Raw genomic sequence first — 51,206 nt, forward strand, 5'->3', positions numbered from 1 at the left:
AAGATGCTGCTTTCATCGATATATCCCCGTATTGATCACGCGGCCGGAAAGGTCGGTCCCGGCGTACCCGCGATGGCTGGCCATGCCGCGCGTCCTGCGCCCGCACGGCGGATAGCCGGTGCCGGGCGCGGCGCGCCAGTTGTCATTGGGTCGTTCTACGGCCGCCACCGCCGTTTCTTGAGTCCGGTAAACCACGCACCGGCCCCGGGCGCCCGCCCCGCTTGCGGGCGGGCGTGCCGCCAGCGTTATACCCGGCCAAAAAAGCGGGCATCGATCGATCCGTCGGATGAATGTCCGATTCACGATAAAACTTGTCCGGACATTCCCGATACGCCACATTACACTTCTTTGACGCAGCAACGATTCAAGACGCGCCGATCCCCAGCAGAGCGCGCCCGCCACCTCAACTCGTTCAGCTCTCACATGGAAACCAGCCTCGACACCGGCTCCGCCGGCGCAGCCGCCACCCAGCCTTCCGCGCCACCCGTCGCCCGCACCGTCTACCCGGTGCTCGGCGCAATCAGCTTCTCGCACATGCTCAACGACATGATCCAGTCGTTGATCCTCGCGATCTACCCGATGCTCAAGAGCCAGTTCGCGCTGTCGTTCGCGCAGATCGGCCTGATCACGCTCACCTACCAGATCACCGCGTCGCTGCTGCAGCCGCTCGTCGGCCTCTATACCGACAAGCGTCCGAAACCGTATTCGCTGCCGGTCGGCATGGGTTTCACGCTCGCCGGGCTGCTGCTGATGTCGGTCGCGCCGAATTTCCCGATGTTGCTGGTGGCCGCGGCGCTCGTCGGCTGCGGCTCGTCGGTGTTCCATCCCGAATCGTCGCGCGTCGCGCGGATGGCGTCGGGCGGCCAGCACGGGCTCGCGCAGTCGGTGTTCCAGGTCGGCGGCAACGCGGGCTCCGCGCTCGGGCCGCTGCTCGCCGCGCTCGTGATCATTCCGCACGGCCAGCACAGCATCGCGTGGTTCTCGGCAGCCGCGCTCGTCGCGATGATCGTGCTCACGCAGATCGGCCACTGGTACAAGAAGCATCCGTCGATGAAGAAGAAGGCCGCGGCGGCCGGCCACCCGACGCTGTCGCGCGGCCGCGTGATGGGCGCGATCGGCGTGCTGGTGCTGCTCGTGTTCTCGAAGTACTTCTACCTCGCGAGCATCAACAGCTATTTCACGTTCTACCTGATCGACAAGTTCCACCTGTCGGTGCAGGCCGCGCAGATCCACCTGTTCGTGTTCCTCGCGGCCGTGGCGGCGGGCACGCTGATCGGCGGGCCGGTGGGCGACCGGATCGGCCGCAAGTACGTGATCTGGGTATCGATCCTCGGCGTCGCGCCGTTCACGCTGCTGCTGCCGTACGCGAACCTGTTCTGGACCAGCGTGCTGACCGTGATCATCGGCATCGTGCTCGCGTCCGCGTTCGCCGCGATCCTGGTCTACGCGACGGAGCTGATGCCCGGCAAGGTCGGGATGGTCGCGGGCCTGTTCTTCGGCTTCGCGTTCGGCCTCGGCGGTGTCGGCGCGGCCGTGCTCGGCCAGCTCGCCGACGCGACGAGCATCACGTTCGTCTACAAGGTGTGCTCGTTCCTGCCGCTGATCGGCGTGCTGACGGTGTTCCTGCCGAACCTCGAAAGCAGCCGGCGCAAGAAGGCGTAAAAAAACGGCCGCGGCGCGCCTGCCGGCGCCGCGGCCGTGATGCTCCGATCGACGGGATCGACGGCGGCTTCAGGCCGCCGTCGTCGCATGCAGCGTCAGGAAACGCTTGAGGATGCCGGACGAATAGCTGCTCGCAATCGCCGACAGGAAGTGCGAGAACGACTGCGTCGCGTGATCGTCGGCCGTATCGGAGATCGTGCGCACGAGCGCGAACGGCACGTCGTGCTCCGCGCACACCTGCGCGATCGCGGCCCCTTCCATTTCGACCGCGAGCGCATCCGGCAGCGCGTCGCGCAGCGCGACGACCTCGCGCTCGCTCGACACGAAGCGGTCGCCGCTGATGACGAGCCCCGCGTGCAGCGTCGCGCCGGCCAGGCTGAAGCGTGCGGCGAACTGCGCACCCTCTTCCGCGACGAATTGCGTGCACGCGGCCCGCAGGCGCGCGGTCAGTGCGGCGTCGGTCGCGAAACGCGTGATGCCGAGCAACGGCACCTCGTAGCGCGGAAACAGCGGCGACGCGTCGAGATCGTGCTGCAGCAGCGTATCGGCCACGACGACATCGCCGACGCGCACCGTGCGCGACACACCGCCCGCGACGCCGGTGAACACGATGCCCGACACGCCGAACACGTGGATCAGCGCGCTGACCGTCGCGGCGGCCGCGACCTTGCCGACCCGCGCGAGCGTCACCACACAGGCCGCGCCGTGCACGGTACCGACGTGATAATCGCGGCGGCCGAGCGTGACCGTCTTCATCGCGCCGTCGGCGCGCATCGCGGCGATCAGGTCGCCGAGTTCCTCGGGCAGCGCGGCCAGGATGCCGAGCGGTCGAATCGAAGCCGTGCCCACCATGTCGATGCCGGTCATTCCACCGCCTGCAGTTTCGCGACCGCGAGCGCGAGCCACTTCTCGCCGTGCCGCTTGAATTTCACCTGTGCCTTCGCATCGGTGCCGTTGCCTTCGAGCGCGGTGACCGTGCCTTCGCCGAACTTGGTATGGAACACCTGCTGGCCGACGCGGAAACCGGTATCGGCTGCACGCTGCTTGTTCGCGAACGCCGGCAGCGGCGCGGTCACGGCCGCATCGACGATCTGCTCGCGACTGCCGCCGCCCGGCCGCGCGAACCAGTCGCGCCCGTACCCGGCGTTGTCCGACCGGCCACCCCAGCGCGAACCGGCCTCGACCTTCGGCGTCAGCCACTTGAGCACGTGTTCGGGCAGCTCGTCGAAGAAGCGCGAGCGCACGTTGTAACGCGTCTGGCCATGCAGCATCCGGCTCTGCGCGAACGACAGGTAGAGCCGCTCCTTCGCGCGCGTGATCGCGACGTACATCAGCCGGCGCTCTTCCTCGAGACCGTCCGATTCGAGCACGCTGTTCTCGTGCGGGAACAGCCCTTCCTCGAGGCCCGTGATGAACACGGCCGAGAATTCGAGCCCCTTCGCCGCGTGCACCGTCATCAGCTGCACGGCGTCCTGGCCGGCCTGCGCCTGGTTGTCGCCGGCCTCCAGCGACGCATGCGACAGGAAACCGGCGAGCGGCGTCATCGTGTCGGGGTTCTGTGCCGGGTCGGCAGGCGATACCGGGTCGAGCACGTCGACCGCCTGATCGTCCGCCGCGGAGCCGAGCTCCGGGGCCGCGATCGCGCCTGCGCGCAGCGGAATCGAACGGGCCGGCGTGTCGAGCCCGTAGCCCTCCTCTGCGATGAACGCGGTGGCCGCGTTCACGAGTTCCTGCAAGTTCTCGAGACGGTCCTGGCCTTCGCGCTCGCCCTGGTAGAAATCGGCGAGACCGCTGGCGCGCACGATGTGCTCGACGGTGTCGGGCAGGTTCATCTGCTGCGTGTCGGCGCGCATCTTCGCGACCAGGTTCGCGAACCCGCCGAGGCTCGTGCCGGCCTTGCCCGTCACGTACGGAATCGCGGCGGCCATCGAGCAGCCGTACAGGCGCGCGGCGTCGGCGAGCTGCTCGATCGAGCGCGCGCCGATTCCGCGGGTCGGGAAGTTCACGACGCGCACGAACGCGGTGTCGTCGTTCGGGTTGTCGATCAGGCGCAGGTACGCGAGCGCGTGCTTCACTTCCTGGCGTTCGAAGAAGCGCAGGCCGCCGTACACGCGGTACGGGATGCCCGACGACATCAGCGTGTGCTCGATCGAGCGCGACTGCGCGTTGCTGCGGTACAGGACGGCCACTTCGCTGCGCGCCATCCCGGTGTTGATCAGCGAGCGGATCTCCTCGACGATCCAGCCGGCTTCCTGCGAATCGGTGCTCGCCTCGTACACGCGCACGGGTTCGCCGTGGCCCGCGTCGGTGCGCAGGTTCTTGCCGAGGCGGTGCGCGTTGTTCGAGATCAGCTGGTTCGCCGCGTCGAGGATGTTGCCGTGCGACCGGTAGTTCTGCTCGAGCTTGATCAGGTTGCGCACCCGGAATTCGTCTTCGAAGTCGCGCATGTTGCCGACGTTCGCGCCGCGGAACGCGTAGATCGACTGATCGTCGTCGCCGACCGCGAAGATCGCGTTCTGGCCGCCCGCGAGCATCTTGAGCCACGCGTACTGCAGCTTGTTGGTGTCCTGGAACTCGTCGACGAGGATGTGCCGGAAGCGCGCCTGGTAGTGCGCGCGCAGCGGCGCGTTGTACGCGAGCAATTCATAGCAGCGCAGCAGCAGCTCGGGGAAATCGACGACGCCCTCGCGCTGGCACTGCTGGTCGTATGCCTGGTACAGCTCGACGAACTTGCGGTTGAAGTTGTCGGTCGCGTCGACCTTGTCGGGACGCAGCCCCTGCTCCTTCGCATTGTTGATGAAGTACTGGACGTTCTTCGGCGGGTACTTCTCGTCGTCGACGTTCGCCGCCTTCATCAGCCGCTTGATCGCGGACAGCTGGTCGGCCGTGTCGAGGATCTGGAAGGCCTGCGGCAGGCCGGCGTCGCGCCAGTGCGTGCGCAGCATCCGGTTGCACAGGCCGTGGAACGTGCCGATCCACATCCCGCGCGTGTCGATCGGCATCATCGCCGACAGGCGCGCCATCATCTCGCGGGCGGCCTTGTTCGTGAAGGTCACGGCGAGCACGGTGGGCGGCGATGCGTAGCCCTGCTGGATCAGCCACGCGATGCGCGTGATCAGCACGCGGGTCTTGCCGCTGCCCGCCCCTGCGAGGATCAGCGCCGGTTCGTTCGGCAACGTGACGGCGGCGAGTTGTTCGGGGTTCAGATTGGCGAGCAGGTCGGGCATGGAGCGGCAGCGAACGGGCGAGGAAAATGCGGACCCGACATTATAAGGCGGCCGGACGATGCCGTTCCCGATCCGTTCGACCGCCCGTCGCGGGTACGTTGCCGGCACGTGGCGGCCGCGTCGCGACGGGCCCGCGCCGGCAAGGCGATGGCTGGTCGATGTGCATCCATTTATAATTGTCGGATTCGGCATCCAATTCACGCATTTTTCGGCAGATTTCCAACATGAGCGACAACACGCTTGCGAAGAGTTTCGAGCCCCACACCATCGAGTCCCATTGGGGGCCGGAGTGGGAAAAGCGCGGTTACGCGGCCCCGGCATTCGATCCGGCCCGCCCCGATTTCTCGATCCAGTTGCCGCCGCCGAACGTGACGGGCACGCTGCACATGGGCCACGCGTTCAACCAGACGATCATGGACGGCCTCGCCCGCTACCACCGGATGCTCGGCGAGAACACGCTGTGGGTGCCCGGCACCGACCACGCGGGGATCGCGACCCAGATCGTCGTCGAGCGCCAGCTCGACGCGCAGGGCGTGTCGCGCCACGACCTCGGCCGCGAGAAGTTCGTGGAGCGCGTGTGGGAATGGAAGGAAAAATCCGGTTCGACGATCACCGGCCAGGTGCGCCGCATCGGCGCGTCCACCGACTGGTCGCGCGAATACTTCACGATGGACGACAAGATGTCGGCCGCCGTGCGCGACGTGTTCGTCACGCTTTATGAACAGGGCCTGATCTACCGCGGCAAGCGCCTCGTCAACTGGGATCCGGTGCTGTTGACCGCCGTGTCGGATCTCGAAGTCGTGAGCGAAGAGGAAAACGGCCACCTGTGGCACATCCGCTACCCGCTCGTCGACGGCTCGGGCTCGCTGACCGTTGCCACGACGCGCCCGGAAACGATGCTCGGCGACGTCGCGCTGATGGTCCATCCGGAAGACGAGCGCTACGCGCACCTGATCGGCAAGCTCGTCACGCTGCCGCTGACGGGCCGCGAGATCCCGGTGATCGCCGACGACTACGTCGACCGCGAGTTCGGCACGGGCGTCGTGAAGGTCACGCCCGCGCACGACTTCAACGACTACCAGGTCGGCCTGCGCCACAAGCTCGCGCCGATCGAGATCCTGACGCTCGACGCGAAGATCAACGACAACGGCCCCGAGCAGTATCGCGGCCTCGACCGCTTCGACGCGCGCAAGGCGATCGTCGCCGATCTCGACGCGCAGGGCTTCCTCGATTCCGTGAAGCCGCACAAGCTGATGGTGCCGCGCGGCGACCGCACGGGCGTCGTCATCGAGCCGATGCTGACCGACCAGTGGTTCGTCGCGATGACGAAGCCGGCGCCGGAAGGCACGTTCAATCCCGGCAAGTCGATCACGGAAACGTCGCTCGACGTCGTGCGCAACGGTCAGATCAAGTTCGTGCCGGAAAACTGGACGACCACCTATTACCAGTGGCTCGAGAACATCCAGGACTGGTGCATCTCGCGCCAGCTGTGGTGGGGCCACCAGATTCCCGCGTGGTACGGCGAGAACGGCGAGGTGTTCGTCGCGCGCAACGAGGAAGAAGCGCGCGCGCAGGCTGCCGCGAAGGGTTACGCGGGCGCGCTGAAGCGCGACGAGGACGTGCTCGACACGTGGTTCTCGTCGGCGCTCGTGCCGTTCTCGTCGCTCGGCTGGCCGAACGAAACGCCTGAACTGAAGCACTTCCTGCCGTCGTCGGTGCTCGTCACGGGCTTCGACATCATCTTCTTCTGGGTCGCCCGGATGGTGATGATGACCACGCACTTCACGGGCCAGGTGCCGTTCCACACCGTCTACGTGCACGGCCTCGTGCGCGACGCGGAAGGCCAGAAGATGTCGAAGAGCAAGGGCAACACGCTCGACCCGATCGACATCGTCGACGGTATCGATCTCGACACGCTGGTCGCGAAGCGCACGACGGGCCTGATGAACCCGAAACAGGCCGCGACGATCGAGAAGAAAACGCGCAAGGAATTCCCGGACGGCATCGCCGCGTTCGGCACCGATGCGCTGCGCTTCACGATGGCGTCGATGGCAACGCTCGGCCGCAACGTGAACTTCGACCTCGCGCGCTGCGAGGGCTATCGCAACTTCTGCAACAAGCTGTGGAACGCGACGCGCTTCGTACTGATGAACTGCGAAGGCCACGACTGCGGCAGCGACAAGCCGGAAGTCTGCGGCGCGGGCGATTGCGGCCCGGGCGGCTACCTCGACTTCTCGGCGGCCGACCGCTGGATCGTGTCGCTGCTGCAGCGCACCGAGGCCGACATCGCGAAGGGCTTCGCCGATTACCGCTTCGACAACATCGCAAGCAGCATCTACAAGTTTGTGTGGGACGAGTACTGCGACTGGTATCTCGAACTCGCGAAGGTGCAGATCCAGAACGGCACGCCGGAACAGCAGCGCGCAACGCGCCGCACGCTGCTGCGCGTGCTCGAAACGGTGCTGCGCCTCGCGCACCCGATCATCCCGTTCATTACCGAAGCGCTCTGGCAGAAGGTCGCGCCGCTCGCCGGCCGCTATCCGGAAGGCAAGGCCGACGGAGAAGCGTCGCTGATGGTGCAGGCGTACCCGGTCGCGAACCTGCAGAAGATCGACGAGGTGTCCGAACAGTGGGCGGCCGACCTGAAGGCGATCGTCGACGCGTGCCGCAACCTGCGCGGCGAGATGAACCTGTCGCCGGCAACCAAGGTGCCGCTGCTTGCCGCCGGCGATGCCGAGCGCCTGCGCTCGTTCGCGCCGTACGTCCAGGCCCTCGCGCGCCTGTCGGAAGTGCAGATCCTCGCGGACGAAGCGGCGCTCGACAAGGAAGCGCACGGCGCGCCGATCGCGATCGTCGGGCCGAACAAGCTGGTGCTGAAGGTGGAAATCGACGTCGCGGCCGAACGCGAGCGCCTGTCGAAGGAAATCGCGCGCCTGACGGGCGAAATCGCGAAATGCAATGCGAAGCTCGGCAACGAGGCTTTCGTCGCGAAAGCGCCGCCGGCGGTGGTCGAACAGGAGCAGAAGCGCGTCGCGGAATTCCAGAGCACGCTCGAAAAACTGCGCGCGCAGCTCGATCGGTTGCCTGCGTAACAAAGGGTAAGGTTGTTTGCGTTCACTATAATGCGGACGTGAACATAAACCGTCTGACAAGTCGATTACAGAAATAAAGGTTCGATCATGTTGAAAGTCACCAAGGCGGTATTCCCTGTTGCCGGCCTCGGCACGCGCTTCCTCCCGGCAACGAAGGCAAGCCCGAAGGAAATGCTGCCGGTCGTCGACAAGCCGCTGATCCAGTACGCGGTCGAGGAAGCGATCGCCGCCGGCATTACCGAGATGATCTTCGTCACCGGGCGCAGCAAGCGCGCGATCGAGGACCACTTCGACAAGTCGTACGAAATCGAGGCCGAACTCGAGGCGCGCGGCAAGGAGAAGCTGCTCGAACTCGTGCGCAGTATCAAGCCGAGCCATGTCGACTGCTTCTACGTGCGCCAGCCGGAAGCGCTCGGCCTCGGCCATGCAGTGCTGTGCGCCGAAAAGCTCGTGGCCGACAACCCGTTCGCGGTGATCCTCGCCGACGACCTGCTCGACGGCAACCCGCCCGTGATGAAGCAGATGGTCGACGTGTTCGACCACTATCACAGCTCGGTGATCGGCGTCGAAGAGATCCCGCCGTCGGAGACGAAGTCGTACGGGATCGTCGACGGCAAGGAGTGGGAGGAGTCGATCGTCAAGATGTCGGCGATCATCGAAAAGCCGGCGCCGGAAGTCGCGCCGTCGAACCTCGGCGTGGTCGGCCGCTACATCCTGAAGCCGAGGATCTTCGAGCACCTGCGCGCGCTGAAGCCCGGCGCGGGCGGCGAACTGCAGCTCACCGACGCGATCCAGGCACTGCTCGCCGATGAACAGGTACTGGCCTACAAGTACCAGGGCACGCGCTACGACTGCGGCAGCAAGCTCGGCTACCTGAAGGCGACGGTCGAATTCGCGCTGCGCCACGCGGAAGTCGGCGCGGAATTCGACGCGTACCTGCGCGCGCGCGCCAGCGCACACCCCTCCGACTGAACGCGGCAAGGGCACAAGGGCTCACTCCGGCGAGCCCGCCCTCACCTCACCGGCCGGCGCTCAGCGCGCTTCGGCCGGCTTCACCGAGACGACGCCCGGCATCCCGCCCGCGTCGTCTTTTTTCGTCTTGACGAGCCAGCCGTTGCCCGCGTCGAACGGCATCTTCGCGAGCGCGCTCTTCACGAGCGCCGGCGCGGCCTGCTGCGTGCCCGGCTCGCGATCGCGCAGCGACGCCGTCACGCGATAGACGTCGGCCCCCGACTTCGCGTCGACGAACCGCAGCGTCAGCACGTGGCGGTATACCTTCCCGGCGAACGGCAGCGCGAGCGGCGACGGCCCGTCGACGGTCACGCACGCGCTGCTCGCCGCACCGCACTGGTCGGCGACGGCCGCGACCGCCGTCGGCTGCGTCGCGTAGGCGACCGACAGCCGGTAGCGCGCGTCCTTGAGCGGTTTCGCGTCGAAGCCGCGGTGCGCGAGTTCGTCGCGCACGAGCGTCTCGATCTGCCGGTATTCGGCATCGTTGGCCTGCGCGGCCGTCCGCACGAAATCGTAGCCGTGTGCATCGGATGCGAACGCGTTCGGCTGCCCGACCGCACTCACGCCGCTCGTCACGCCGGCGCAACCCGTCAACAGCGACGCCGCCAGCGCGGCCGCTGCCCATTCCTTTCTCATGGCTTTCCCCAAATACCTGCCGTCGTGCCCGGCCCTATCAGGCGGACGGCTCGTCGATCGCGGGCAGCGACACCGTCACCGCGGTGCCGACACCCACCTCGCTGTCGACCGACACGCTGCCCCCATGGCGCGTGACGACCGTCTTCACGAATGCCATGCCGAGCCCGGAACCCGAGATTTCGGGCCGCTCGCCGGCATGGAACCGCTTGAAACGCTCGAACAGATGCCGCTGATCTTCCGGCGCAATGCCGTACCCCTGATCGCGAATCGTACAGAACATCCGTTTCGACGCATGCTCGACCGCCAGCGTACACGTGATCACGGTGTCGGACGGACTGTATTTGACTGCGTTGTTCAGCAGGTTCACGAACGCGCGCGTGATCAGCGAGCGGTCCGCGCGCACCCAGCACATGTCGGTGCCGACGTCGGTGTCGATGCGGATGTGCTTCGCCTGCGCCTGCGGCCATACCTCGTCGCTCGCGTCGATCAGCACGTCGACGAGGCTCGTCGCCTCGAGCTGGTACGCCTGCGACTCCGCGCGCGCCAGCTGCACGAACTCGTCGGCGAGCGACAGCGCGCGGTGCGCATAGCGCTCGATCCGCGCGAGCAGCCCGCGCATCGCGTCGGTCTCGACGCGGTCGCGCTCGATCTCGACGAGCGCGAGGATCGACGACTGCGGCGAGCGCATGTCGTGCGACAGCAGGTGCAGCGCTTCCTCGCGATGCCGCTCGGCCGCGTGCAGTTCGGTCACGTCGACGAGGCCGGCGATCCAGCCCGTCACGCGGCCCTGCGCGTTCGTGCAGGCCGCGTAGCGTAGCAGATGGTCGAGCCCGTCGCGATCGCGCACCTCGATGCCGCGCGCCATTGCATCGTGCTCGTCCTCGAGCGTCGGGTCGAGCACGGCCGGCCAGCGCTCGCGAATCGCCGCGTCGTGTTCCGCGTTGCCGTCGACGGTCTTCATGAACGTCAGCTCGCCGAGCGCGGTGCGCAGCGGCCGCCCTTCCGGCAGCGGCAGCGACAGGCGCGATCCGTAGCGCTTCGCTGCATGGTTCGCGATCAGCACGGTGCCGGCCAGGTCGGTCACGAAGATCGGCTCGGGCATGCTGTCGAGGCTGTCCCACACGAAGCGCTTCATGTCCTGCACGCGCTGCGCGGCTTGCGCCATCAGCGCCATCTGCCGCTCGAGCACGTCGCCGCCGACGCTGCGCGTGCGCGGCGCCTCGGGCAGCAGATGCGGCTCGTCGGCGAGCCGCTGCAGCTCGCGGCGCAGGTACGACATCGTCATTTCCAGGCGCCGCCAGTTCCAGATCGGGTAGACGGCGACCAGCCCGAAGATCGCGGGCGCCGGCGACAGCCAGATGCGCGCCTCGAACAGCAGCGCCATGCTCGCGACGACGGCGAGCCCGGCAAGGCTCAGCGTGAGCAGCAGCGCGCGCCACGGCGACAGCATCAGGAAGCCGCCCAGCAGCACGGCGAGCGGCAGCAGCGACGCGGCGAACAGCCCAGCGCGCGACGCGGGCGAGATCGCGCTGCCGGTCGCCAGCATGTCGAGCACGTTGGCATGGATGTACACACCGGCGAGCGGCCCGAACTCGCCGGACACGGGCGTCGCGAAGCGGTCGTACAGCCCCGACGCCGTCACGCCGACGACGACGATCTTGCCGCGCAGCGCGTCGGGCTTCACGCGCCCTTCGAGCACGTCGTCGAACGACAGCGTCGGATACGCGGGCGTGTTGCGGCTGAACGGGATCAGGTAGCGGCCCTCGCCCGCCGCGTCGCGCGACAGGTCGTGCGCATGCGCACCGGGCACGCCGCCGACCGGATGCAGCCGGCCGCCCTGGATCGCGCGATACACGGGCACCATCAGTTGCGGCCAGCGCACGCGGCCGTCGCTTTCGAACAGCGCGACGCTGCGTACGATACCGTCGCGGTCGACTTCGAGGTTGATGTGGCCGAGCCCGACCGCGCGCGCCGCGAGCGCGGCCACCGGCGGATCGACCGCGCGCGTGCCGTCCGCCTGTTCGGGGCTCAGCAGCACGGGCAGGAAGGTCGGCACGTGGCTCATCGCGTCCGCGAACGCGCGATCCTCCGCGGACGGTTCGGTAAACAGCACGTCGTAGACGACGGCAGCCGGCTGCGCGCGCGCGAGCGTATCGAGCAGCCGCGCGTGCACGTTGCGCGACCACGGCCAGCGGCCGAGCGCGGACACGCTCTGGTTGTCGATGTCGACGACCACCACGTCGGGCGACAACGGCAGGCTGCGCAGCATCAGCAGCCGGTCGTAGATCAGGCCGTCGACGCTCGTCGACAGGCGGCCGAGCGCGCACGCAAGGATCACCGCGATCCCGAGGCAGCCGATCGCGATCCATTCGATCAGGAAGCGGCGGCCGAGGCGCCGCCGCGGGGAAACGGAGTCGGGTTTCATGCGCCGCGGATCAGCGCGACAGCGTGAACGCGCTGACCGGACTGGTCTTCTCGTAGAACTTGCCGCCTTCGAATTCCTCGACGGTCACGGCCCAGAAATAGTCGCCCGGCGGCAGGTGCGCAACGGTGATCTGGCGCGCATGCAGGCCGACCTGGTCGACGACCGGTGCGCTCAGGTCCTTCGAGCGCGACAGCACGAACCGGTAGCGCGCATCCTTGCCCGAACCGTTCGGCGACCAGCGGAACTCGTAGCCGTCGGCGCCGGGCGACGCGCTCGCGTCGAGCCCCATCACGCGGCGCTCGAACGCATACGTGCGCGGCCGGCCCTCGAGGCCGTTCGCGTCGATCGCGGCGACCCGCACGAAGTAGTTCCCGTTCGGCACGTCGTGAAAGACCGCCCGCGGAGAATCGGTGCGCGTTTCGCGGAACAGGTCGAGCAGCCCGGCGTCGTGCGCGAGCTGCAAGCGGTAGCCACGCGCGTCGCCGAGCGGCGCGACGTCGAATGTGACGTCGGGCTCGTCCTGCACCTTGTCGGGATGCGCGAGCGCCGGTGCGGGCAGCAGCTCGACGGGCGCGCCGACCGCGCCGGACGACGTCGCGACGCTGCCGAAATTCGCATGCACGAGCGTCGGGCCGGCCGGCTGCCGATCGCCCGCGACGCCGACGGTGCCGTCGAGCACTTCGACGCGCGTCGACGCGCTACCGGCCGCGTCGTAATTCACGCGAAAGTGCGTACCGCGCACGCCGGCCACGACCGACGGCGAACGGATCTGGAAGCGGTCGTCGCGTTTCTTCAGATGGGTGACCTCGCTGTCGACCGAGCCGCGCGTGAGTTCGAACTCGCGATCGAGCGTGCCGGTCAGCACCGTGCGGCGCAGCGCCTTCAGGTCGAGCTGGCTGTCGGGCGGCAGGCTCATGTGCGTGCCGTCGGCGAGCTCGAGCGTCACGAAGCCGTTCGGGCCCGTGCGCACGCGATCGCCCTCGGCAAGCGTCGCATCGTTCGCGAGCGGCGCGTAAGCGTCGCCGGACGCGCGTTCGGCCGTCCCCTGTACCGCGACGACGCGCGCGGTCAGTTTTTCCTTGCGCAGACGCGCCACCGGCAGCTTCAGCGCGATGCCGGGCTGCAGGTGCTTCGGCGCGGGTACGCCGTTGATCTGCTGAAGCAGCTGCCAGTCGTCCGCGCCCTGCAGGTAGCGCGCGGCGACGTCGTACAGCGTGTCGCCCGCCTGCGTGCGGTAGACGACCATCTTGCCCGCCGCGGCGGGCGGCTGCGCGGCCGCATGCTGCGCGGCGAACGCAAACGCGACCGCGCAGGACACACGCAGCGCCGCCGTCCGCAGGTTCGCCGTGTGCTGCGTGATTCCCGTGGTCACTCCGGTTCTCCCTGGCCGACCCGCTCGAGCCGGTAGCCGTAGCCGTAGATCGGCGCGAGGCGATAGCCGTTTTCGGGCCGCAGGCCGAGCTTGGTGCGCAGCATCGAGATGTGCGTATCCATCGTGCGCGACGGGATGTCGGTCGCCTGCTTCCACACGAGATCGAGAATGTGCGCGCGCGACAGCGGCCGGTCGAGGTGCTGGAACAGCAGCAGCGCGAGCTCGAATTCCTTCTGCGTGAGGCTCACGGCCTTGTCGCCGACGTAGGCCTGCTTCAGGTTCACGTCGAAGCGGAACTGGTCGAACTCGCGAACGGTTGCCTCGGCGTTGACCGGATACGCACGGCGCAGCAACGAGCCGATGCGCGCACGCAGGATCGGGCCCGACACGGGCTTGACCACGTAATCGTCGGCGCCGGCGTTGAGGATCTGCGTGATACCCGCCTCGTCGTCACGGCTCGTCATGAAGATGATCGGCAGGCTGTGCTCGGTCTGATTCGCACGCACCCACTTCAGCACTTCCTCGCCGGACATGTCGGGCACGTTCCAGTCGAGCACCAGCAGATCGAACGTCTCGCGCTGCAGGCGCTTCTTCAGGGCCTTGCCTTCCTTGAACGCATAGCACGTATGGCCGACGGCCGTCAGCGTTTGACTGACGAAATCCGTCTGGGCCGGATCGTCATCCAGTACAGCAATTCTCATAGCACCCCGCAAATCGAAATCGATTCGTCCAGTTCAGCTCCCCGCCCCCACCCCGGCCGCGCAGCACATGCGCGGCTTCCGGATACCGGCCGGCGAGCCGTCGTTCGCCGCTCGCGCCACCTGCGCAAACCGGCGACCCCGGCTAAATATCTCAAAAACGGGGCACGGACGAACCGGCGATTTCATCATAGTAGTATGAAATTCGCCAATAAATTGCGCGGACTACCGTCTTTTCTTCGAATAATGCTTCCTGTCGCGCAATCGGGCGTCTAGTCGGCGCCCGCGATGCCGGCCACCGGCTCGACAACATCGTCGGCCGGCACGTGCTGCGACAGCGGTTCCGCATGCGCCGGTTGTACAAGCATCCGCTGCAGCTGGCCGCGCACGCGCTCCCACGCGGCGGCCGCGTAGTCCGGCTGGCTCGCCGCCCACGCCTGCGCCAGATCGAACACGCGCTCGATCGTCGCACCGCAGTAGGTCAGGCCCGAGCCGTCGTCCAGCGCGGCGTCGCGCAGCCGTTCGTCGAGCCACTCGGCCAGCCACGGCATCTCGGCCGCGGCCGAATCCGCGTAAGCCTCCAGCGCCGCACGCGCGTGACGATCCTGCTGCGGATCAAGCTCGATACGGCTCAGTCCCGATACGCTGCGTTCCGCTCCGGACGGACTTCGAATGGTCCCTGGTCTGAAGGACATGTCCTCTCCCCGTTGTACGACGGTAGCGTCAGGCATGGCCCCCGTGCCCGCCGTAAGACGTACCGTGGCCGGCGCATCCGCTGGGAGCGGACGACCGGCCGGGTCAGTATACGCAGCCGGTCACGAAGCGAGGTTTAAGAATTGTCAGAAAAGCGCGGCCCGGCGCCAGGCGCGGCCGGCAGCATGACGCGGGCCTTCAGCGGCGGCGCATCAGGAACACGAAGGTCTTGTCCTGCGTCGTCGATTCGACGATCTCGTTGCCCGTCTGCTTGGCGAACGCGGCGAAATCGCGCTGCGAACCCGGATCGGTCGCGAGCACCTTGAGGATTTGCCCGCTTTCCATATCGGCGAGCGCTTTCTTGGCACGGAGGATCGGCAACGGGCAATTGAGCCCGCGCGCGTCCACTTCCTTGTGAATCTGCATCGGCTGTCGACCTTCGAATGTCGCGCCACACGCGGCGCGGGAAGAAGCCGCGATTTTACCGCAGCGCCGCCGCGCCTGCCCGGGCAGGCCAAGGCCCGGCACCCGCGGGCACCGGGTTCACGCGCCGGAGAAGCCGCCCGCGAGCCGTTCCCGCAGGTGCCGCACGAGCGCGCGCACCGCGCTCGGCACGACCGGGCTGTACGGGCGGATCGCGAAGATGTGGTCGCCGAACGCGCCCGACGGCCGCCAGCCGTCGAGCAGCGCGACGAGCCGGCCGGCGTCGAGATCGCGCTGCGCGCTGAAGTCCGGCAGCAGCGCGATTCCGAGCCCGCCGAGCGCGGCTTCGCGCATCGCCTCGCTGTTGTTCGCCGCGAAACTGCCGCGCACCGGCACGCTCACGCGCTGGCGCCGCCGGCCGTCCGGCTCGAAGCTCCACGCGGCCGGCTCGTGCTCGCGCAGGTAGCACAGGCAGCTGTGCTCGACGAGTTCGCTCGGGTGCCTCGGCGCGCCGCGCGCGTCGAGGTAGTCGCGGCTCGCGACGAGCAGCGAACGCGTGTCGCACAGCTTCCACGCGACGTGGGTCTGCGGCGCGGTGGTCGTATGGCGGATCGCGAGGTCGAAACCCTCCTGCGTCAGCGAATGCAGCCGGTCCGACAGGTCGAGCTCGATCTGCACGCCCGGATGCCGCCGCAGGAAATCGGGCAGGTGCGGCACGACCTGCTGGCGCCCGAGCGCGACCGGCACCGTCACGCGCAGCAGGCCGCGCGGCTCCCCGGCCAGGTCCTTCACGCGCGCAAAGTGCTGCCCGATCGACTCGAACGCGTCGCGCGTGCTGTCGACGAGCGTCTGGCCCGCGTCGGTGAGCCGCACGCTGCGCGTCGTGCGCCGCACGAGCGGCACGCCGGCCGCTTTTTCGAGATCGGCGATGCGCTGGCTCATCGCGGCCTTGCTGATGCCGAGCCGCTGCGCGGCGGCCGTGAAACTGCCGGCCGCGGCCAGCACCGTCAGCGAATGGATATGCGGCCAGAGGGCCTGGACATTTTGCTGATTCATCCGTCGATTATTCAGAATTCTGAACAGTGAATCAAGCTGCGCGGCCTTCTCCCGCCCGGCGCGTTTGCCTAGACTGGGTGCCGTCCACCCTACCCGATCCCTCAGGAGACACGATGAATCCGGTTCCCGCGTACACCTCCGACGCCGACGTCGGCCACTATGTCGACGGCGCGCCCGTCTCCGGCCGCAGCGGCCGCTTCCAGGACGTGCTCAATCCCGCGCTCGGCCGCGCGGTGCGCCGCGTCGCGCTCGCCGACGACAGCGAAGTGCAGCAGGCCGTCGCGTCGGCCCATGCCGCGTTCCCCGAGTGGGCCGCGACGCCGCCGATCCGCCGCGCGCGCGTCCTGCATCGCTTCCTGCAACTGATGAACGAGCACCGCGACGCGCTCGCGGCGATCATCACGGCCGAGCACGGCAAGGTGTTCTCCGACGCGCAGGGCGAAGTCGCGCGCGGCATCGACATCATCGAATTCGCGTGCGGGGTGCCGCAGCTCCTGAAAGGCGACTTCACCGACCAGGTCAGCACCGGCATCGACAACTGGACGATGCGCCAGCCGCTCGGCGTCGTCGCGGGCATCACGCCGTTCAACTTCCCGTGCATGGTGCCGTGCTGGATGTTCCCGGTCGCGATCGCGACGGGCAACACGTTCGTGCTGAAGCCGAGCGAGCGCGACCCGTCGGCGGCCGTGTTCATCGCCGACCTGCTCACGCAGGCCGGGTTGCCGGCCGGCGTGTTCAACGTCGTCCAGGGCGACAAGGGGGCGGTCGACGCGCTGCTCGACCACCCGGACGTGCAGGCCGTCAGCTTCGTCGGCTCGACCCCGATCGCGGCCTACGTGCAGCAACGCGCGGTGCAGTCGGGCAAGCGCGTGCAGGCCCTCGGCGGCGCGAAGAACCATCTGGTGGTGATGCCCGATGCGAACCTCGAACAGGCCGTCGACGCGCTGATCGGCGCCGCGTACGGCTCGGCCGGCGAACGCTGCATGGCGATCAGCGTCGCGGTGCTGGTCGGCGACGTCGCGGACAAGATCGTGCCGCTGGTGGCCGAGCGCGCACGCAAGCTCGTGATCGGCGACGGGATGTCGCCGGAAGTCGAGATGGGCCCGATCGTCACCGGCGATGCACTCAAGCGCATCGAAGGCTATATCGAGCAAGGCGTGAACGAAGGCGCGCAACTGGTGGTCGACGGCCGCGGGCTGCGCGTGCCGGGCCGCGAGGCAGGCTTCTTCACCGGCGGCACGCTGTTCGACCACGTGACCCCCGACATGCGCATCTACAAGGAAGAAATCTTCGGGCCCGTGCTCGGCTGCGTGCGCGTGAAGGACTTCGGCGAGGCGGTCGACCTGATCAACGCGCACGAGTTCGGCAACGGCGTGTCGTGCTTCACGAGCGACGGCGGCATCGCGCGCGAATTCGCGCGGCGCATCCAGGTCGGGATGGTCGGCATCAACGTGCCGATTCCGGTGCCGATGGCGTGGCATGGCTTCGGCGGCTGGAAGAAGAGCCTGTTCGGCGACATGCACGCCTACGGCGAGGAAGGCGTGCGCTTCTACACGCGCCAGAAGTCGGTGATGCAGCGCTGGTCGTCGAGCATCGGCAAGGGTGCCGAATTCGCGATGCCGACCGCGAAGTAATCGCCTGAAGGCACGCCGACGGCCGGTCGCTGGCCGCTGGTTGCCGGTTACCGGTTGCTCCCGCGGCCGGTATACCGGCAGGCGACGTCAGCCGGCCTTCGTGCCGTGCGCGCCGTCGGCGGTCGGCAGGTACGACAGTTCGAGCCGATACGCGAGCGCGACGAACAGGCTCTGCGCGAGGCCCATCGTGGCCGTCAGCGCGCGGAAGCCGAACGTCTCGCTGTCCTGCACCATCAGCGTCACCTCGGCCTCCCGTGCAAGCGGGCTCATCCGGCTGTCGGTGATCGCGATCAGCCGCGCGCCGCGCTGCACGGCCTGCTGTGCGACCTGCACGGTTTCCTCCGCATACGGCATGAACGAGATGACGATCATCACGTCGCCCTCGCGCACCGACCGGATCTGCCCGAGATGCATGCTGCCCAGCGCGCTGAACAGCCCGATGCGCTTGTCGGTGTGCTGCAGCGCGTAGTCGAGGTACACGGCGATCGGAAACGCGCGCCGCGAGCCCGCGATCCAGATCGCCTGGGTTTCGGCGAGCAGGTCGACGGCCTGCGCGAGCGCCTGCGAATCGAGCGTCTGCCGCAGCTGCTGCATGCCGGCAATGCTGCCCTTGATGAATTCGTCGGCGATCTGTTCGGGCTGCAGGCTCGACGAGCCCGACTCGATCACGTCGCGCAGTCGCAGGTTGTACGCGCGCCCCGGCGCGATCTGCTGCGCGAGCCCTTCGCGGAACAGCCGCTGCATCTCGGAGAAGCCGGAAAAGCCGAAATGCTTCGCGAAGCGCACGACGGCCGACGGCTGGACGCCGCACGCCTCCGCGAGCGACTGGATGCCTTCCAGGCCAAGCTGGTCCCGATGCGTTTCCACGTGGCGCGCAATCACCTTCAGGCGATTGCTGAGGCCGTCGTATTCCTGCGTCAGGTGCTGCAGGAACTGCTCGACGGTGGCGGGAGGTTTCTCGGATGAACTCATCGGATAGCGCGAAGTTGACGGCCCCGATGCGCGCACGACACTGACGGACGCGGCCCGGGGCTCACCTGAACACATGCATGAAGGGCGAATTTAATCACGTTTGCGGCGCGGCCCGCGCCACGTGCTCGCTCCCACGCGCTCGATCATCACTTGCCTACGCTCCACGGCGATACTGGAAGCGATTGTCCAACGCTCGCGCAGCGGCGTAAAGATTAGGGCGTCTACCAAGCCGGCCATCGGGGCGAAGCGGCGAGAAACAGCGAGAAACGGCAAAAGCGACAGAAGCGGAGACATACGGCAGGCAGCCGACCTCCCCGCAGCCTGCCCGCGCCGCCGGTTCAGCGATAGTCGACCCACACCCCGCCCGCATCGGCGGAGCGCACGCAGTTCTCCACCCAGCGCACGCCTTCCACGCCCGCATGGACATCCGGAAAACGAATGTTCTTCAACGCCGCGGCGTCGCCGCGATCGGCCGCATCCATCGCGAGCGCGAAGCGCGCATAGAGATTCGACCAGGCCTCGAACAGCCCCTCCGGATGCCCGGCACCGATGCGATCTTCGCGCAATGCGTGCGGATGCAGATAACCCATCCCGCGATCGAGCACCTGGGCGGGCTGCCCCTGCACTTCGTAGCGCAACTGGTTCGGATGCTCGTCCCACCATTCGACGCTCGCCTTCGCGCCGATCACCCTCACCTTCTGGCCGTGCATCGAGCCCGCGTTCACTGCGCTCGACCACACGTAACCGACCGCGCCCGTGTCGTACTCCATGATCGTGAACGCGTTGTCCTCGAGCGGCGCGCGGCTCTTCACGAAGCTCTGCCGCGAGCACATCAGCCGCCGGATCTTCAGCTCGGGCGCCATCACTTCGGAGATGTACAGCGGATGCGTGCCGATGTCGCCGAGCACGTAGCTCGGGCCCGCGAACTTCGGGTCGACGCGCCAGCGCGCGGCCGCGCTCGCGGCCTCGACGCCCTCGCTGTGGAACCCGTGTGCGAACTGCATCTGCACGATGCGGATCTCGCCGAGATCGCCGCGCGCGATCATCTCGCGCGCCTGTTCGATCATCTGGTGTCCGGAATAGCCGTACGCGACGCCGACGATCCGGTTCTTCTCGACCGACAGCCGCTGCAGCGCCTCGGCCTCCTCGGTCGTGAAGCACAGCGGCTTCTCGCAGACCACGTGCAGCCCCGCGTTCAGCGCGGCGCGGCAGATCTCGAAGTGCGTGTTGTTCGGTGTCGCGATCGACACCGCGCGGATGCCGTCCGGGCGGCGCGCCTCGGCGTCGAACATCGTCGCGTAGTCGGGATAGCAGCGCTCGGCGGCGACGCCGAGCTTCACGCCGAACTGGCGGCCGCGTTCGGGATCGATGTCGAACGCGCCGGCGACCAGCTGGAAGCTGCCGTCGCGCAACGCGGCCGACCGGTGGCTGTAGCCGATCTGGCTGCCGAGCCCGCCGCCGACCATGCCCCAGCGAATCGAATGTCCAAGCAGAATCTGTCCGTCAATCATGATGGTGATGTTCCTGGTTCGTGTTCAGGGTGTTCAGGGGTGCAACGCGCGGTGGATCATGCGAAACCGGCCGACGCGAGAAACGCGCGGCTCGCGGCGACGTCGCGCAGGCTCGTGCCGGCATTGCGCGGGTCGCGCTCCTGTTCGATCGTGATGTACCCGGCGTAACCGATGTCGTCGAGCGCGCGGCGGATCGCCCGGTAGTCGAGCACGCCGGTGCCGATCGGGCACATCACGCCGCGCGCGCAGGCGGCGAAGAACGCGATGTGCTCGCCCATCACCGCGTCGTACACGGCCGCGTCGATATCCTTGAAGTGCACATAGTCGAGGCGCGCCGCATGGCGGCGCAGCCAGGTTTCCGGGTCCATGCCCGAGTAATGCAGGTGGCCGGTATCCAGACAGAGGCCGGCCGTGTCGGCCGGAATGTCGGCGACGATCCGGTCGATCTCGTCCGCGAATTCGATGTAGCCGCCCGCATGCGGATGGATCACCGTGCGCACGCCGAATTCGTCGCGCGCGATCGTCGCGATCTGCCGGATGTGCTCGACCATGCCGGCCCAGCGTGCGCCGGACAGCCGCGGCGCGCGATCGGCGTGGCCGGCCGCGTAGTCGCGTTCTTCATGCCCCCAGTCGATCACGACCAGGTACGGCGCCGCGTAGCGCTGGCCGTCCTGCGTCGGCAGTTTCGGCAGCCGCGTGATCAGCGCGCAGATCTCGCGCGTCTGGCGCAACAGGTTCGGCAGGTTCTCCGGCGCCACGAGATCGTCGAAGATCGTACCGGCGGTGATGCTCAGGCGCTGCCGCTCGAGCTCGGCGCTCACCACGTCGAGTTCGAGCGGGATGTAGCCGTACGGCCCGAGCTCGATGCCCGAGTAGCCGGCCTGCGCGGCCTCGGCGAGCACCTGCCGCCACGGCGGCAGGTGCGGGTTCTTCACGTCGTCGACACCCCAGCAGCACGGTGCGCAACCCATCTTCATCGTCATGTCGGTCAGTCCGGCAGGTAGGTAGGCGGCTGCGGTTCAGCCGCGATAGAACGCGGGACGATCGGCCATCGCGATCGATTCGACCGCCCCGCTCTTTTGCGCACGCACGCATGCATCGGCCGCGACCGCCGCCGCGTAGCCGTCCCAGGCCGACGGCCCGGTGAGCGCGTGCGCGCGCACGCCGTCGATGAACGCCTGCAGCTCGACGTCGTACGATGCGATGAAGCGCTCCTTCCAGTCGGTCATGATCTCGACCGACTGCCGTGCCGCATGCTTGAGCCCCACCGCCGGCGGATCGGGCAGCTTCGCGATGCCCTGCTCGCCGACCACCTCGCACTGGATGTCGTAGCCGTACTGGCAGTTCACGAAGATCTCGACGTCGATGCGCACGCCGCTCGCGGTTTCCAGCAACACGATCTGCGGATCGGCGAGATGCGACGATGCATGGCGCGTCTTCTTCGGATAGACGACCTGCGTGCTCACGTAGTCCTCGCCGAGCAGCCAGCGCAGCACGTCGAGTTCGTGAATCAGCGTGTCGGTGATCGCCATGTCGGTCGTGTAGCGCTCGCCGACCGACTGGTTGCGGTGCGCGCAATGCAGCATCAAGGGCGCGCCGATCTCGCCGCTGTCGATCACGCGCTTGAGCGCGCGATAGCCTTCGTCGTACGGACGCATGAAGCCGACCTGCACGAGCCGCTTGCCGTGCGCGACTTCCGCTTCGACGATCCGCATGCAGCCTTCCGCCGTGACGGCGAGCGGCTTCTCGCAGAACACGGGCTTGCCGTGCGCGATCGCGTCGAGCACGAACGCTTCGTGCGTCGGCCCCCACGACGTGACGAGCACGGCCTGCACGTCGGCGGCCGCGACCACCTCGTGGCCGTCGGCGTAGATCTCGGCATCGAGCCCGTACTTCGTCACCGCGTCGCGCGCCTGCTGCGGATCGATGTCGTTGACGGCCACGACACGCGCGCCGGACAGCGTGCGGGTCAGTCTGCGGATGTGGTCCTGGCCGATCGCGCCGCAGCCGATCACGCCGATTTGCAAGGTCATCTAACAGTCTCCAGTCGTTCATTTGCGGTGCGACACCCGCCGCACCGGCCAGCAACAGGTCAGCGCGCCGTGCGATCGAAAAAACGATCGACATAGCGCCGGATCGTGTCGCGCATGTAGCGCGACGACGCTTCCGCGCGGTCCTCCCACGCGAACACGCACGACGACATCACGCCGTCGAAGCCTGCCGCGCCGAGCGCGCGAAAGAACACGTCCCAGTCGATCTCGCCCTGCCCGATGTCGAGATGCTGGTGCACGCGGATCTGGTTCGAACCGGGCGGGTTCACGATGTAGCGCAGCTGGCTGCTCTTGCGGTGGTCGAAGGTGTCGGCCACGCGCACGTGCGCGAGGATCGGCGCGGCCTGCGCGATCATCGCGGCCATGTCGTCGCCGTAGTAGAACGTGTGCGGCGCGATGTACGACAGCTTCAGCGACGGCGAGCCGATGTTCGTGACGATGTCGATCGCCGGCTGCAGCTGCTCGATCCAGTCCTCCGGATGCGGCTCGACCGACAGCACGATGCGTTCGCGCTCGAGGATCGGCAGCAGCTCGTCCATCGAACGGAACCACGCGGCTTCGCACAGCTCCTTCGGGTTCGCGCCCGGCCGTTCGCCGACCGAGCGCTCGGGCGACGCGCCGCGCCCGAACTCCGACACCATCAGCGCGCACTCCATCTCGACCGCCACCTCGATCGCCTTCTTCCAGCAGCGCACGGCCCATAACCGCTCGTCCTCGAACGGGCTCGCCCAGCGGTACATCGGCTGCAGCGACGCGAGGCCGACGCCGCTCGCGCGCATCGCCTGCCGGAAAGCGGCCATCCGCTCGCGCGTCGCGCGCGGCATCACCCACCAGTCGAGAAAGTCGCTGCGCGGCGACAGCTCGATCTGGTCGTAGCCGAGCTCGGCCACCGCGTGCGGCAGGCGGTCGAGCGGCAGGTGGCGAATCATGTAGGGGTCCAGCGCGATCTTCATCGAAAGTCCTCGGCGATAGCGGGTTCGGGACGAACGCGGCGGCACGTGCCGCCCTCGTCCGGCGATGCATGACGGTCAGCGGCGCTTCTTCTTGTTGCGGTACTGGTCGGCGATCACGGCCGCGACGATGATCGCGCCCTTGACCATCTCCTGGTAATACGCGTCGATGCGGATGAACGTGAAGCCCGACGTCATCACGCCGAGGATCAGCACGCCGATCACGGTGCCCGTCACGCGGCCGAGCCCGCCCGACAGCGACGTGCCGCCGATCACGACGGCCGCGATCGCGTCGAGTTCGTACATCACGCCCATGCCCGACTGGCCCGAGATCGCGCGCGCGGCGGTCACGGTGCCGGCGATCCCGCTCAGCAGGCCCGCGATCGCGTAGACGAAGACCAGGTGGCGCGTGACGTTGATGCCGGACACGACGGCCGCATGACGGTTCGCGCCGATCGCGTACGTGTACTTGCCGAAGCGCGTGTAGCGCAGCACGACGTGGAAGATCGCGGCGATCACGAGGAAGATGATCACCGGATTGGCGCCTGCGCCGATGGCCGCGAACTGGTCGGTCAGCATCGACACGGGCATCCCGTTGGTGAACCACTTCGCGAACCCGCGCGCGGCGACCATCGTGCCGAGCGTCGCGATGAACGGCGGGATGCCGGTCATCGCGATCAGCGAGCCGTTCAGCAGGCCGACCAGCAGCCCGACGCACACGCCGGCCAGCACGGGCCAGATGATCGGCAGGTCGGTCAGGTGCGGAAACACCGCGCGCGGGAAGTCGGACACCTGCGCGAGGCTTGCCGACACGACCGCCGCGGCGGCCACGACCGAGCCCGACGACAGGTCGATCCCGCTGGTGATGATCACGAGGTTCACGCCGACCGCAATGATGCCGATCACCGCCATCTGCAGCACGATGATCTCGAGCCGCTCGGTATTGAACAGGAAGCTCTGGCCGACGACGATCCAGCCGACGATCTCGAAGAACAGGCTGATGCCGACGAGCACGAGGAAGATGCTCAGTTCGGGCGGCCACTTCATGTGCCGCGCCTTGATCGTCATGGTCTGCGCATCCGCAGCCGGATTCAGGTTGCCCATTTCATTTGTCTCCAGTCTTGTTTCGGCTCAGCGCGACGCGAGATCCATGATGCGGACCTGGTCGGCGTCCTTGCGATCGACGATGCCGGTCATGCGCCCTTCGTGCATCACCATCACGCGATCGCTCATTCCCAGCACTTCCGGCATTTCCGACGAGATCATCAGCACCGCGACGCCCTTGCCGGCGAGCGCGCTGACGAGCCGGTGAATCTCGGCCTTCGCGCCGACGTCGATGCCGCGGGTCGGTTCGTCGAGGATCAGGATGCGCGGCTGCGTGAGCAGCCACCGGCCGATCAGCACCTTCTGCTGGTTGCCACCCGACAGGTTCTGGATCTCCTCGTGCAGCCCGGGCGACTTCACGCGCAGCATCCGGCTCATTTCCTCGCAGTCGCGCTTGAGCTGCGCCTGCCGCACGAAATTGAACTTCACGTAGCGGTTGCTGAGCACCGCCGCTTCCATGTTCGCGAGCAGGTCGAGATTCAGGAAGCAGCCGGTGTCCTTGCGATCCTCGGTGAGGAAGGCCATCCCGTGCTTCATCGCCTGCGCGGGTGTCGCGATCCGCACCGGCTTGCCGTCGATCCGGATCTCGCCCGACGTGGCCGGCACGACGCCGAACAGCGCCTCCGCGACGTTCGAGCGCCCCGAGCCGACGAGGCCGGCCACGCCGAGGATCTCGCCCGCGCGCAGCTCGAAGCTCACGTCGCGGAACACGCCGTCGACGCCGAGGTTCTTCACCGACAGCACGACGTCGCCGATCGGCACTTCCTCCTTCGGGAACATCTGCGTGATCTCGCGCCCGACCATCATACGGATGATGTCGTCGCGCGTGACGTCGCTCGACGCATGCGTGCCGATGTACTTGCCGTCGCGGAACACCGAAAACTCGTCGGCGATCTCGAACAGCTCGTTCATCTTGTGCGTGATGTAGACGATGCCCTTGCCCTGCTCGCGCAGCTGGCGAATGATCCGGAACAGGTGCGTGACTTCCTTGTCGGTCAGCGCGGAAGTCGGCTCGTCCATGATCAGCACGTCCGAGTCGAACGACACGGCCTTCGCGATCTCGACCATCTGGCGGCTCGCGACCGTCAGCGTGCGCACGTCGGTTTCCGGATCGATGTCGATCGACAGCCGCTCGAACAGCGCGGCCGTCTGGCGGCGCAGCGCCGCGTGATCGATCAGGCCGAAGCGGTTCTTCGGTTCGCGGCGGATCCAGATGTTCTCCGCGACCGTCATGTACGGCATCAGGTTGAGTTCCTGGTGAATCATCGCGATGCCGCGGTCGAGCGCATCGAGCGGGCCGTTCAGCACGACCGGCTCGCCGTTGATCAGGATCTCGCCCTCATCGGGCGTGTAGACGCCCGCGATGATCTTCATCAGCGTCGACTTGCCCGCACCGTTCTCGCCCATCAGTGCATGGACGGTGCCGCGACGCACGCGGAACTGCACGCCGTCGAGCGCGACGACGCCCGGAAAGGACTTGCCGACACCGCGCACCTCGAGCACGCAGTCGGCCGCGGAAGAAGCCGGCGGGGCCGACGAGCCGGACAAACCCGACACACCGGCCGACGCATCGTCGCCGGCCATCGGGCGCGCGATCCTGGCTGTAAACATGGACGTTCCTCGACGAGTCGCGCGCTTGCCCGGCCATGCCGGGCAAGCGCAGTTCAACGGATCACCGGTCAGTGCTTCGCGTACTGGCTCATGTTCTCGGGCGTCACGAGCTCGAACGGCACGTTCACGTAGCGGTCGACGGGCTGCTTCTTCGCGAGCTTGAGCGCGGCCGCGACGGCCTGCTGCCCCTGCCCGGACGCGTTCTGGTACACCGACACCTTCAGCTCGCCGCTCTTCATCGAGGCGAGCCCGTCAGGCGTCGCGTCGATGCCGGCGACGATCGTCTTCGGCGTCCACTTGCGCGCGGCCTTCAGCGCATTGATCGCGCCGATCGCCATCTCGTCGTTGTTGGAGATGATCGCGTCGTACTTCGTGCCGGAGCTCAGCCAGTTCATCGTGATGTCCTGGCCCTGCGTGCGGCTCCACTTGCCCTCGCGCTTGTCGACGATCTTCATGCCCGAGCAATCCTTCGTCGCGATCACGTCCTCGATGTCTTTCGTGCGGGCGCGCGCCGATTCGTTGGACAGCTCGCCCATCAGCACGAGGAGGTCGCCCTTGCCGCCGAGCAGCTTGCACACCTGGCGCGCCTGCAGCGTGCCCGACTGCTTCTCGTCGGACGCGACGACCGCGACGCCGGCCGGCAGCTTGTCGAAATCGACCGGCTTGCGGTTCACGTAGACGAGCGGGATCTTCGCGGCCGTCACCATCTTCGTGATCTTCGGCGTCGCGTCGGTATCGACCGCGTTCACGATGATCGCGTCGACCTTCTGCGCAATCATGTTCTGGACCTGGCTCAACTGCTTGCCGACGTCGTTGCCGCCGTCCTCGATCTGCACCGTCGCGCCGTCCTTCTTCGCCGAATCGGCGATGCTGTTGCGCAGGATGGTCAGGAACGTGTCGTCGAACGACGCCATCGTCACGCCGATCTTCTCGGCATGCGCGAGCGGCGCAGCCAGGATCGCGGCGGCCGCGACGGCCATCAGCTTGGTCTTCATGATCAATCTGTCTCCTCATCTCCGGGGGGCGGAAGACGGCGCGTTGCGCGCCGCCGGGCCGAGTCCGATCGAATCCGATACGGACTGAAGCATCCGGATGAAACTGTAGATCACTTCCTCGAAAATTTGGAAATTTATTTCTACGTGATTTCACCTAGGGAACTGGATTTCCAAAAAGTCTAGACTGCGTCCGTAGCCCGATTCCTTGCGGCAGGCAGTCCCGCGTCGTGCAATACACGGTGCGGACGGTCGCGACCGGATCGGCCCCCTAATCCGCCGGCATTGCCGAACGCCGGCCGCGAGCGTGACACGTGATATGAGCCTGCTGAACTTTCCGAGTGACCGCCCCATCGATCTCGCCTGCCTCGGCCGCGTGGCCGTGGATCTCTATGCGCAGCAGTACGGCAGCCGCCTCGAAGACGCGCGCAGCTTCCAGATGTATCTCGGCGGCTCGTCCGGCAACGTCGCGTTCGGCGTGGCGCGGCTCGGGCTGAAGACCGCGATGATCTCGCGCGTCGGCGACGAGCAGATGGGCCGCTTCCTGCGCGAGACGCTCGAGCGCGAAGGCTGCGACACGAGCCAGCTGCAGACCGACCGCGAACGCCTCACCGCGCTGGTGCTGCTCGGGCTGAAGGATCGCGACACGTTCCCGCTGCTGTTCGTGCGCGAGAACTGCGCGGACATGGCCGTGCGCGCCGACGAGATCAGCGAGGACTTCATCGCCGGCTGCCGCGCGCTCGCGATCACCGGCACGCATCTGTCGACGCCGGGCACGCGCGAGGCGTCGCTGACCGCGCTCGGTTATGCGCGCCGCCATGGCGTCGTGCGGATTCTGGACATCGACTACCGGCCCGTGCTGTGGGGCCTGACCGCGCGCGGCGCGGGCGAGAACCGCTACGTGCCGGACGCGCAGGTGACGCGTCAGCTGCAGCAGGTGCTCGGCGAATTCGACCTGCTGGTCGGCACCGAGGAGGAATTCCTGATCGCGGGCGGCGTGCCGCACGACCTGATCGGGTCGTTGCAGGCGGTGCGCGCCATCACGAACGCGACGCTGGTCGTCAAGCGCGGCGCGCTCGGCTGCTGCGTGATCGAAGGCGATATTCCCGCCCGCATCGACGATGCACCGACCTTCCTCGGCGAACGCGTCGAGGTGCTCAACGTGCTCGGCGCGGGCGACGCGTTCCTGTCGGGCCTGCTGTCGGGGCTGCTGCGCGGCCGCGACTGGGCCGAGTCGACGCGCATCGCGAACGCGTGCGGCGCGATCGTCGTATCGCGCCACGCGTGCTCCGCGGCGATGCCGACGCCGGCCGAGCTTGCGCACTGGTTCGACGGCAGCCGCAATCCGGTGGTCGATGCCGATCACACGCTCGCGCACCTGCATCGCGTGACGGTGCCGCGCCGCGAATGGGACGACCTGTGCGTGATGGCGTTCGATCATCGCAGCCAGTTCTACGAACTCGCGGTGCAGGCCGGCGCCGACGAAGCACGGATCAGGACGCTGAAGCGCCTGCTCGTGCGCGCGGTCGAGCAGGTCGAGCGCGAGCGCCGGATCGAAGGCCATGTCGGCGTGCTGATCGACGGCGGCGGCTACGGCAGCGACGCGCTGGCGTCGGCCACCGGGCGCGGCTGGTGGGTCGGCCGCCCGGTCGAGCTGCCGGGCTCCCGGCCGCTGCGCTTCGACGAAACGCGCTCGGTCGGCTCGTCGCTCACGCACTGGCCGACCGAACAGGTCGTGAAGTGCCTCGTTCACTATCATCCGGACGACCAGGTCGACCTGCGCGTCGAACAGGAGCAGCGCGTGCTGGAACTGTGGGAAGCCACGCGCGCCAGCGGCAACGAACTGCTGCTGGAAATGATTCCGCCGCGCGCGGTCACGCCGGCCGGCACCGAGGACGACGCGGTGCTGCGCACGATCGCGCGCTTCTACAACCTCGGCGTGAAACCCGAATGGTGGAAGCTCACGCCGCTGAGCGCCGACGGCTGGGCACGGCTCGCCGCGCTGATCGCCGAGCGCGACCCGCACTGCCGCGGCGCGGTGATCCTCGGGCTGAACCAGCCGCTGCAATACCTCGTCGACAGCTTCCGATCGGCGACCAACCCGATCGTCAAGGGCTTCATGGTCGGGCGCACGCTGTGGGCCGATGCGTCGCTGAACTGGTTCGCCGGCCGGATCGACGACCAGGCGCTGATCGATGAAGTGGCCGGCAACTTCGCGCAGCTCGTGGACGCGTGGCTCGGCCGCCGTGCGGCGGCCGCCCGCGCCGCCGCGGCGTGACATGGCGTGACGCGACACGAAGCGACGCCCGCGATGATCCACCCGAATCCTCTTCACCGACCGACATGACCTCTACCGTAAGACTGACCGTCAGCCAGGCGCTCGTGCGCTACCTGGCCGCCCTGCGCGCCGAAGTCGTCCAGCCCGACGGCCGCGTCGAGATCCTGCCCTACTGCGGCGGCGTGTTCGCGATCTTCGGCCACGGCAACGTGGCCGGGCTCGGCGAGGCGCTGCACGCTGAAAAAGACCGGCTGCCGACGTTCCGCGCGCACAACGAGCAAGGGATGGCGAATGCGGCGATCGCGTTCGCGAAAGCGAACTTCCGCCAGCGGATGATGGCCGCGACGTCTAGCATCGGCCCAGGCGCGACCAACATGCTGACCTCCGCCGCGCTCGCGCACGTCGGCCGCCTGCCGCTGCTGCTGCTGCCCGGCGACGTGTTCGTGTCGCGCCTGCCCGACCCGGTGCTGCAACAGGTCGAGGATTTCGAACAGGGCGACGTCAGCGCGAACGACTGCTTCCGGCCGGTGACGCGCTACTTCGACCGGATCACGTCGCCCGAGCAGCTGCTCGTCGCGCTGCCGCGTGCGATCCAGGTGATGACCGACCCCGCGCAGTGCGGCCCCGTGTGCCTCGCGTTGCCGCAGGACGTGCAGACCTTCGCGTACGACTGGCCCGAGGATTTCTTCGCGCCGCCGGTGATCCGGATGCGCCGGCCGCCGGCCGACGCGCTCGAGCTCGCTGATGCGCTCGACGTGCTGAAGGCCGCGAAGAAGCCGCTGATCGTCGCGGGCGGCGGCGTGCTGTACAGCCAGGCGTGGGACGCGCTGCGCGCGTTCGCCGATACGCATGGCGTGCCGGTCGCGGAATCGCAGGCCGGCAAGGGCAGCCTCGCGTGGGACCACCCGCTGAACCTCGGCTCGATCGGCGTGACGGGCTCGCCCGCCGCGAACCGCGCGGCCGCGCAGGCCGACGTGGTGTTCGCGGTCGGCACGCGGCTGCAGGACTTCACGACCGGCTCGCATGCGCTCTACGGCAACGCGACGCTGCTGAGCCTGAACGTGCAGCCGTTCGACGCGGGCAAGAAACGCGGCCGGCAACTCGTCGCCGACGCGCGCACGGGTCTCGGCCAGCTGTCGGCAGCGCTGGCCGGCTGGCATGCCGATCCGGCATGGACGGCCAGCAACCGCGACCAGGCCGCCGCATGGAACGCGCGCGTGACCGAACTCACGACGCGCGTGCCGAACGACACGCTGCCCTACGACGCGGAAGTGATCGGCGCGGTGCGCGACTCCGCGGTCGACGCGGGGCGCGACAGCGCGCGCGACGACCTCGTGGTGTGCGCGGCCGGCACGCTGCCGGCCGAACTGCACAAGCTGTGGCGCAGCGGCGTGCCGGGCAACTACCACATGGACTACGCATACTCGTGCATGGGCTACGAGGTCGCGGGCGGCCTCGGCGCGAAGCTCGCGCGGCCCGAGCGCGAAGTGATCGTGATCGTCGGCGACGGCTCGTACATGATGCTCAACGCGGAACTCGCGACCTCCGTGATGCTCGGCCGCAAGATCGTCGTCGTGATCCTCGACAACCGCGGCTACGGCTGCATCGAGCGGCTGCAGCTGAACTGCGGCGGCGCGAGCTTCAACAACATGCTCGACGACTGCGTACCCGAAGGCGGCGAACGCTCGACCATCGACTTCGCGATGCATGCGCGCGCGATGGGCGCCGAAGCCGTGCACGTGCGCGACATCGGCGAACTGCGTAGCGAAATGAAGCGCGCCCGCGCGGCGAAGAAGAGCCAGGTGCTCGTGATCGACACCACGCACCGGCGCACGACCGACGACGGCGGCGCATGGTGGGAAGTCGCCGTGCCGCAGGTGTCCGAACGCGCCGGCGTCGAGGACGCGCACCGCGCGTATCTCGACGCGAAGACCCGGCAGCGGCGCTGACGGCGCACGCTGCCCACGCCCCCTCCCCGCGAAAAACACATTCGAACCAAGGAAGCCCGTCATGAGCTGGAACGTCCGCATCGGTATCAATCCCCTGTCGTGGATGAACGACGACCTGCCGTCGCTCGGCGGCGAGACGCCGCTCGAAACGGCGCTGAAGGAAGGCGCCGAAATCGGCTATGCGGGCTTCGAGCTCGGCAACAAGTTCCCGAAGACGGGCCCCGAGCTGAAGGCGAAACTCGCCGGGTTCGGGCTCGTGTGCGTGTCGGGCTGGTATTCGGGCTTCCTCGCGGAAGTCGCGCCGGGCATGAGCGACGCCGATGCGGTCGCCGCGGAAATCGAGCGCTGCCGCGCCCACATGACGAAGCTGCAGTACAACGACGTGAACGTGGTCGTGTACGGCGAATGCGCGGGCACGATCCAGGGCAACATCGACACGCCGGTCGCGAAACGGCCGCGCTTCGTCGACGAAGACGCATGGCGGCGCTACGCGGCACGCCTCGACGCATTCGGCGCGCACCTGCTCGACACGTACGGCATCAAGCTCGCCTACCATCACCACATGGGCGCATACGTCGAATCGCCCGACGACGTCGACCGGCTGATGGCGCTGACCGATCCGGCGAAGGTGTTCCTGCTGTTCGATACCGGCCACGCGTATTTCGGCGGCGCGGCCGACCCGGTGACGCTGTTGAAGAAACACGTATCGCGCGTGGTCCACGTGCATTGCAAGGACGTGCGGCCGCAGGTCGTCACGCAGGCGCGCAACGACGGCTGGAGCTTCCTGAACGGCGTGATCAACGGCACCTTCACGGTGCCCGGCGACGGCGCGCTCGACTACGAGGCGACGCTGCGCACGCTGAAGGATGCCGGCTACGAAGGCTGGCTCGTCGTCGAGGCCGAGCAGGATCCGGCCGTCGCGCCGAGCTATGCGTATGCGAAGAAGGGCTACGAATCGCTGCGCGCGATCGTCGACCGGTTGAGCGCGTGAGCCCCGTCCCCCCCGCTGTCACCCCCGCCGTCACCCCATTGCGGAGCCCCACCCCATGACGATTTCTCCCCTGCTGGTCAAAGCATCGCCCGAGCGCGAAATCTGCAACGTCACGCCGGAATCGGCCGGCTGGAAGCACGTCGGCTTTCGCGCGCTGCGCCTGAAGGCCGGCGACACCGAAACGCTCGACACGGGCACGCGGGAACTGTGCGTCGTCGTGCTCACGGGCACGGTGCGCGCGGAAGTCGACGGCACGACCTACGATGCGCTCGGCAAGCGCGACAGCGTATTCGAGGACGTCTCGCCCGATGCGCTGTACGTGCCGGGCGGCAAGACGGTCACGCTGGTCGCGACGCGCGATGCGGAAATCGCGCTGTGCACCGCGCCGTACGCGAGCGGCGACAAGCCCGTGCAACGCCTCGACGGCGAACGGATGCGCCGCTCGGTACGCGGCCAAGGCACCAACACGCGCTACGTGTGCGACATCCTGATGGGCGACAACCCGGCGGCCGAGCGCCTCCTCGTCGTCGAGGTCGTCACGCCGGCGAGCCATTCGAGCAGCTATCCGCCGCACAAGCACGACCGCGACGCAGCGCCCGACGAAACCTCGCTCGAGGAAACCTACTACCACCGGATCGATCCGCCGCAGGGTTTCGCGTTCCAGCGCGTGTACACGGACGACCGCAGCCTCGACGAAGCGTGCGCGGTCGAGAACCACGACGTCGTGATGGTGCCGCGCGGCTACCATCCGGTCGTCGCGCCGCACGGCTACAACCTGTACTACCTGAACGTGATGGCCGGGCCCAGCCGCGCGTGGGCGTTCAGGAACGACCCCGCGCACGAATGGATGCTCGACGCGGCGCCGAAGCGCTGAATGGAAGACGGGCCCGCGCGCGGCCCGTGACGATACGATGCCCGGCACGCGCACCCAGAGCCGGGAACGCCACGGAGCCGCCATGGTGACGACCCTCTTTCGCCTCGATCCCCACCCGTTCGACGACGATGCGTCGAACCCGGCGCTGCCGCGCTTCGATGCGGCGCTTGCCCGCCGGATGGGCGAGATCGCGGTCAACCTCGCGTCGCGCCGCGGGCTGCCGATCGCGGTGAGCATCGTCGGCGAGCAGGCGCCGCTGTTCTACTGCGCGCTCGACGGCAGCCACGCGAACGACAGCGACGCGATCCGCCGGCGACAGAACACGGTGTTGCGCTTCGGCCTCAGCTCACTCGCGGTCGGCGAGCGCTTTCGTCGCGCCGGCTGGTCGCTGCAGTCGCAGGGGCTGTCGGATGACGACTATGCGCTCGACGGCGGCGGCGTGCCGTTACGTGTCGCCGGGGCCGGCATCGTCGGCGCGATGACGATCGCGGGGCTCGACTCGGAACACAATCACGCGCTCGTCGTCGAGAGCCTGCAGTGGCACGTCGGCCGTTACTCGCTCGCGCCGCACGCGTAACGACAAGGGCGGCACGACCGGCGCAAGCGCGCCGAGGCACCGCCCCGCCCGATCAGTTCAACCCGCCGCTCACGACGAGATGCTCGCCGGTCATCCAGCGTGCATCGTCCGACGCGAGGAACACGGCCACCGACGCGATGTCGTCCGGCTCGCCGAGGCGGCCGAGCGGCGTCTCGCTGCGCACCTGCTTGTCGAGATCCGAACCGATGATGCCCGCGCTGTGCGTGCCCTCGGTCACGATCATCCCCGGGTTGATCGCGTTCACGCGAATCTTGCGCGGGCCGAGTTCGAGCGCGAGCACGCCGGTAATCGCGTCGACCGCGCCCTTGGTGCCGCTGTAGACGGCGCTGGCGGGCGGCGTGATGCTGGTCACCACCGAGCTGATGTTGATGATGCTCGCGCCTTCGCCGAGATGCTTGACGGCGGCCTGCGTCGTCAGCAGCACGCCGAACACGTTCGTGTCGAACTGCCGGCGATAGTGCTCTTCGGTGATCGCCTCGATCGGCGCGAATTCGTACACGCCGGAATTGTTGACGAGCACGTCGAGACGGCCGTACGTGTCGATCGCCGTATCGACGATGCGCTGCGCGTCGGCTGCCTTCGACACGTCGCCGCCCACCGCGACCGCGCGGCCGCCCGCTTCGACGATCGCGCCGACGACCGCGTCGGCACCCGCCTTGCTGCTCGCATAGTTGACGACGACCGACGCGCCTTCGGCGGCCAGTGCCTTCGCGATTGCCGCGCCGATGCCCTTCGATCCGCCCGTGACGATCGCGACCTTGCCTGCCAGCTTGCTCATGATTTCATTCCTCAGTCAAAAGACCTTCGATGGATGGCGCCGGTTGCCGCGCAGTGTGTCGATGCGGCGACCGGCATGCATGGCAATGTACGGTGCGGCACCGCAGCGATAAAGCGGCTCGACACGAATTGACTGGCGGAGTTTGCCGAACAATCGCTCGCGCGCCGTCAGCCGGCGCTGAGCCAGGCGTTCGCGACCTCGCCACCCAGGCCGTCGAGCGCGCCGTCGTAGACGATCCGTCCGCGCCCCATCACCGCGACGCGCCGCGCGAGCCGCGGCGCGAACTGCAGCCGCTGCTCGATCAGCAGGATCGCGACGCCGTCGGCCTGCAGCGCGGCCAGGCACGCGCCGACTTCGTCGACCGCGAGCGGCGCGAGGCCTTCGGCCGGTTCGTCGACGATCAGCACGCGCGGGCGGCCGGCCAGCGCACGCACCAGCGCGAGCACCTGCTGTTCGCCGCCCGACAGCCGCCCGGCTTTCACGTCCGCGCGCGCGGACAGCAGCGGAAAGCGGTCGAACAGCCGTTCGAGCGCCGCGCGTTCGGCCGCACCGCGGGCGCCGCGCAGCCCGAGCCGCAGGTTGTCGCGCACCGTCAGCAGCGGGAACACGTCGCGGCTTTCGGCAACGTAAGCGACACCGCGCCGCGCGATCTCGAACGTGCGCGCGCCCACGCATTCGGCGCCGTCGATGCGCACCGAGCCGGCCGTGCGCACGAGCCCCATCACGGCCTTCGCGAGCGTCGAGCGCCCCGAGCCGTTGCGGCCGAGCAGCGCGAGCGTCTCGCCCGGGGCAAGCGCAAGATCGACGCCGTCGAGCACGGGTTGCAGGCCGTACCCCGCGCGCAGGCCGCGGATGTCGAGCAGTGCGCTCACAGGCCGCCCTCGCCCAGGTAGGCGGCCCGCACGGCCGGATCGGCGCGGATCGCATTGGGTGCGCCGGTCGCGACCACCGTGCCGCGCACGAGCACCGTGATGCGCTCGGCGAATCCGAACACCGTGTCCATGTCGTGCTCGATCAGCAGAACCGTTCGCCCCTGCGTCGTCGCACGAATCAGCGCGATCATCCGCGCCGCCTGCGCGCGGCTCATGCCGGCCGTCGGCTCGTCGAGCAGCAGCGTGCGTGCCCCGCTCGCGAGCGCGATCCCGAGATCGAGCGCGCGCTGTTCCGCATAGCCCAGCTCGGCGGCCGGCGTGTCGCGGTGCGCGTCGAGACCGATGTCGTGCAGCACGCGCCCAGCCGCGAGATCGACCGACGCCGATTCGCGCAGCCGGTTCCACCAGCGTCGCCGTTCGGCGGGCGCATGCAGCGCCGCACAACGCAGGTTGTCGAACACGGACAGCCGCGCGAATGCGCTCGTCTGCTGGAAACTGCGGCCGATGCCGAGCCGGCTCGCGACAACCGGCCCGCGCCCGCGCAGCTCCACGCCATGCAGCACCACGCGCCCGCGCGTGGGCCGCGTCGCACCGGCGATCACGCCGAACAGCGTCGACTTGCCCGCGCCGTTCGGCCCGATCAGCGCATGACGCTCGCCGGCCGCGATGCTCAGCTCGACGCCGTCGAGCACCGTCTGCGCGCCGAAGCGCTGCACGACGCCGTGCAGCGCGATCGCGTTGCCGTTCATCGCACGTCCTCCCGCTTGCCCGCCTGCCCGCCCGGCGCGAACCGCGCGCGCCAGCCCCACAGCAGCGTGCCGATGCCGGCCGCCGAACACGCGACGGCCCAGCCGGCCGGCGTATCGGCGTCGATGCGCCAGGCGCCGAACGCGAAGCCTGCGCCGTCGTCCTGCGCGAAGCGCCACGCATAACCGAGCTCCGCCGCGCAGACGATCGCGACGCCCCAGAACACGCACGCGGCGACCGCGCACAGCATGCGCCACCGCTCGGCCGCCGACGCGCCGCGCCGCGATGCTTGTGCGAGCGCCTGCACGATCCCGGCGATCCCGCGCGGCGCGGCCACGACGATCGCGACGAACAGCACGCCGAGATACAGCGCCCACGCGCGCGACACGCCCGCGACGACGATGCTCAGCAGGGTCAGCACGGCGGCACCGGCCGCCGGCCCGAAGAACGTACCGGTGCCGCCGATCACCGCGGCGATCAGCACGGTCGCCGAACGCGCCATCGACACGCTGTCGGGCGTCGCGATTTCGACGTCGATCAGCGTCAGCGTGCCCGCGACACCCGCGAAGAACGACGCGCAGGTGACCATCGCGAGCCGCACGCGACGCGGATCGGTGCCGAGCGCGGCGACGCGCGCGGGATTGTCGCGCACCGCGTTCGCGAGCCGCGCGAGCGGCATGCGCGTCAGCGCGTGCATGGCCCACGCCGACGCGATGCACCACGCGGCGATGACCGCATACGCCTGCACCGGTGCGCCGAAATGCCAGCCGCCCCACGGCGTGCCGCTCGCGCGGTCGATCGGCACGCCGCCGATTCCGCCGAACCACGCGGGCACGCTCCAGGCGGCGGCCGCGACGCATTCGCCGAGCCCGAGCGTGATCATCGCGAACGCGGTGCCGGAACGGCGTGTCGCGAGCAGCCCGGCCGCGAAGCCGAAACCGGCACCGGCCATGCCGCCGACGAGCGGCAACAGCGGCAGCGGGCCGCCGAAGTGGTTGAACCAGTGCGCGGCCGCGAACGCGCCGAGGCCCGCGAACGCCGCGTGGCCGAACGACAGCAGCCCGGTCGTGCCGAGCTGCAGGTTGTACGACAGCGCGAGCACGACCAGCGCGGCCGTCTGCGCGAGATAACCGAGCACCGCGCCATGCGGCCACAGCCACGCGGGCAGCGCGACGCACGCGGCGAACAGCGCCCCGCGCGCCAGGCCGTGGGCGAGCGTGCGGCTACGCATCGGCGCGCTCGCCGAACAGCCCGCGCGGCCGCGCGACCAGCACCGCGACGAGCAGCAGGTACGGCACCAGCGGCGCGAGCTGCGCGATCGATACCGTGGCCACGCTGTCGGGCAGCGCGATGCCGGCCCATGACGCGAGGTCGCGCAGCGACGTATCGCTCGCGGCCGCGAAGGTCTGCGCGCAACCGACGGCGAGCGACGCCGCGAACGCGCCGCCGAGCGAACCGAGCCCGCCGATCACGACGACCGCGAACACGACCGAACCGACGGTTTCGGCCAGCGCAGGTTCGATCACCGCGAGCGGCGCGCCGATCACGCCGGCCAGCGCGGCCAGCGCGGTACCCGCGCCGAACAGCGCCGTCATCACGCGCGGCACGTCGTAGCCGAGCGCCTCGACGGCCGCCCGGTGCGTGAGTGCCGCGCGCACCACGAGCCCGATGCGCGACGTGCGCAACAACGCGCCGAGCGCGACGAGCATCGCCGCGGACATTCCCATCATGAACAGCCGGTAGCGCGGCAGCGCGAGGCCGAAGACGGTCGCGGGCGCGCCGTCGAACAGCGCCGGCACGGGGGCCGGCAGCGGCGCCAGGCCCCACACGAGTTTCGCGCCCTCGCCGATCAGGTACGCGAGCCCGAAGGTCAGCAGCAGTTCGCTCGTATGGCCGCGCGCCTGGACCCGGCGCAGCAGCGTGCGTTCGCAGCCGGCGCCGAGCAGCCCGACCGCGAGCGGCGCGAGGACCAGCGCGGGCCAGAAGCCCGCGCGGGCCGCGATGCTGTAGCCGACATACGCGCCGAGCATGTAGAAGCTCGCGTGTGCGAAGTTGAGCACGCCCTGCACGCTGAAGATCAGCGTGAGACCGGCCGACAACATGAACAGCAGCAAGCCGTAGCTGAGGCCGTTGAAGGCCTGGAGCGCGAATGCGTGCACCGCGAAGTCAGGCCGCGAGCGGCTCGAGCGCGGCGCGCAGCGCGTCGGGCAGCGGCACCGGGCGGCGCGTGCCGCGATCGACGTACACGTGCACGAAATGCCCCTGTGCGGCGGGCGACGCGTCGCCCTGCGCGAACAGCCCGACCTCGTAGCGCACGCTCGACGTGCCGAGCTTCACGACCCGCAAGCCCGCGTCGACCGACTGCGGAAACACCAGCGGCGCGAAGTAGTTGCACTGCGTCTCGACCACGAGGCCGATCGTCTGCCCGTGCTCGACGTCGAGCACGCCGGCGCGGATCAGGTATTCGTTCACGACCGTGTCGAAGTAGCTGTAGTAGACGACGTTGTTCACGTGCCCGTAGACGTCGTTGTCCATCCAGCGGGTCGTGATCGGCAGGAAGTGGCGATAGGCGTCGCGCGGACGCGGTTGCGGCTTGTCGGACATGGCGATGGCGGTCAGGACGAGGAAAGCGCTGAGGACGAAGCGCGGCGGCCGCATGACACGGCGCGCCGGCAAGAAGCCGGGCACCGCGATCGCTCGCGGCACGGCGGCGGCAACCCGACTGGCCGGCCCGTCACTGGCCCGGCCGGTCGACGAATTCGAAATCGAGGCCGCGCGCACGCATCCAGTCGGCGAGCGCGACACCCGTGCCGGCGCGCCACGGGCGCAGCAGCGGCGGATCGACGAGCTTGTATTCGAGCAGTTCCGGCGACAGCGCGACCGTGCCCGACGCGCGCACGTGGTACGCGATGATCAGTTCGTTCTTGCGGATGAATTCGTAGACGCCGACGAGCGACACGTGCTCGGCCTTCAGGGCCGTTTCCTCGAACACCTCGCGCGCGATGCCGTCCTCGGGCGTCTCGCCGTTCTCGAGGAAGCCGGTGATCAGCGCGAACATGCCTTCGGGCCAGGCCGCGTTGCGCGCGAGCAGGATCTTGCCGTCGAGCTCGACGATCGCGGCCACCACCGGCAGCGGGTTGTTCCAGTGCACGTAGCCGCATGCATCGTCGGGACAGGCCTGGCGGACGCGGCCGCCTTCATGGTCGGGATCGGCGCGCTCGGTGAGCGGGCTCGCGCAGCGCGGGCAGAAGCGGTAGTCGGCGGTGGTCATCGATGGGGATCTGGCGGGCGCGGGAAAGGCCTCATTCTAGCGAGTTTGCCGGCCGCAAGCCGTCGCCCGTGAAAGCGGACGACAGTGGCCGCCCCTCGCGCGACGCGTGCCGAATCCCGACCGTTGCCGCTCCCCCCGCGCGCGCGGCACACCACGAAAAAGGGGGCTTCACGGCTCGGCGTGAAGCCCCCTTTGCGCGGCACGACCGCGACCAAGGCCACCCGGCGACGGCATACGTGCCGCCATCGCCGGCCGGCCATCCCGTCAGGCACGCATGCCGGGCGGGTGTCGGATCGAAGCCGCAATGGCGCGACGTTCCCGGAAGGCGTGTATCACCACCACGAACACCGCCTCCCGGAATGCGGCGATCAGTTCCGGATGTCGCCGAAATCGAGGCCCGCGACCGGCACCGCCGCCGCGCTTCCGCTCACGCTGCTGCCGCGCACGGAGCCGGTGTTGAGGCCGACCAGCCCGCCGTAGAACTGGTCGTAACCGGCCGTGTACGCAACACGGCTCCTCGAGCTCGAGTTCTCGACCGAACCGAAGTTTCCACCCGCCACGCCACCCAGCCGCGCATTACGCCCGCCGGACACCTTGCCTGACGACGACGACGACGCGATCCTGCCTGCGTTGTTGCCGACGAGACCGCCGACCCAACTGTAATCACCGCCCTTTGCCGAACCCGACGAGTCCGACGCATTGATCGATGCGCCAGCGGAGTTGATGCCGACCAGTCCGCCGACGTTGCCATCGGTTCCGGCAGCGACGTCACCCGATGCGCTCGACGACGATACGCTGCCGTCATTGCGTCCGACCAGACCGCCCGCATCGCCGGCTCCGTCGACGGTCACGGCCCCGCTCGCGCTGGCGCTCGCCACCGTGCCGGCGTTCTTGCCGACGAGCCCGCCGGCGCTGCTGTTCGCACCGGCCGATACGTCGCCCGCCGCGGAGGACGCGGTAAGGGTGCCGCCGTTTCCGTTCTCGCCGACCAGACCGCCAGCCTTCGCGTTGTCGCCCACGGTCACGCTGCCCCTCGCGTCGGCCGCTTCGATCGATGCGGCGTTGTAGCCGACGAGGCCGCCCGCCGTCGCGTAGCGGCCCGCCTTCACGGTCGCACTCGACGAAGAGGCCTTGATCCGTCCGGCCTTGTCCCCGCCTTCGTTGAAGCCGACGAGACCGCCGACACGCCCGCCGCTGCCCGGCGCGTTGACGCTGCCCGCAGCCGACGAGCCCGCGATGATGCCCCGGTTGACCCCGACCAGGCCGCCCGTGCCGCCCGCCGAGAGGCTGCTCACCTGAACGTCGACGCGGCTGTTCGCGATGGTCGCATCGCCGAGGTCGGGGTACAGGACCGTGCGGTTTTCGCCGACCAGGCCGCCAACCGCCAACGCATTCTTGTCGCCTTCGACCCGGCCCGACACGAACGCGCGATCGATCGAACCGCTCAGATTGCTGCCGACCAGGCCGCCGACATACGTCAGGCCTTCGCCGCTCACGAACACGTCCTTCGCCTTCACGTTCGAGATCTTGCCCGCGTTGGCGCCTGCCAATGCGCCGACGCTGACGGGAGCGCGATTGGGCTGACCAAACGCTTGCGCCCTGACGTTCTCCAGCGTGATGTTGGAGATCCGGCCAACGTTGCTCGCGAACAGCCCGACGAAGGCTGCGCCGGGATTCACGACCGACAGGTTGCCGATGGTATTGCCCAGGCCGTCGAACACGCCGCCGAATGCGTTGCTGTTGCCGCCGAGGCTGCGGAACTGCGCGCCGTTGCCGTTGATCGCATTGCCCAGCACGTAACGGCCGTTCAGGTTGCCGTCGACGTCGCGCAACCCCGCGAGGTCATGAATCACGCGATACGCTTCCCCGTTTGCCGAGAACGATGCATTGCGCCCGGACAGCGTGACCACCGCACCGTCGTTCGCCAGCGTATGCCCGCTGCCCGAATTCAGCTCGAGGTGCGCGTTTTCGCCCGTCAGCGCCAACGTGTTGCCGATACGGACGCGCTTCGCCGCATTCACCGCCACGCCCGCGTTTGCGCCGCTCGCCGTCAGCGACTGCTTCAGGTCGACGTTGCCCTTTTGCGACGTCAGCGTCAGCGCGTTGTCGCCCGCCCAGGTCACCGCGTCATTCACCGTCAGATCGCCCGACGTATTGGTCAACGCGACGTTCGTCGTGCCCAGGTTGCGCGACAGCGTCTCCCCGTCGATCGCGTTGGCTCCGGAGCCGACCCCTGCGTTGGCCGCCTCGATCGTCCACCGGCCCGTGCGGCCCGACGCCGCGCGCGTATCCACCTGCGCGTCGCGCGCCACCGTCACCCGCTCGCCACGCGTCGTCACCGTGCCGCCTGCCGTCGATGCGTCCTGCGCACTCGCGTCGAGCTTCCCGCCGACATGAACCTGGCCGCCGTCCAGCGTGATCTTCCCGTCGCGGCTGCTCAGGCCCTTCGCCTCGATCGCGCCGCTGTTCTTCACCACCGAACCCAGCAGACCGCCCGCCGCGCGCGCCGTCATCAGCACTTCACCGCCGTCCGCCTGCAGCAGCCCGCCGTTGTGCGCCTGCGCGTCCACCGCCCCGCCTTCCACCAGCAGGCTCAGCAGCCCCTGGCCGTCGAAGTTCACGTTGAACGCATTGCCCGCGCCCAGCGCCACGCGCCCCATCTGCGCGCGGATCACACCCGTGTTCGACACCCGCGCGCCCAGCAGCGCCACGCTGCCGCCGTCCGCCGCCGTGATCGTCCCCGCGTTCTGCACCGACTGGCTCGACGTCCCCGCGAACCGGTAGCGCCCCGCCAGGAAATCCGCGTCCGACAGGTTCTGCGTCGACGCCACCAGACCGCCCACGTTCACCTGGGCACCCGCACCGAACATCACCCCGTTCGGGTTCACCAGGAACACCCGGCCGTTCGCGTCGAGCTGACCCAGGATCTGACTGCCGTTCGACCCGAGCACCCGGTTCAGCGCCATCGACTGGCTCCCTGGCTGCTTGAACGACACCCGCTCGCCGCTGCCCACGCTGAAGTCCTGCCAGTTCGTGATCAGCTTGTCCGTGTGCTGGTGGATCGACATCGTTTTGCCGTCCACCGACGTGTCGATGTTCGCCTTTCCCGACTCGATCACGCCGCCCGTCGGCAGCGCGTACGCGCCCGACGCCGCGAGACCCAGCAGCGACACGCCCGCCGCGAGCAGGCGCTTGCCGCCGCTCGACTTGCCACGACGGCGCGCCGTTTCCCCGACCGCGCACCAGCCTCCCTGCGCTTCATTCCATACCAACGAGTAGGCTTTATTCATTTTGGGATCCTCTTCAATTTACTCAAGAAAGACCGTCTTGCCAGACGGACTGCGATCACGCTCGCTCAGAAATACTGAGCGGCCTGAACCCATACGCTCGGCGCGCGGGTCGGCGAGTCGCCGCCCCTGCCGAGCGGCAATGCGGCAGTCAGCGACACCTGCCGGGTCGAGCCGTACCAGCTCGCGCCGAAGCCCACCGACTGCATGTGCTGCGTATTCCGTTCGCGCGTCCATGGATGCCGGTTGAGCTGCACGCCGCCCGCGTCGACGAACGTGCTGACCTGCCATCCGGGCGCGGCGAGATAACGCAGTTCCGCGCTTGCCTGCCAACCCTGATCGCCGCTGCCTTCGCCGAGCGCATACGCGCGCACGCCGTATGGTCCGCCGAGGCCGAATTTCTCCGACGAATCGAGATTGCGCGACGCAAGCTGGCCGCTGACCTGCGCGTACACCTGGAACCGGCTGCCCACGGCCTGAATGCGCTGCAGGTTCAGGTTCAGCTTCGTGAAACTGCCGATCGCGTTCGTCAACTCGTTCGCTCCGAGCGCATCGTTGCTGCGCAAGCGCCCGACGCCGAACATCACCGAGAAGCCGTTGCGACCGCCGCCCAGCCAGCCGTCCTGGCTGTTCCCGCTGAGCGCGACAGTCCACAGGCCGACGTTCTTGTCGTTGCGCAACGAAAAGACGCCGTATTCGTCATGCAGGTTCTTGTTCTCGTACTGAATCTGGGCCGTAAGGCCCGCGTTGCGTGCGCGCACGATCGGCTGTGCGACGTACACGGTCTGCACGCTCGCGCGCCCGCTCGCGTCGAGATCGGAAAAGCCGCCGGCGAGCCGGTAGCGCAGCGACGAATACCCCACCCCGACCCGCGTCGACGCCGGTCCGACCGGCACCTGATAGGCGGCGCGGTAATAGCGTTGCCGTTCATTGCTGACGAGCCCGCGCAGGCTCAGGCGATCGCCGAGCCGCAGCGGCGCATTGACGTCGACGCTGCCGCCGACGCGGTAACGCCCCGTCGACGGATCGCCGAAGTTGTCGAATTCGAGCGCCCCGGAAGCAGGCGACGCGCGCCCGGCCTCGACGACGAGATCGGTGGTGCCTGGCGCGTCGCCGGGACGCAACGTGCCGCGCGCGCCGACGCCCGCCAGATCGTCGAGCAGCAGCAGGCTGCGCTCGAGACTGGCGCCACGGACGACGTCGCCCGCGCGCAGTGCCGCGAGCGGCTGGCGCAGCACGGCGTCGAATACGCGGGAATGGTTCTGGATCTCGATGCGGCCGTAGCGGCCTTCGACGACTTCGATGCGCACGACGCCGTCGTCGATCTCCTGCTTCGGCAGATAGGCTCGCGCGAGCACGTAGCCGCGCGCGCGATAGAAGGCGGAGATCCGCTCGGCCGCGCGCTGAAGATCGGCGAAGCCCAGCGCATCTCCGGCCAGATCGGCGACGAGCGCCTGCAGCGTTGCGCTGTCGAATACCGTATTGTCGCCGACCTCGAACCTGCGCACCCAAACACGTGCCCCGGTTTCGGCAGGCGCCTGCGCGGCGCTGCCGGACGGCACGATCTCAAGGTCGGGTGCGGCTTCCGCCGGCAGGTTCGGCCGGGACGTCTCGATGTCGCGCATCGCCGAGCCGGCGTTCGGCGCCTGCGCATACGCGTGGCCGAACAGGCTCGCGGCACCCGCTCCGCACAGCAGCGACAGGCACATCGCGCGGCCGACGCCGGCGGTCGCTCGCCGCATGCCGCGAGCGCCGATCACCCCGGCATACTCATCGGCAGCGCGAAGGCCCGCCGCCGGAAAACGGTCGATGTCGTCACGACAACGGACGACGATTCTGATTGGTTCTACCCACATGCGTCACGGCACCCTGAATCGAGTTGCCGGATACTCGCCGGCAATCAAATAATTCGGGGCATGCTACCGATCGATAGTCCGCGTGTATGTAGGGCACGTACGAAATTAGCGCGGCATTTTTCGTTCAATTAGAGACGTGTATCAGCCTTCGCGAGCTGAAACATCGCAATCCTATTCATTTATCCCGTGCGATGCCGGCGTGCGACGGCGATCGTCGCAAAGCCCGCGGCTCCGGCCAGCAGCACCGCGGCCGCGAGCCAGAGCACCGGCGTGAACGACGCGTACCGCGCAACCAGCGGCGCCGCGACGAGCGGCCCCAGGATCTGCCCGACCCCGTACGACGCGGTCGCATAACCCATCAGCCCGGCCGCGCGTTCTCCGTGGAGCCGCCGCGCCTCGCGCATCGCGAACAGCGTGATCGCGGTGAACGGCAGGCCGAGCAGCGCGCTGCCGACCGAGAAGCCGGCCGCGTTCGGCCACACGATCCCCGCCGCGATTCCGAGCGCCTGAGTCGCGCAGCCGGCGGCGAGCAGCAGCCGGTTGTCCCAGTGGCCGGGCAATCGCGAAGCGGCGATCGCGCCGACGATCAGCGCCGCGCCGAACATCGGCCAGAACAGGTCGGGCCACGGCGAGCCGGCCGGCAGCGCGGCACGCGCGATCACCGGCAGGAACGTCGCGGTGATGATGTAGCCGAAGCCCGGCATCCCGTACAGCACGACGAGCCACGCAGCGTCGACCCGATGGCGCCGCGCGTCGTGCGGTGCCGCGACCGTCGCCGCATGCCGGGCAGGCTCGGCCGTCGGCACGGCTGCCGACACCGGCGCACTGCCGAACGTGCGCCAGATCGCGATCGACAGCACGGCCGACAGCGCCGCGAAACCGAGCCAGCCGGGCGCCGCGCGCTGGCCGGCCAGCGCGCTGCCGATCAGCCCCGTCACCACGATGCCCACGCCGGGTCCCGCGTAGATCACCCCGCTCCACTCGGGCGCGTGCAGTTCGGCCAGCCGCCGCAGCCCCCATTGCGACACGAACACGAACGTCCAGGCGCTGACGACGCCCGCGACGAAGCGCACCACGAGCCACGCCGGCAACAGATGGCCGACGCCCATCGCGGCGGTCAGCAGCACGGTGGCGGCAAGCCCGATGCGCACCATCCGTGCGGGCGCGGCGCGCACCGCCGCGCAGCTGACCGCACCGACGAAATAGCCCGCGTAGTTCGCCGACGCGAGCCAACTGCCGGCCTTCAGACTGATCGAGCCGTCGGCGAGCATCAGCGGCAGCAGCGGCGTGAACGCGAAGCGGCCGACGCCGAGCGCGACCGCGAGCCCGATCATGCAGGCGAGCGCGGCCGCGCGGGCGCGGCGGTCGGCGTCGGCATCATCGGGCAGGTGTACGCCGGCGGCGGCGCTCGGGGCATCGGAACGGGACATGGCGGCATGGGCCGCGCGCGGAACGCGCCGGCCGGATCGGAAATCGGAACGTTTCCATCGTAGCTTGACCAAACGTTCTCGAAAAATGAATAATTGAGAATCCATTCATCGCTCGGAGAGAATCATGGATCTGGCGGCGCTGGCGATATTCCGGGCCGTGGTGCGCGAGAACGGCGTGACGCGCGCGGCGGCCAAGCTCAATCGCGTGCAGTCGAACGTCACGACGCGCATCAAGCAGCTCGAGGAGGAACTCGGCGCGGCGCTGTTCGTGCGCGACGGCCGCCGGCTCGTGCTGACGCCGGCCGGGCACACGCTGCTGCCGTATGCGGAGCGCCTGCTCGCGCTCGCCGACGAGGCGCGCGACGCGGTGCGCGAGGACACGCCGCGCGGGCGGCTGCGGCTCGGCACGATGGAGAGCACGGCCGCGAGCCGGCTGCCGACCGTGCTCGCGCGCTATCACCACGCGTGGCCCGACGTGTCGCTCGAACTGGTGACGGGCACGACGGGCTGGCTGATCGAGCGCGTGCGCGACTTCGAGATCGACGCCGCGCTGTTCGCGCGCCCGCCGGCACCCGACACGCTGCCCGACACGTTCGAGACCGTGCCGGTCTTCCGCGAGGATCTGGTGCTGCTCACGCCGCGCGGCCATCCGCCGGTGCGCACGCCGCGCGACGTGATCCTGCCGACGCTGATCGCATTCGAGCGCGGCTGCACGTATCGCAAGTACGTCGAACAGTGGTACGCGGCGCACGGCGTCAAGCCGGCGCGCGTGCTCGAACTCGGCTCGTATCACGCGATCGTCGCGTGTGTCGCGGCAGGTGCCGGCGTCGCGGTCGCGCCGCGTTCGGTGCTCGACCTGCAGCCCGAGACCGGCAACATCGCCGCGCACGTGATCCCCGAGCTGGAGGGCATCGACACGCTGCTCGCGTGGCGGCAGGGTTATGCGTCGGCGGCGTTGGCCGCGTTGCGCGATGCGCTCACCGAAGCCGCACGGCAGCCGGATGGCGCGGCGAAGCCGCCGGTGGCCGTGCCGGTCTGAACCGCCGGCCCCCGCTTCCGCCGCGCACAAACAAACGGCCCGACCGGTATCAACCGGTCGGGCCGTTTTTCATGTCGAGCGACGCCGCCTTCAACGAGACGGCATCGCATCGGTCGTGGCGATCAGAGCCGCTCTTCGACCCAGCCCTTCACGCCGGCCAGCGCGCCGGGCAGGTTCGCCGGCTCGGTGCCGCCTGCCTGCGCCATGTCCGGGCGGCCACCGCCCTTGCCGCCGACCTGCTGCGCGACGAAGTTCACGAGCTCGCCGGCCTTGACCTTCTTGCTCGCATCCGGCGTGACGCCCGCGATCAGGCTGACCTTGCCGCCTTCGACGGCCGCCAGCACGATCGCCGCGCTCTTCAGCTTGTCCTTCAGCTTGTCGACCGTTTCGCGCAGCGTCTTCGCGTCCGCGCCGTCGAGCGTCGCGGCCAGCACGTACACGCCGCCGATTTCGACGGCCTGCTGCGCGAGCTCGTCGCCCTGGCTCGATGCGAGCTTCGACTTCAGCGCGCCCAGCTCCTTCTCGAGCGACTTCACCTGGTCCTGCACCTGCGCGATACGCTGCGTCAGTTCCGACGGCTGCGCCTTCAGCGCCGCTGCCGCTTCGTTCACACGCGCGTCGAGCTCCTGCACGTAGCGCAGCGCGTTGTCGCCGGTGATCGCCTCGACACGGCGGATGCCGGCCGCGACGCCGCCTTCGACGACGATCTTGAAGAAGCCGATGTCGCCGCTGCGGCTCACGTGCGTGCCGCCGCACAGTTCGCGCGAGAAGCCGAGGTCGAGCACGCGCACTTCATCGCCGTACTTCTCGCCGAACAGCGCCATCGCGCCGCCCTTCACCGCTTCGTCGTACGGCATCACGCGCACGATGCCCGGCGCGTTGGCCAGGATTTCGTTGTTGACGATCTGCTCGACGCGACGGATTTCGTCGTCGGTCATCGGTGCGTTGTGCGCGAAGTCGAAACGGGTCTTTTCCGCGTCGACCAGCGAACCCTTCTGCTGCACGTGCGCGCCGAGCACTTCGCGCAGCGCCTTGTGCATCAGGTGGGTGGCCGAGTGGTTGCGCTGCGTGCGTGCACGACGGTGCGCGTCGATCTCCGCGCGCAGCACGTCGCCGACCTTCAGCGTGCCCTGCTCCAGCGTGCCGTGATGGCCGATCACGTCGGCCTGCACCTTCAGCGTGTCGGCCACCGCGAAGCGCGTCGCGGCGTTCGCGAGCACGCCCTGGTCGCCGACCTGGCCGCCCGATTCCGCATAGAACGGCGTGTGGTCGAGCACGACGACCGCGTCCTGGCCGGTCTTCACTTCGTTGACCGACGAACCGTCGACGTACAGCGCGACGACCTTCGCGTCGTCGAACGCGATCTCCTCGTACCCGTGGAACGTGGTCTTCGCGCCCGTGTATTCGAGGCCCTGCGTGGCCTTGAACTTGCCGGCCGCGCGCGCCTGCTCGCGCTGGCGCGCCATCGCGTCGTCGAATGCCGGCTCGTCGACCGTCATCCCGCGCTCGCGGCACACGTCGGCCGTGAGGTCGAGCGGGAAGCCGTAGGTGTCGTGCAGCTTGAACGCGAGCTCGCCGTCGAGCACCTTGCCGCCCTTCTCCTCGACGTCGGCCAGCGCGGCCTCGAGGATCGACATGCCGTGCTCGATGGTTTCGAAGAAGCGCTCTTCTTCCTGGCGCAGCACGTCGGTCACGCGCTGCTCGGCTTCCTTCAGCTCCGGATACGCGACGCCCATCTCGGCGACGAGGTCGGCCACCAGCTTGTGGAAGAACGCGCCCTTGCGGCCGAGCTTGTAGCCGTGGCGGATCGCGCGGCGCACGATCCGGCGCAGCACGTAGCCGCGGCCTTCGTTGCCGGGAATCACGCCGTCGACGATCAGGAACGAGCATGCGCGGATGTGATCGGCGATCACCTTCAGCGAGTTGTTCGTGAGGTCGCTGATCTCGGTCACGCGCGCGGCGGCCTTGATCAGGTTCTGGAACAGGTCGATCTCGTAGTTGCTGTGCACGTGCTGCAGCACCGCGGCGAGACGCTCGAGGCCCATGCCGGTGTCGACCGACTGCTTCGGCAGGCGCGTCATGTTGCCCTGCGCGTCGCGGTTGAACTGCATGAACACGAGGTTCCAGATCTCGATGTAGCGGTCGCCGTCTTCTTCAGGCGACCCCGGCGGGCCACCCCACACGTCCGGGCCGTGGTCGTAGAAGATTTCGGTACACGGGCCGCACGGGCCGGTGTCGCCCATCGTCCAGAAGTTGTCCGACGCGTAGCGCGCGCCCTTGTTGTCGCCGATGCGGATGATGCGCTCGGTCGGCACGCCGACTTCCTTCGCCCAGATGTCGTAGGCTTCGTCGTCTTCCTGGTACACGGTGACCCACAGCTTGTCCTTCGGCAGCTGGTAGACCGTGGTCAGCAGTTCCCACGCGAACTTGATCGCGTCGTGCTTGAAGTAGTCGCCGAACGAGAAGTTGCCGAGCATCTCGAAGAACGTGTGGTGGCGCGCCGTGTAGCCGACGTTCTCGAGGTCGTTGTGCTTGCCGCCCGCGCGCACGCTGCGCTGCGCCGTCGTGGCGCGCGAGTACGGACGCGGGTCCGTGCCGAGGAACACGTCCTTGAACTGGACCATGCCCGAGTTCGTGAACATCAGCGTGGGGTCGTTACCGGGCACGAGGCTCGACGAGCGGACGATCGTGTGGCCCTTCGATTCGAAGAATTTGAGAAATTTCTCGCGGATTTCGGCAGCTTTCATGGCGTGCGGGGACAGTCTGGCAAAGACGGCTTCAAACGCCGGCGCCCTTGGGCGGCGCGCGGCGGCATGGATTCGGAAACGGTCGATTATACGGGATCGGGGCCGGCTTCCGGGCAAAGCGCCGGCAAAGCGGCTCGGCCATCCGGACGGCCCGGCTGGGCCACCCGGACGGCCGATTCGCCTTAAGATGCTCGGCATGCCAATTCGCCTTGCCCGCCAAGGCCAGCCATGAAAGGAGACGATTCGACGATGGGTGCCCTGAGCCATATCCGCGTGCTGGACCTCACCCGCGTGCTCGCGGGCCCGTGGTGCGCGCAGACGCTTGCCGATTTCGGCGCGGACGTGATCAAGGTCGAGCGCCCGGGCGCCGGCGACGACACGCGCCACTGGGGGCCGCCGTACCTGAAGGACGCGGACGGCGCGGATACCGCCGAGGCCGCGTACTACCTGGCGGCGAACCGCAACAAGCGCTCGGTGACGGTCGACATCGCCACGCCCGAGGGCCAGCAGATCGTGCGCGAACTCGCCGCGCAAAGCGACGTCGTGCTCGAGAACTACAAGGTCGGCCAGTTGAAGAAATACGGGCTCGATTACGAATCGCTGCGCGCGGTGAAGCCCGACCTCGTCTACTGCTCGGTCACCGGCTTCGGCCAGACGGGTCCGTACGCGCATCGTGCCGGCTACGACTTCATCGTCCAGGGGATCGGCGGCTTCATGAGCATCACCGGCGAGCGCGACGGCGAGCCGGGCGGCGGCCCGCAGAAGGCCGGTGTCGCGATCGCCGACCTCGCGACCGGCCTCTACTCGACGATCGCGGTGCTCGCCGCCCTCACCCACCGCGACCGGACGGGCGAAGGCCAGTACATCGACATGGCGCTGCTCGACGTGCAGGTCGCGCTGCTCGCGAACATGAACACCAACTTCCTCGCGAGCGGCAAGCCGCCGGTGCGCTGGGGCAACGCGCATCCGAACATCGTGCCGTACCAGACGTTCCAGACGAGCGACGGGTGGATCATCGTCGCGGTCGGCAACGACGGGCAGTTCCGCAAGTTCGTCGAGGCGGGCGGCCGGCCCGAGCTGGCCGACGACGAGCGCTTCGCGACGAATCCGTCGCGCGTGCGCCACCGCGACACGCTGGTGCCGATCCTCGCGGAAATGGTGAAGGCGCGCGGCAAGGCCGACTGGATCGACGCGCTCGAAGCGGCCGGCGTGCCGTGCGGGCCGATCAACGATCTCGACGAGGTGTTCGACAACGAGCAGGTCGTCGCGCGCGGGATGCAGGTGTCGCTGCCGCACCCGAGCGGCGCGGACGCGAAGCTCGTGCGCAACCCGATCCGGATGAGCGTGACGCCGCCCGACGCGCGTACCG

At 68.5% G+C, this 51,206-nt stretch carries 39 protein-coding genes; 11 read left to right on the top strand and 28 right to left on the bottom strand.

Going from position 1 to position 51,206, the window contains the following annotated elements; all coding sequences use genetic code 11:
• Positions 1 to 423 precede the first annotated feature (423 nt).
• On the top strand, positions 424 to 1,662 hold the full coding sequence (locus tag ABY44_RS17135) for an MFS transporter (RefSeq protein WP_021162356.1): 1,239 nt from the start codon (positions 424 to 426) through the stop codon (positions 1,660 to 1,662).
• A 69-nt stretch (positions 1,663 to 1,731) separates the two neighbouring features.
• Here the strand turns inward: ABY44_RS17135 and ABY44_RS17140 are convergent, their stop codons facing one another.
• Both ABY44_RS17140 and ABY44_RS17145 read right to left on the bottom strand, forming a co-directional pair.
• A complete protein-coding gene (locus tag ABY44_RS17140; protein ID WP_027787726.1) occupies positions 1,732 to 2,529 on the bottom strand; it encodes a 5'-methylthioadenosine/adenosylhomocysteine nucleosidase in 798 nt (265 codons plus the stop codon).
• A complete protein-coding gene (locus ABY44_RS17145) occupies positions 2,526 to 4,889 on the bottom strand; it encodes a UvrD-helicase domain-containing protein (protein ID WP_060173020.1) in 2,364 nt (787 codons plus the stop codon). The genes ABY44_RS17140 and ABY44_RS17145 overlap by 4 nt, the downstream gene beginning before the upstream one ends.
• Before the next feature lie 224 nt (positions 4,890 to 5,113).
• Here ABY44_RS17145 and ABY44_RS17150 point away from each other — a divergent pair, with 224 nt between their 5' ends.
• Together ABY44_RS17150 and galU are read left to right on the top strand one after the other, a co-directional pair.
• The gene (locus tag ABY44_RS17150; protein ID WP_059699039.1) at positions 5,114 to 7,981 is read left to right on the top strand and encodes a valine--tRNA ligase; all 2,868 of its coding nucleotides are present in this window, start codon (positions 5,114 to 5,116) and stop codon (positions 7,979 to 7,981) included.
• 87 nt (positions 7,982 to 8,068) lie between these two features.
• On the top strand, positions 8,069 to 8,953 hold the full coding sequence (gene galU, locus ABY44_RS17155; RefSeq protein WP_060173019.1) for a UTP--glucose-1-phosphate uridylyltransferase GalU: 885 nt from the start codon (positions 8,069 to 8,071) through the stop codon (positions 8,951 to 8,953).
• 60 nt (positions 8,954 to 9,013) lie between these two features.
• On the opposite strand, the gene ABY44_RS17160 is transcribed toward galU, so the two are convergent.
• The 7 genes from ABY44_RS17160 to ABY44_RS17190 form a co-directional block, all read right to left on the bottom strand.
• Positions 9,014 to 9,628, bottom strand: coding sequence for a DUF4136 domain-containing protein (locus tag ABY44_RS17160; RefSeq protein ID WP_027787730.1), 615 nt, complete (start codon positions 9,626 to 9,628; stop codon positions 9,014 to 9,016).
• 37 nt (positions 9,629 to 9,665) lie between these two features.
• The gene (locus ABY44_RS17165) at positions 9,666 to 12,053 is read right to left on the bottom strand and encodes a CHASE2 domain-containing protein (RefSeq protein ID WP_060173018.1); all 2,388 of its coding nucleotides are present in this window, start codon (positions 12,051 to 12,053) and stop codon (positions 9,666 to 9,668) included.
• Between the two features lie 10 nt (positions 12,054 to 12,063).
• A complete protein-coding gene (locus ABY44_RS17170; protein ID WP_027787732.1) occupies positions 12,064 to 13,425 on the bottom strand; it encodes a FecR family protein in 1,362 nt (453 codons plus the stop codon).
• Complete coding sequence (locus tag ABY44_RS17175) at positions 13,422 to 14,126, bottom strand: response regulator transcription factor (protein ID WP_006490421.1); 705 nt, start codon at positions 14,124 to 14,126, stop codon at positions 13,422 to 13,424. The genes ABY44_RS17170 and ABY44_RS17175 overlap by 4 nt, the downstream gene beginning before the upstream one ends.
• Before the next feature lie 269 nt (positions 14,127 to 14,395).
• Entirely contained in the window at positions 14,396 to 14,818 is a 423-nt protein-coding gene (locus ABY44_RS17180; RefSeq protein WP_027787733.1) for a hypothetical protein, read from the bottom strand.
• A gap of 196 nt (positions 14,819 to 15,014) precedes the next feature.
• Positions 15,015 to 15,242, bottom strand: coding sequence for a sulfurtransferase TusA family protein (locus ABY44_RS17185; RefSeq protein ID WP_006402122.1), 228 nt, complete (start codon positions 15,240 to 15,242; stop codon positions 15,015 to 15,017).
• Positions 15,243 to 15,359: 117 nt separating this feature from the next.
• Positions 15,360 to 16,295 carry a LysR family transcriptional regulator gene (locus ABY44_RS17190; RefSeq protein ID WP_060173017.1) on the bottom strand — a complete coding sequence of 312 codons (936 nt, stop codon included), beginning with the start codon at positions 16,293 to 16,295 and terminating at the stop codon, positions 15,360 to 15,362.
• 113 nt (positions 16,296 to 16,408) lie between these two features.
• Between ABY44_RS17190 and ABY44_RS17195 the strand changes: the two genes are divergently transcribed.
• Complete coding sequence (locus ABY44_RS17195) at positions 16,409 to 17,929, top strand: CoA-acylating methylmalonate-semialdehyde dehydrogenase (protein WP_060173016.1); 1,521 nt, start codon at positions 16,409 to 16,411, stop codon at positions 17,927 to 17,929.
• Between the two features lie 87 nt (positions 17,930 to 18,016).
• On the opposite strand, the gene ABY44_RS17200 is transcribed toward ABY44_RS17195, so the two are convergent.
• The 8 genes from ABY44_RS17200 to ABY44_RS17235 all read right to left on the bottom strand — a co-directional run bounded on the left by ABY44_RS17200 (position 18,017) and on the right by ABY44_RS17235 (position 27,123).
• Positions 18,017 to 18,901, bottom strand: coding sequence for a MurR/RpiR family transcriptional regulator (locus ABY44_RS17200; protein ID WP_021162369.1), 885 nt, complete (start codon positions 18,899 to 18,901; stop codon positions 18,017 to 18,019).
• A gap of 338 nt (positions 18,902 to 19,239) precedes the next feature.
• Entirely contained in the window at positions 19,240 to 20,412 is a 1,173-nt protein-coding gene (locus ABY44_RS17205; protein ID WP_059652437.1) for a Gfo/Idh/MocA family protein, read from the bottom strand.
• A 56-nt stretch (positions 20,413 to 20,468) separates the two neighbouring features.
• Positions 20,469 to 21,395 (bottom strand): TIM barrel protein, encoded by a 927-nt coding sequence (locus tag ABY44_RS17210; protein WP_060082893.1) that lies wholly within the window; start codon positions 21,393 to 21,395, stop codon positions 20,469 to 20,471.
• A gap of 36 nt (positions 21,396 to 21,431) precedes the next feature.
• Positions 21,432 to 22,445, bottom strand: a complete 1,014-nt coding sequence (locus ABY44_RS17215) for a Gfo/Idh/MocA family oxidoreductase (RefSeq protein WP_059484327.1) — start codon at positions 22,443 to 22,445, stop codon at positions 21,432 to 21,434.
• A 59-nt stretch (positions 22,446 to 22,504) separates the two neighbouring features.
• Complete coding sequence (locus ABY44_RS17220; RefSeq protein WP_049096986.1) at positions 22,505 to 23,416, bottom strand: sugar phosphate isomerase/epimerase family protein; 912 nt, start codon at positions 23,414 to 23,416, stop codon at positions 22,505 to 22,507.
• 75 nt (positions 23,417 to 23,491) lie between these two features.
• A complete protein-coding gene (locus ABY44_RS17225; protein WP_059484329.1) occupies positions 23,492 to 24,517 on the bottom strand; it encodes an ABC transporter permease in 1,026 nt (341 codons plus the stop codon).
• Positions 24,518 to 24,544: 27 nt separating this feature from the next.
• On the bottom strand, positions 24,545 to 26,128 hold the full coding sequence (locus ABY44_RS17230; RefSeq protein ID WP_027787740.1) for a sugar ABC transporter ATP-binding protein: 1,584 nt from the start codon (positions 26,126 to 26,128) through the stop codon (positions 24,545 to 24,547).
• Positions 26,129 to 26,196: 68 nt separating this feature from the next.
• Complete coding sequence (locus ABY44_RS17235) at positions 26,197 to 27,123, bottom strand: sugar ABC transporter substrate-binding protein (RefSeq protein ID WP_060173030.1); 927 nt, start codon at positions 27,121 to 27,123, stop codon at positions 26,197 to 26,199.
• 316 nt (positions 27,124 to 27,439) lie between these two features.
• On the opposite strand from ABY44_RS17235, the gene ABY44_RS17240 reads away from it, so the two are divergent.
• The 5 genes from ABY44_RS17240 (at position 27,440) to ABY44_RS17260 (ending at position 33,789) form a co-directional block, all read left to right on the top strand.
• The gene (locus ABY44_RS17240) at positions 27,440 to 29,398 is read left to right on the top strand and encodes a bifunctional 5-dehydro-2-deoxygluconokinase/5-dehydro-2-deoxyphosphogluconate aldolase (protein ID WP_060173015.1); all 1,959 of its coding nucleotides are present in this window, start codon (positions 27,440 to 27,442) and stop codon (positions 29,396 to 29,398) included.
• 65 nt (positions 29,399 to 29,463) lie between these two features.
• Positions 29,464 to 31,347, top strand: coding sequence for a 3D-(3,5/4)-trihydroxycyclohexane-1,2-dione acylhydrolase (decyclizing) (gene iolD, locus ABY44_RS17245; RefSeq protein WP_060173014.1), 1,884 nt, complete (start codon positions 29,464 to 29,466; stop codon positions 31,345 to 31,347).
• Between the two features lie 61 nt (positions 31,348 to 31,408).
• Positions 31,409 to 32,338, top strand: coding sequence for a myo-inosose-2 dehydratase (iolE, locus tag ABY44_RS17250; protein ID WP_060173013.1), 930 nt, complete (start codon positions 31,409 to 31,411; stop codon positions 32,336 to 32,338).
• A gap of 55 nt (positions 32,339 to 32,393) precedes the next feature.
• A complete protein-coding gene (iolB, locus tag ABY44_RS17255) occupies positions 32,394 to 33,212 on the top strand; it encodes a 5-deoxy-glucuronate isomerase (protein ID WP_027787745.1) in 819 nt (272 codons plus the stop codon).
• An 82-nt stretch (positions 33,213 to 33,294) separates the two neighbouring features.
• On the top strand, positions 33,295 to 33,789 hold the full coding sequence (locus ABY44_RS17260; protein ID WP_060173012.1) for a heme-degrading domain-containing protein: 495 nt from the start codon (positions 33,295 to 33,297) through the stop codon (positions 33,787 to 33,789).
• A 52-nt stretch (positions 33,790 to 33,841) separates the two neighbouring features.
• Here the strand turns inward: ABY44_RS17260 and ABY44_RS17265 are convergent, their stop codons facing one another.
• From ABY44_RS17265 to ABY44_RS17310, 10 genes are all read right to left on the bottom strand, one after another.
• Complete coding sequence (locus tag ABY44_RS17265; protein WP_021162382.1) at positions 33,842 to 34,588, bottom strand: glucose 1-dehydrogenase; 747 nt, start codon at positions 34,586 to 34,588, stop codon at positions 33,842 to 33,844.
• 167 nt (positions 34,589 to 34,755) lie between these two features.
• Positions 34,756 to 35,460, bottom strand: coding sequence for an ABC transporter ATP-binding protein (locus tag ABY44_RS17270; protein ID WP_027787747.1), 705 nt, complete (start codon positions 35,458 to 35,460; stop codon positions 34,756 to 34,758).
• Positions 35,457 to 36,209 carry an ABC transporter ATP-binding protein gene (locus ABY44_RS17275; RefSeq protein ID WP_060173011.1) on the bottom strand — a complete coding sequence of 251 codons (753 nt, stop codon included), beginning with the start codon at positions 36,207 to 36,209 and terminating at the stop codon, positions 35,457 to 35,459. The genes ABY44_RS17270 and ABY44_RS17275 overlap by 4 nt, the downstream gene beginning before the upstream one ends.
• The gene (locus ABY44_RS17280) at positions 36,206 to 37,438 is read right to left on the bottom strand and encodes a branched-chain amino acid ABC transporter permease (protein ID WP_431641451.1); all 1,233 of its coding nucleotides are present in this window, start codon (positions 37,436 to 37,438) and stop codon (positions 36,206 to 36,208) included. Before ABY44_RS17280 ends, ABY44_RS17275 begins: the two co-directional genes overlap by 4 nt.
• On the bottom strand, positions 37,431 to 38,366 hold the full coding sequence (locus ABY44_RS17285; protein WP_059699016.1) for a branched-chain amino acid ABC transporter permease: 936 nt from the start codon (positions 38,364 to 38,366) through the stop codon (positions 37,431 to 37,433). Before ABY44_RS17285 ends, ABY44_RS17280 begins: the two co-directional genes overlap by 8 nt.
• Positions 38,367 to 38,373: 7 nt before the next feature.
• Complete coding sequence (locus ABY44_RS17290; RefSeq protein ID WP_027787751.1) at positions 38,374 to 38,811, bottom strand: acyl-CoA thioesterase; 438 nt, start codon at positions 38,809 to 38,811, stop codon at positions 38,374 to 38,376.
• A 130-nt stretch (positions 38,812 to 38,941) separates the two neighbouring features.
• Positions 38,942 to 39,478 carry an NUDIX domain-containing protein gene (locus tag ABY44_RS17295; protein ID WP_027787752.1) on the bottom strand — a complete coding sequence of 179 codons (537 nt, stop codon included), beginning with the start codon at positions 39,476 to 39,478 and terminating at the stop codon, positions 38,942 to 38,944.
• 368 nt (positions 39,479 to 39,846) lie between these two features.
• Positions 39,847 to 42,768, bottom strand: coding sequence for a GLUG motif-containing protein (locus ABY44_RS17300; RefSeq protein ID WP_431641453.1), 2,922 nt, complete (start codon positions 42,766 to 42,768; stop codon positions 39,847 to 39,849).
• A gap of 65 nt (positions 42,769 to 42,833) precedes the next feature.
• Positions 42,834 to 44,507: a ShlB/FhaC/HecB family hemolysin secretion/activation protein gene (locus ABY44_RS17305; protein ID WP_414143083.1), complete on the bottom strand. Its 1,674-nt coding sequence runs from the start codon at positions 44,505 to 44,507 to the stop codon at positions 42,834 to 42,836.
• Between the two features lie 293 nt (positions 44,508 to 44,800).
• A complete protein-coding gene (locus ABY44_RS17310) occupies positions 44,801 to 46,051 on the bottom strand; it encodes a YbfB/YjiJ family MFS transporter (protein ID WP_060173008.1) in 1,251 nt (416 codons plus the stop codon).
• A gap of 124 nt (positions 46,052 to 46,175) precedes the next feature.
• On the opposite strand from ABY44_RS17310, the gene ABY44_RS17315 reads away from it, so the two are divergent.
• Positions 46,176 to 47,090, top strand: coding sequence for a LysR family transcriptional regulator (locus ABY44_RS17315; RefSeq protein ID WP_027787754.1), 915 nt, complete (start codon positions 46,176 to 46,178; stop codon positions 47,088 to 47,090).
• 122 nt (positions 47,091 to 47,212) lie between these two features.
• Here ABY44_RS17315 and alaS read toward each other — a convergent pair whose 3' ends face one another.
• On the bottom strand, positions 47,213 to 49,837 hold the full coding sequence (gene alaS, locus ABY44_RS17320; RefSeq protein ID WP_060173007.1) for an alanine--tRNA ligase: 2,625 nt from the start codon (positions 49,835 to 49,837) through the stop codon (positions 47,213 to 47,215).
• 249 nt (positions 49,838 to 50,086) lie between these two features.
• Here alaS and ABY44_RS17325 point away from each other — a divergent pair.
• A partial coding sequence (locus ABY44_RS17325) for a CaiB/BaiF CoA transferase family protein (protein ID WP_431641456.1) occupies positions 50,087 to 51,206 on the top strand: 1,120 nt, incomplete at its 3' end.

This window comes from Burkholderia sp. ZZQ-2 (genome assembly GCF_050768715.1).
Classification (GTDB): domain Bacteria; phylum Pseudomonadota; class Gammaproteobacteria; order Burkholderiales; family Burkholderiaceae; genus Burkholderia; species Burkholderia cepacia.

Excerpts from the sequence above, each read along its gene's own strand:
- ABY44_RS17260 (WP_060173012.1), top strand. The coding sequence starts at position 33,295 with ATGGTGACGACCCTCTTTCGCCTCGATCCCCACCCGTTCGACGACGAT.
- ABY44_RS17135 (WP_021162356.1), top strand. The coding sequence starts at position 424 with ATGGAAACCAGCCTCGACACCGGCTCCGCCGGCGCAGCCGCCACCCAG.
- ABY44_RS17310 (WP_060173008.1), bottom strand. The coding sequence starts at position 46,051 with ATGTCCCGTTCCGATGCCCCGAGCGCCGCCGCCGGCGTACACCTGCCC.
- ABY44_RS17300 (WP_431641453.1), bottom strand. The coding sequence starts at position 42,768 with ATGAATAAAGCCTACTCGTTGGTATGGAATGAAGCGCAGGGAGGCTGG.
- ABY44_RS17175 (WP_006490421.1), bottom strand. The coding sequence starts at position 14,126 with ATGAGAATTGCTGTACTGGATGACGATCCGGCCCAGACGGATTTCGTC.
- iolD (WP_060173014.1), top strand. The coding sequence starts at position 29,464 with ATGACCTCTACCGTAAGACTGACCGTCAGCCAGGCGCTCGTGCGCTAC.
- ABY44_RS17315 (WP_027787754.1), top strand. The coding sequence starts at position 46,176 with ATGGATCTGGCGGCGCTGGCGATATTCCGGGCCGTGGTGCGCGAGAAC.
- ABY44_RS17200 (WP_021162369.1), bottom strand. The coding sequence starts at position 18,901 with ATGAGTTCATCCGAGAAACCTCCCGCCACCGTCGAGCAGTTCCTGCAG.
- ABY44_RS17160 (WP_027787730.1), bottom strand. The coding sequence starts at position 9,628 with ATGAGAAAGGAATGGGCAGCGGCCGCGCTGGCGGCGTCGCTGTTGACG.
- ABY44_RS17290 (WP_027787751.1), bottom strand. The coding sequence starts at position 38,811 with ATGTCCGACAAGCCGCAACCGCGTCCGCGCGACGCCTATCGCCACTTC.
- ABY44_RS17165 (WP_060173018.1), bottom strand. The coding sequence starts at position 12,053 with ATGAAACCCGACTCCGTTTCCCCGCGGCGGCGCCTCGGCCGCCGCTTC.
- galU (WP_060173019.1), top strand. The coding sequence starts at position 8,069 with ATGTTGAAAGTCACCAAGGCGGTATTCCCTGTTGCCGGCCTCGGCACG.
- ABY44_RS17205 (WP_059652437.1), bottom strand. The coding sequence starts at position 20,412 with ATGATTGACGGACAGATTCTGCTTGGACATTCGATTCGCTGGGGCATG.
- iolE (WP_060173013.1), top strand. The coding sequence starts at position 31,409 with ATGAGCTGGAACGTCCGCATCGGTATCAATCCCCTGTCGTGGATGAAC.
- iolB (WP_027787745.1), top strand. The coding sequence starts at position 32,394 with ATGACGATTTCTCCCCTGCTGGTCAAAGCATCGCCCGAGCGCGAAATC.
- ABY44_RS17210 (WP_060082893.1), bottom strand. The coding sequence starts at position 21,395 with ATGACGATGAAGATGGGTTGCGCACCGTGCTGCTGGGGTGTCGACGAC.
- ABY44_RS17235 (WP_060173030.1), bottom strand. The coding sequence starts at position 27,123 with ATGAAGACCAAGCTGATGGCCGTCGCGGCCGCCGCGATCCTGGCTGCG.
- ABY44_RS17195 (WP_060173016.1), top strand. The coding sequence starts at position 16,409 with ATGAATCCGGTTCCCGCGTACACCTCCGACGCCGACGTCGGCCACTAT.
- ABY44_RS17145 (WP_060173020.1), bottom strand. The coding sequence starts at position 4,889 with ATGCCCGACCTGCTCGCCAATCTGAACCCCGAACAACTCGCCGCCGTC.
- alaS (WP_060173007.1), bottom strand. The coding sequence starts at position 49,837 with ATGAAAGCTGCCGAAATCCGCGAGAAATTTCTCAAATTCTTCGAATCG.
- ABY44_RS17305 (WP_414143083.1), bottom strand. The coding sequence starts at position 44,507 with ATGCGGCGAGCGACCGCCGGCGTCGGCCGCGCGATGTGCCTGTCGCTG.
- ABY44_RS17220 (WP_049096986.1), bottom strand. The coding sequence starts at position 23,416 with ATGAAGATCGCGCTGGACCCCTACATGATTCGCCACCTGCCGCTCGAC.
- ABY44_RS17180 (WP_027787733.1), bottom strand. The coding sequence starts at position 14,818 with ATGTCCTTCAGACCAGGGACCATTCGAAGTCCGTCCGGAGCGGAACGC.
- ABY44_RS17190 (WP_060173017.1), bottom strand. The coding sequence starts at position 16,295 with ATGAATCAGCAAAATGTCCAGGCCCTCTGGCCGCATATCCATTCGCTG.
- ABY44_RS17240 (WP_060173015.1), top strand. The coding sequence starts at position 27,440 with ATGAGCCTGCTGAACTTTCCGAGTGACCGCCCCATCGATCTCGCCTGC.
- ABY44_RS17295 (WP_027787752.1), bottom strand. The coding sequence starts at position 39,478 with ATGACCACCGCCGACTACCGCTTCTGCCCGCGCTGCGCGAGCCCGCTC.
- ABY44_RS17280 (WP_431641451.1), bottom strand. The coding sequence starts at position 37,438 with ATGCGTAGCCGCACGCTCGCCCACGGCCTGGCGCGCGGGGCGCTGTTC.
- ABY44_RS17275 (WP_060173011.1), bottom strand. The coding sequence starts at position 36,209 with ATGAACGGCAACGCGATCGCGCTGCACGGCGTCGTGCAGCGCTTCGGC.
- ABY44_RS17150 (WP_059699039.1), top strand. The coding sequence starts at position 5,114 with ATGAGCGACAACACGCTTGCGAAGAGTTTCGAGCCCCACACCATCGAG.
- ABY44_RS17140 (WP_027787726.1), bottom strand. The coding sequence starts at position 2,529 with ATGACCGGCATCGACATGGTGGGCACGGCTTCGATTCGACCGCTCGGC.
- ABY44_RS17225 (WP_059484329.1), bottom strand. The coding sequence starts at position 24,517 with ATGGGCAACCTGAATCCGGCTGCGGATGCGCAGACCATGACGATCAAG.
- ABY44_RS17215 (WP_059484327.1), bottom strand. The coding sequence starts at position 22,445 with ATGACCTTGCAAATCGGCGTGATCGGCTGCGGCGCGATCGGCCAGGAC.
- ABY44_RS17185 (WP_006402122.1), bottom strand. The coding sequence starts at position 15,242 with ATGCAGATTCACAAGGAAGTGGACGCGCGCGGGCTCAATTGCCCGTTG.
- ABY44_RS17230 (WP_027787740.1), bottom strand. The coding sequence starts at position 26,128 with ATGTTTACAGCCAGGATCGCGCGCCCGATGGCCGGCGACGATGCGTCG.
- ABY44_RS17265 (WP_021162382.1), bottom strand. The coding sequence starts at position 34,588 with ATGAGCAAGCTGGCAGGCAAGGTCGCGATCGTCACGGGCGGATCGAAG.